Annotated in this window: 38 protein-coding genes and 1 pseudogene (1 of these 39 running past the window's edge); 25 read left to right on the top strand and 14 right to left on the bottom strand. The window is 75.8% G+C overall.

Annotated elements, in window-relative coordinates:
• A protein-coding gene (locus ACFV04_RS07330) for a hypothetical protein (protein WP_380527403.1) crosses the window boundary here: on the bottom strand, nucleotides 1-468 show its 5' portion. The gene continues 132 nt to the left of window position 1, outside the view; only the first 468 of its 600 coding nucleotides appear in the window; its start codon is at nucleotides 466-468; its stop codon lies off the left edge, out of view.
• A gap of 258 nt (nucleotides 469-726) precedes the next feature.
• Here ACFV04_RS07330 and ACFV04_RS07325 point away from each other — a divergent pair, with 258 nt between their 5' ends.
• Nucleotides 727-1,320 carry a hypothetical protein gene (locus tag ACFV04_RS07325; protein ID WP_380527401.1) on the top strand — a complete coding sequence of 198 codons (594 nt, stop codon included), beginning with the start codon at nucleotides 727-729 and terminating at the stop codon, nucleotides 1,318-1,320.
• A complete protein-coding gene (locus ACFV04_RS07320) occupies nucleotides 1,311-2,729 on the top strand; it encodes an ABC transporter substrate-binding protein (protein ID WP_380527399.1) in 1,419 nt (472 codons plus the stop codon). The genes ACFV04_RS07325 and ACFV04_RS07320 overlap by 10 nt, the downstream gene beginning before the upstream one ends.
• 102 nt (nucleotides 2,730-2,831) lie before the next feature.
• Here ACFV04_RS07320 and ACFV04_RS07315 read toward each other — a convergent pair whose 3' ends face one another.
• The 4 genes from ACFV04_RS07315 to ACFV04_RS07300 form a co-directional block, all read right to left on the bottom strand.
• The gene (locus tag ACFV04_RS07315; protein WP_380336578.1) at nucleotides 2,832-4,088 is read right to left on the bottom strand and encodes a PP2C family protein-serine/threonine phosphatase; all 1,257 of its coding nucleotides are present in this window, start codon (nucleotides 4,086-4,088) and stop codon (nucleotides 2,832-2,834) included.
• Between the two features lie 123 nt (nucleotides 4,089-4,211).
• The gene (locus ACFV04_RS07310; RefSeq protein ID WP_380336581.1) at nucleotides 4,212-4,634 is read right to left on the bottom strand and encodes a MarR family winged helix-turn-helix transcriptional regulator; all 423 of its coding nucleotides are present in this window, start codon (nucleotides 4,632-4,634) and stop codon (nucleotides 4,212-4,214) included.
• A gap of 30 nt (nucleotides 4,635-4,664) precedes the next feature.
• Entirely contained in the window at nucleotides 4,665-6,017 is a 1,353-nt protein-coding gene (locus ACFV04_RS07305) for a M48 family metalloprotease (protein ID WP_380527397.1), read from the bottom strand.
• Nucleotides 6,018-6,151: 134 nt separating this feature from the next.
• Nucleotides 6,152-7,051 (bottom strand): universal stress protein, encoded by a 900-nt coding sequence (locus ACFV04_RS07300; protein ID WP_380527395.1) that lies wholly within the window; start codon nucleotides 7,049-7,051, stop codon nucleotides 6,152-6,154.
• Between the two features lie 251 nt (nucleotides 7,052-7,302).
• On the opposite strand from ACFV04_RS07300, the gene ACFV04_RS07295 reads away from it, so the two are divergent.
• The 8 genes from ACFV04_RS07295 (at nucleotide 7,303) to ACFV04_RS07260 (ending at nucleotide 15,128) form a co-directional block, all read left to right on the top strand.
• Nucleotides 7,303-8,454 (top strand): CapA family protein, encoded by a 1,152-nt coding sequence (locus ACFV04_RS07295; protein ID WP_380527393.1) that lies wholly within the window; start codon nucleotides 7,303-7,305, stop codon nucleotides 8,452-8,454.
• Nucleotides 8,455-8,563: 109 nt separating this feature from the next.
• On the top strand, nucleotides 8,564-9,073 hold the full coding sequence (locus ACFV04_RS07290; RefSeq protein WP_380527484.1) for a GNAT family N-acetyltransferase: 510 nt from the start codon (nucleotides 8,564-8,566) through the stop codon (nucleotides 9,071-9,073).
• 355 nt (nucleotides 9,074-9,428) lie between these two features.
• Nucleotides 9,429-10,211 (top strand): 2,3-dihydro-2,3-dihydroxybenzoate dehydrogenase, encoded by a 783-nt coding sequence (locus ACFV04_RS07285; protein ID WP_380527391.1) that lies wholly within the window; start codon nucleotides 9,429-9,431, stop codon nucleotides 10,209-10,211.
• A gap of 231 nt (nucleotides 10,212-10,442) precedes the next feature.
• A complete protein-coding gene (dhbC, locus tag ACFV04_RS07280; protein WP_380527389.1) occupies nucleotides 10,443-11,654 on the top strand; it encodes an isochorismate synthase DhbC in 1,212 nt (403 codons plus the stop codon).
• Nucleotides 11,651-13,309, top strand: a complete 1,659-nt coding sequence (locus ACFV04_RS07275) for a (2,3-dihydroxybenzoyl)adenylate synthase (protein ID WP_380527386.1) — start codon at nucleotides 11,651-11,653, stop codon at nucleotides 13,307-13,309. The genes dhbC and ACFV04_RS07275 overlap by 4 nt, the downstream gene beginning before the upstream one ends.
• 30 nt (nucleotides 13,310-13,339) lie before the next feature.
• Complete coding sequence (locus ACFV04_RS07270) at nucleotides 13,340-14,089, top strand: isochorismatase family protein (protein WP_380527384.1); 750 nt, start codon at nucleotides 13,340-13,342, stop codon at nucleotides 14,087-14,089.
• Nucleotides 14,086-14,319, top strand: coding sequence for a phosphopantetheine-binding protein (locus tag ACFV04_RS07265; RefSeq protein ID WP_380336603.1), 234 nt, complete (start codon nucleotides 14,086-14,088; stop codon nucleotides 14,317-14,319). Before ACFV04_RS07270 ends, ACFV04_RS07265 begins: the two co-directional genes overlap by 4 nt.
• Nucleotides 14,319-15,128: an AMP-binding protein gene (locus ACFV04_RS07260; protein ID WP_380336606.1), complete on the top strand. Its 810-nt coding sequence runs from the start codon at nucleotides 14,319-14,321 to the stop codon at nucleotides 15,126-15,128. The genes ACFV04_RS07265 and ACFV04_RS07260 overlap by 1 nt, the downstream gene beginning before the upstream one ends.
• A 79-nt stretch (nucleotides 15,129-15,207) precedes the next feature.
• Here the strand turns inward: ACFV04_RS07260 and ACFV04_RS07255 are convergent, their stop codons facing one another.
• Nucleotides 15,208-16,350 (bottom strand): amidohydrolase, encoded by a 1,143-nt coding sequence (locus ACFV04_RS07255; RefSeq protein WP_380527382.1) that lies wholly within the window; start codon nucleotides 16,348-16,350, stop codon nucleotides 15,208-15,210.
• 120 nt (nucleotides 16,351-16,470) lie between these two features.
• Here ACFV04_RS07255 and ACFV04_RS07250 point away from each other — a divergent pair, with 120 nt between their 5' ends.
• The 4 genes from ACFV04_RS07250 to ACFV04_RS07235 all read left to right on the top strand — a co-directional run bounded on the left by ACFV04_RS07250 (nucleotide 16,471) and on the right by ACFV04_RS07235 (nucleotide 26,126).
• Complete coding sequence (locus ACFV04_RS07250) at nucleotides 16,471-23,925, top strand: amino acid adenylation domain-containing protein (RefSeq protein WP_380527379.1); 7,455 nt, start codon at nucleotides 16,471-16,473, stop codon at nucleotides 23,923-23,925.
• On the top strand, nucleotides 23,922-24,107 hold the full coding sequence (locus tag ACFV04_RS07245) for an MbtH family protein (RefSeq protein ID WP_360251144.1): 186 nt from the start codon (nucleotides 23,922-23,924) through the stop codon (nucleotides 24,105-24,107). Before ACFV04_RS07250 ends, ACFV04_RS07245 begins: the two co-directional genes overlap by 4 nt.
• Complete coding sequence (locus ACFV04_RS07240; RefSeq protein ID WP_380527377.1) at nucleotides 24,104-25,507, top strand: DHA2 family efflux MFS transporter permease subunit; 1,404 nt, start codon at nucleotides 24,104-24,106, stop codon at nucleotides 25,505-25,507. The genes ACFV04_RS07245 and ACFV04_RS07240 overlap by 4 nt, the downstream gene beginning before the upstream one ends.
• A 70-nt stretch (nucleotides 25,508-25,577) precedes the next feature.
• Complete coding sequence (locus ACFV04_RS07235; RefSeq protein WP_380527374.1) at nucleotides 25,578-26,126, top strand: Uma2 family endonuclease; 549 nt, start codon at nucleotides 25,578-25,580, stop codon at nucleotides 26,124-26,126.
• Nucleotides 26,127-26,225: 99 nt separating this feature from the next.
• Here the strand turns inward: ACFV04_RS07235 and ACFV04_RS07230 are convergent, their stop codons facing one another.
• The 3 genes from ACFV04_RS07230 to fhuB form a co-directional block, all read right to left on the bottom strand.
• Complete coding sequence (locus tag ACFV04_RS07230; protein WP_380527373.1) at nucleotides 26,226-27,080, bottom strand: MBL fold metallo-hydrolase; 855 nt, start codon at nucleotides 27,078-27,080, stop codon at nucleotides 26,226-26,228.
• 94 nt (nucleotides 27,081-27,174) lie between these two features.
• Nucleotides 27,175-28,302 (bottom strand): enterochelin esterase, encoded by a 1,128-nt coding sequence (gene fes, locus ACFV04_RS07225; protein WP_380527371.1) that lies wholly within the window; start codon nucleotides 28,300-28,302, stop codon nucleotides 27,175-27,177.
• Nucleotides 28,303-28,323: 21 nt separating this feature from the next.
• Complete coding sequence (gene fhuB / locus ACFV04_RS07220; RefSeq protein ID WP_380527370.1) at nucleotides 28,324-30,504, bottom strand: Fe(3+)-hydroxamate ABC transporter permease FhuB; 2,181 nt, start codon at nucleotides 30,502-30,504, stop codon at nucleotides 28,324-28,326.
• A gap of 117 nt (nucleotides 30,505-30,621) precedes the next feature.
• Here fhuB and ACFV04_RS07215 point away from each other — a divergent pair, with 117 nt between their 5' ends.
• From ACFV04_RS07215 to ACFV04_RS07180, 8 genes are all read left to right on the top strand, one after another.
• A complete protein-coding gene (locus ACFV04_RS07215; protein WP_380336626.1) occupies nucleotides 30,622-31,632 on the top strand; it encodes an ABC transporter substrate-binding protein in 1,011 nt (336 codons plus the stop codon).
• A 26-nt stretch (nucleotides 31,633-31,658) separates the two neighbouring features.
• On the top strand, nucleotides 31,659-32,441 hold the full coding sequence (locus ACFV04_RS07210; protein ID WP_360251162.1) for an ABC transporter ATP-binding protein: 783 nt from the start codon (nucleotides 31,659-31,661) through the stop codon (nucleotides 32,439-32,441).
• A gap of 356 nt (nucleotides 32,442-32,797) precedes the next feature.
• Nucleotides 32,798-33,655, top strand: a complete 858-nt coding sequence (locus ACFV04_RS07205) for a DUF4132 domain-containing protein (protein ID WP_380336629.1) — start codon at nucleotides 32,798-32,800, stop codon at nucleotides 33,653-33,655.
• Nucleotides 33,652-38,733, top strand: coding sequence for a hypothetical protein (locus tag ACFV04_RS07200; protein ID WP_380527368.1), 5,082 nt, complete (start codon nucleotides 33,652-33,654; stop codon nucleotides 38,731-38,733). The genes ACFV04_RS07205 and ACFV04_RS07200 overlap by 4 nt, the downstream gene beginning before the upstream one ends.
• Nucleotides 38,730-39,926: an AAA family ATPase gene (locus ACFV04_RS07195; protein ID WP_380336634.1), complete on the top strand. Its 1,197-nt coding sequence runs from the start codon at nucleotides 38,730-38,732 to the stop codon at nucleotides 39,924-39,926. The genes ACFV04_RS07200 and ACFV04_RS07195 overlap by 4 nt, the downstream gene beginning before the upstream one ends.
• Nucleotides 39,927-39,930: 4 nt before the next feature.
• A complete protein-coding gene (locus ACFV04_RS07190) occupies nucleotides 39,931-43,665 on the top strand; it encodes a DUF5682 family protein (protein ID WP_380527366.1) in 3,735 nt (1,244 codons plus the stop codon).
• Between the two features lie 2 nt (nucleotides 43,666-43,667).
• Nucleotides 43,668-45,668 (top strand): hypothetical protein, encoded by a 2,001-nt coding sequence (locus tag ACFV04_RS07185; RefSeq protein WP_380527364.1) that lies wholly within the window; start codon nucleotides 43,668-43,670, stop codon nucleotides 45,666-45,668.
• 107 nt (nucleotides 45,669-45,775) lie between these two features.
• Nucleotides 45,776-46,228, top strand: a complete 453-nt coding sequence (locus ACFV04_RS07180; RefSeq protein ID WP_380336643.1) for a MarR family winged helix-turn-helix transcriptional regulator — start codon at nucleotides 45,776-45,778, stop codon at nucleotides 46,226-46,228.
• 194 nt (nucleotides 46,229-46,422) lie between these two features.
• On the opposite strand, the gene ACFV04_RS07175 is transcribed toward ACFV04_RS07180, so the two are convergent.
• The 5 genes from ACFV04_RS07175 to ACFV04_RS07155 form a co-directional block, all read right to left on the bottom strand.
• Complete coding sequence (locus ACFV04_RS07175; protein WP_380336646.1) at nucleotides 46,423-46,998, bottom strand: ATP/GTP-binding protein; 576 nt, start codon at nucleotides 46,996-46,998, stop codon at nucleotides 46,423-46,425.
• Nucleotides 46,999-47,110: 112 nt separating this feature from the next.
• Nucleotides 47,111-47,494 carry a DUF742 domain-containing protein gene (locus tag ACFV04_RS07170; protein ID WP_360251183.1) on the bottom strand — a complete coding sequence of 128 codons (384 nt, stop codon included), beginning with the start codon at nucleotides 47,492-47,494 and terminating at the stop codon, nucleotides 47,111-47,113.
• On the bottom strand, nucleotides 47,491-47,922 hold the full coding sequence (locus ACFV04_RS07165; RefSeq protein ID WP_360251186.1) for a roadblock/LC7 domain-containing protein: 432 nt from the start codon (nucleotides 47,920-47,922) through the stop codon (nucleotides 47,491-47,493). Before ACFV04_RS07165 ends, ACFV04_RS07170 begins: the two co-directional genes overlap by 4 nt.
• Complete coding sequence (locus tag ACFV04_RS07160; RefSeq protein WP_380527361.1) at nucleotides 47,922-50,099, bottom strand: ATP-binding protein; 2,178 nt, start codon at nucleotides 50,097-50,099, stop codon at nucleotides 47,922-47,924. Before ACFV04_RS07160 ends, ACFV04_RS07165 begins: the two co-directional genes overlap by 1 nt.
• Nucleotides 50,100-50,637: 538 nt before the next feature.
• Entirely contained in the window at nucleotides 50,638-51,906 is a 1,269-nt protein-coding gene (locus ACFV04_RS07155; protein ID WP_380336652.1) for an acyl-CoA dehydrogenase family protein, read from the bottom strand.
• Nucleotides 51,907-52,316: 410 nt separating this feature from the next.
• Between ACFV04_RS07155 and ACFV04_RS07150 the strand changes: the two genes are divergently transcribed.
• The 3 genes and pseudogenes from ACFV04_RS07150 to ACFV04_RS07140 form a co-directional block, all read left to right on the top strand.
• Nucleotides 52,317-53,393: a GAF domain-containing protein gene (locus ACFV04_RS07150; protein ID WP_360251193.1), complete on the top strand. Its 1,077-nt coding sequence runs from the start codon at nucleotides 52,317-52,319 to the stop codon at nucleotides 53,391-53,393.
• 440 nt (nucleotides 53,394-53,833) lie between these two features.
• Complete coding sequence (locus ACFV04_RS07145) at nucleotides 53,834-55,420, top strand: lipase maturation factor family protein (RefSeq protein WP_380527481.1); 1,587 nt, start codon at nucleotides 53,834-53,836, stop codon at nucleotides 55,418-55,420.
• Between the two features lie 206 nt (nucleotides 55,421-55,626).
• Nucleotides 55,627-57,671 (top strand): annotated as a pseudogene (locus ACFV04_RS07140) (hypothetical protein); the annotation flags it as partial.

The following is a 57,671-nucleotide window of genomic DNA, read 5'->3' as shown; positions in this document are numbered from 1 at the left end:
CTTCCCGGTGACCAGCGGGCAGTCCGGACGGTGGTAGCGGGTGCCCTCGGGGACGGCCAGCCACGCCGGGGCGTCCGGTCCGGCCGTGTCGGCTCTGTCGGCCGTGTCGGTGGGGTCGGCGGGGTCGGCCGGGTCCGGTACGACGGCGGGTCCGGCGTCCTGCCCGGTGGCCTGCCCGGGGTCCGGTGCGGGATCCCGTCCGGTGCTGCCCGTACCGGTTCCGGTGCCGGACGGTTCGACGAGCAGCTCGTAGAGCCGTTCGACCCGGCGGTCGGTCAGGCTGCCGGGTTCCGGCGGGGCCGGCGGCCGTAGCGCGACCACGACGGCGCCGGCCACGATCAGTGCCGCGCCCGGGATCGTGGACGAGGCCAGATAGGGGACCTGCTGTTCGACGAACGGTTCTCCGGAGACCCCGTACCAGCCGAGCACGCACAGCACGGCCCCCACCGCGACGAGCAGCCAGCCCACCCACTCGCGCGCGCCCCGGAGCGCCCCGCCCCGGAACGCGCCACCCCGGAACGCGCCACCCCGGAACGCGCCACCCCGGAACGCGCCACCCCGGACGGGGGAACCCTTTGGGGCGTTACGGGTGATTTCTCCGTCGGATTGCGATTCGTCCATGGATCCGCCTTCATGGTGTCACCTGAGACGTTTCCAGGATCGGCCTGGAACAGCATCCGGGAGACCGGGAGACCGGCCCGGGCGGCGCAGTCGAGAGGGAACACCATGCACGTGACGCGAAGCGGCGCCCCCACGGGCGACGGCCGGGCCCTGCGGACGGCGAGCGTGCTGCTCGCCCTGGTGCTGGCGGGCACGGCGGCCGCGTGCAGTAGCAGCAGCACGTCCGGGTCCTCGGCGAGCTCCCCGGCGAGCGCCGGCTCGACCGCCGCCGCGAGTCCGACGGGCACCGCCACCGGCACCGCCGCCGCGAGCCCGACCGGCAGTGCCCCCGCCGACGCGGCCGCCGCCAAGACGGAGATCACCACCAACTGGGAGAAGTTCTTCGACCCCGCGACCCCGATCCCGGACAAGGCCGTGCTGCTCCAGGGCGGTGACCAGCTGCTCCCGGTGCTGCAGGGCTTCTCGCAGGACCCGCGGGTCGGCCAGGTGCAGGCGAAGGTCACCGACGTCTCGTTCGCCGACTCCTCCCACGCGACGGTGACCTACTCGCTGTTGCTCCAGGGCACGGTGGTCGAGCCCAGCGCCTCCGGTCAGGCCGTCCTGGAGAACGGCACCTGGAAGGTGTCCCGCTCGACCCTGTGCGGGCTGCTGACCCAAGCGGGCGGCGCCAGCGGGACCCCGATTCCCGGATGCAGCTGACGACCCGCCCGTGGCGCCGGGCCGCCGACGCGTTCGCGCGCCGGCGGCCCGGCCGCGTCGTGGCGGCGGTCCTCGCCCTGCTCCTGTCCGCGGTGCCGGCCGGCTGCGGCACCCGCTTGCCCGAGGGCGCCTTCACCGCCCGGGCGACCCGGGCCCCGACCCCGGGCGCGACCGGTGGGGCGACCAGCGGCAATCCGGCCTCCGACACCGGGGTCACGGCGGGCGAGATCCGGATCGGCATCGTCACCTCCCTGACCAGCCCGGTCGGCAGCGAGGTCTTCAGCGGCCCCCGGTACGGCGCGCTGGCCTTCTTCCGGGCCCTGAACGACCGGGGCGGCCTGCACGGCCGCACGGTCCGGGTGGTGACCTGCGACGACGGCGGCAGCGGCGTCGGCAACCAGGACTGCGTGCACCGACTGATCGACCAGGAGCACGTGTTCGCCTTCGTCAGCGGCAGCGTCCTCGACTACGCGGGCGCCCCGTACGTGAGCGGGAAGGCCGTGCCGGACGTCGGCGGTCAGCCGATCGGCACGGCGTACGACCGCTGGCCGCACCTGTACGAGATCTACGGCAGTGCCGCGCCGCGCGACGGGCAGTCCGTCGGCTGGAACGGCACGCTCTACCAGAGCACCGAGGTGTTCCGTTTCTTCAAGCAGCGCCTGGGGGCGAACAGTGCCGCCGTGGTCGCGTACAACCAGGCCGACTCGGCGCGCTACGCCGGGCAGCTGAAGGCCGGACTGGAGGCGGAGGGCTACCGGGTGCTGCTGCAGACGGTGGACTTCGCGCTGCCGAACTTCCAGGCGGTGGCCGCGGCCGTGCGCGCCGACGGCTCGCAGTTGCTGTTCGACGCCATGGACACCCGGGGCAACGCGGCCCTGTGCCGGGCGCTGGACGAGTCCGGGGTGACCGTCACGGCGAAGGTCACCAACGTGCAGAACTGGTCGGAGTCGGTACGGACCGACTACCAGGCCTCGCCGAACTGCCGCAACGTGCTCTGGGCGACCTCGTCGAGCCTGAACTACGAGGACGAGCAGTACCCGGCGGTGCACGACTTCCGCACCGCGATGGCCCGCTACTACCCGGACCGGGCCGGGCAGCTCTCCGCCTGGGAACTGGAGGGCTGGGCGGGCGCGCTGTGGCTGACCGACGCGGTGGACTCCTGCGGCGCCGCCCCGACCCGCGCCTGCGTCGGGGCGTTCATGAACCGCGCCGAGCCGTACGACGCGCACGGCCTGATCCTGCCCGCCTCCTTCGTCCCGCAGCCGCCGCCCACCGGCCTGACCCGCGCCTGCCTGAACGCCGCCCGCTGGCAGGACTCGGCGCAGGGCGGCCGGGGCGGCTGGGTCACCCAGGTGCCGTCGATGACGACCAATTGCTACGAGGTGCCGCAGCTGCCGTACAAGCCGTAGGTCCCGGACCGGCCCCGGGCGCCGCCCGGGGCCGTGCCCGTCCTGGGACCTTGGCCCGGCCGACGTCCGGAGCCGGGCCGGCGTTCAGGGCCCGTCCGGCGTTCAGGGCCCGTCCGGGGGCGTGGGGCCGGCTGTGGGGCGGCTCCCGCGCAGACCGCCGTCCGGGAGCCGCTCGACCACGACCATGGCCGCGTCGTCGTCCAGCCGGCCGCCGACGTGGGCGAGCAGGTCCCCGCGGAGGCGGTGGAGCAGGACGGTGGGGCGCTCGGCGCTCCAGGCGGCGACGCGTTCGGTGAGCGGGTAGAAGCGCCGCTGGGCGTCGCGGGCCTCGATCACGCCGTCGGTGTAGATCAGCAGCCGGTCGCCGGGCCGGAACGGGAAGGTCTCCACCTCGTACCGCACCGGGGCGAGTTCGCCGAGGCCCAGCGGCGGGGCGGGCTGGCGGGCGGCGAGGGTGGTGATGCCCTCGGGGCGCAGCAGCAGCGGGGGCGGGTGGCCGCAGTCGATCAGGCGGACCGGTGAGCCGTCGTCGGGGATGTCGAGCAGCACGGCGGTGATGAAGGACTCGCCGGACTCCCCGGCCTCCTCGGGGGCGTCCCGGGGGGCCGCCCGGGGCAGGGCGCGCCGGTCCTGCTGGGCTTGCCGCGTCTGCCGGGACTGTTCGGCGAGCTGGGCGAGGTCCCAGCTGACGCTGCCGTCCAGGTAGGCGGCCAGGTCGGGCAGTTCGGCGTGCAGGTGGGCGGCGGCGCGGAAGGCGCCGAGCAGCAGGGCGGCGTCGCCGAGCGAGGACAGGCCCTTGCCGCGCACGTCCCCGACCAGCAGCCGGGTGCCGGTGGTGGTGCGGGCGGCCGCGTACAGGTCGCCGCCGACCTGGGCCTCGGCCTCGGCGGCGAGGTAGACGGAGGCGAGGTGCAGCGGTCCGATCCGTTCCGGCAGCGGGCGCAGCAGCACCCGCTGCGCGGCCTCGGACACCGACCGGACCCGGGCCAGTTCGCGCTCGTGCCGTTCGCGCAGCACCCGCAGGCCGACGATCAGGGTGGAGACGGCGACCTGCGCGCTCAGCTGGGTCTCGATGTTGGCGCTGGTCAGGCTGTCGCGGACGGCACCGATGACGGTCAGCGCGGCGAGCGCGAGCACGGCGACCCAGAAGGTGGCCCGGGGGCCGGCGAAGGAGGCGGTGAGCGCGGGCGCGACGATCAGCAGCGGGCCGAGGTGGATGTCCGGCGGGGAGAGGATGTCGACCACGGCGATCAGCACGATCAGCACGAGCGTCAGCGCCGTCAGCACCCGGGGGTCCGGCCGCCAGGCGCGGCGGCGGTCGGGCGGGTGCGGCGCATCGGGTCGCTGCCGGAGGGGCACCTCTCCTCTGTACACCGTGGGGGTGGAGGGGCGCACCCCGGGAGGGCCGCCGGGCGTTCGCGCCGGGCGTTCGCGTCGGGCGTTCCCGCCGGGCCGTGCTGCCGGGTGGCCGGCCGTGCCGGGTCAGCCCTCTTCGCCGTAGCGGGCCAGGTAGGCGGCGAAGCGGGCGACGTCCTCGTCGGACCAGTCGGTGAAGCGGGTGGTGAAGGCCAGGCGGCGCTGCTCGTTGGCGTCCCGCAGCAGGGTCAGCCCGGCCTCGGTGGCGCGCAGGATCTGGCCGCGCTGGTCGTCCGGGTCGGCCTCGCGGGCCAGCAGGCCGAGCTTCTCCAGGGCGGTGACCTGGCGGCTGACGGTGGACTTGTCGAGCATGAAGTGCGTGGCCACGTCGGCGGCCCGGCAGCCGCCGCGCTCGGTGATCAGGTCGAGGACGCTGTACGTGACCAGGGAGAGGTCGGGGTGCAGCTGGGAGGCCTTGTGCCGGGCGCGGCGGGCGAAGGCGGTCAGCTCGCGCTGGATGGTGTCGATGGACGACTGGCGGCCGGGCACGGCGTTCCTACCTCCTCGAAATTTGTTGCACTATACAACGGATTCGCCGGGGGTGGCGCGCTGCTCCGGTGCGGGCCGTCCCGGCGCGGCCTGCCAGGCGCGGGCGGCGGCGATCCGGCGGGTCGCACTCGGGTGAGTGGCGAACAGTAGCTCAAGCAGCCAGGGCGGGTCGACATCGGAGACGTTCACCAGTGCCAGTCTGCGCTGCATCGCCACGAACTGCTCGGCGTCACCGGTCAGTTCCAGCGCGTGCCGGTCCGCCCGGGCCTCGATCCGGCGGCTCACCGCGCACTGCACCGGCCCCGACAACGTGCCCAGCAGCGCCGCGAGCGCCGCCAGCAGCGGCAGCGCCCGCGGGTCCGCCGCGTCCGTCACCCCGGCGGCGTCCAACAGCGGCTGCCAGTCCGCCAGCAGGCCGAGGACGGCCACCGCGACCGCCGCCCCGACCGCGCCCAGCGCGGTGCCCACCGGCACGTCCCGGTGCTTGACGTGGCCCAGCTCGTGCGCGACCACCAGCTCGACCTCGCGCGGCTCGGCGGCGGCCAGCAGCGTGTCGTAGGCGACGATCCGACGGGTCGCCCCGAACCCGGAGACGTACGCGTTGAGTGCGGTGGTGCGGCGGGAGGCGTCCGCCACCAGGACGTCCCGCACCCGGACGCCGTCCCGCTCGGCCAGCGCCAGCAGCGCGGTGCGCTGCCCGCCCGGCGGCATCGGCGCGAAGCGGTTGAACACCGGCTCGATCAGCAGCGGGTGGAGGAAGGAGAGGGCGACGGTCAGCACCGCCGCCGCGCCCGCCGCCGGCAGCCACCAGCGCTGCGGCGACCGGGCGGTCAGGGCGAACAGCCCGAGGGCGAGCGGGAGGAAGAGGGCGAGGGCGAGCGCGAGGCCGCGCACGGCGTCCAGCGCCCAGCCGGCCCAGCCCTGGGTCACCAGCCCGTAGCGGGCGCGGACGGTCCGCGCCCCGGCGCCGAACGGCAGCCGCAGCGCCTGACCGAGGACCACCAGGGCCGCCGCGCCGGCCAGGACGGTGGCCGTCCGGGAGCCGCCGAACCAGCCGCCGACGGCGGTGACCAGGCCGGCACCGGCCGGGGTGAGGCCGAGCAGCAGGGTCAGGGCCAGACCCGCCAGCCGGCCGCCCAGCGCCCACGGCAGCTGGGCGCGGCGCAACGCGCGGCCCCGGGCGCGCTCGGCGGCGGTGAAGTCGGGGGCGTCGGCGGCGCTGGAGTCGGGGGCGTCGGCGGCGGTGGACCCGGACGCGGCGGTGGACGCGTCGGGGCCGGGATCCGCGTCGGGGCCGGGATCCGCGTCGGGGCCGGGATCCGCGTCGGGGCCGGGGCCCGCGGCGGGGTCCGGGGCGGCCCGGCGGTCGGGGGTGGTGTCCATGGCGGGGGCGGCTCTTCCGGTTGTCCGGTCTTCCGGTCGGGTGTCGCGGTTCAGCATGGCGTACCCGGCGGGGCGGTGCGCACTCCTGCGCCGGGGCGGATCCGGCGCCCCGGCCGGGCTCCGGCCGCGGGTGGTCACTCCTCCGCGGGCCCGGTCGCGTCGTGGACGCCCGCGCGCAGCAACTGGTGTCCGAGGTCCACCAGGGCGCGGCCGACCGCGAACTCGTCGCCGATCCGCGGGGCGGGGGCGTCGCCGGGGTTGCGCCGGGAGTGGGCGTCGCTGTGCAGGACGTGGCCGTCGGCGTCCAGGGCGGCGTGCACCCGGGTGGTGTCCCGGTCCTCGACCACGTGCAGGGTGAGCTGCCAGTCCTTGGTGCGCACGGCGGGCCCGCCGGCCCCGGTGGACCGGACGTCCTCCTCCGGCGTCGTCCCCGCCCCGGCGCCCGTCCCCGCGCCCGTCCCCGCGACTGCCCCGGCGCCCGCCCTCGCCGCGGCCCGTGCCGGTGCGGTGGCCATCCGGTCGGAGCGGACGATCACCACCGGACAGCTGCCGTACACCGCGCAGCGGGCGCTGACCGAACCGAGCAGCGTCCGGGCGAAGGTGCCCCGGCCGCGGCTGCCCAGCACCAGGAGGTCGGCGTCCTCGGCCGCGTCCAGCAGCACCTCGGCGGCGTGGCCGAGCACCAGGCTCTCCCGGACCGCCACCGGGCGCTCCGGGCCGAGGACCTCGTCGATCTCGGCGCTCAGCGTGCGGCCGGCGGTCCGTTCGAAGCCGTCGTCCACCATCGGCGCGGACCAGCCGTACAGCGACGGGTACTCCCAGGCGGCCACCGCGTGCACCGACGCCCCGGTCAGGACGGCCTGGCCGACCGCCCAGCGCAGGGCGGCTTTGGACGGTGCGGAACCGTCGATGCCGACCACGATCCGGCACTCCCGGGCGGGGAGGGCGCGGCTGCCGGGGACGCCGCCGACCGGACTGCCGACCGGTCCGCCGCCCGCGCTGCCGCCCGCGCTGCCGCCCTCGTTGCTGCCCATCACGTCACACCTCCGCCGCATCGGCGCGGGACCGGCACCCGCCGACCCCCCGTACCACCACGCTGCGCGCCCGCCCGCCGCCGCGCCAGGGACACCGTGGCCGGGACGGCCGCGGCGATTGGGACGGGTGGGCCACAGGTGGGCCCGCCGGTGTCCTTTTGTGGCCGGAATGTTGCGGGTGAGGGCTCAAGGGGTGGTGATTCGGTGGCGTAGGCTGACCGCTCTCGCATCGTCCTCGGGGGGAACCACTCATGCGCCGTGTCGCGGCTGCCGTCGCGCTGCTCGTCGGACTGACCACCGTCACCGCCTGCGGCCCGGACGACCCCGACCCGGCGCCCGCGGGCGCGGCTCCCGCCCCGACGGCCACGGCCCCGACCCCGGGCGCCCCGTCCTCCGGCGCCGCCCCGAGCAAGAGCGCCGCGCCCCGGCCCGACGGCACCATCACCGTCGCCTTCGCCGGGGACGTCCACTTCGAGGGCCGCACCGAGGCCCGGCTGGCCGTCCAGCCGCCCGAGCCCGCGCTCGGCCCGATATCCCGCAGCCTCGCCGACGCCGACCTGTCCGTCCTCAACCTGGAGACGGCGATCACCGGGCGCGGCGCCCCGGAGCCCAAGCTGTACACCTTCCGCACCTCGCCCAAGGCGCTCTCGGCGCTCAAGGACTCGGGCGTCGACGTCGTCTCGATGGCCAACAACCACGCCGTCGACTTCGGCGCCGACGGCCTCACCGACACCCTCGCCGCCAAGGACTCCTCGCCGATCCCGGTGATCGGCGTCGGCCGCGACGCCAAGGAGGCGTACACCCCCTACGTCAGCACCGTGCGCGGGGTGAAGGTGGCCGTGGTCGCCGCGAGCCAGGTCGAGGACCTCACCAACCAGAAGTGGCGGGCCGGCGCGAACAAGCCGGGCATCGCCTCCGCGCTGGACGTCCCGGCGCTGGTCAAAGCGGTCGAGGCGGCGAAGCGGCAGGCCCCGGTCGTGCTCGTCTACCTGCACTGGGGCGAGGAGGGCAAGGCCTGCCCGACCGCCCCGCAGACCGCCATCGCCAAGAAGCTCGCCACCGCCGGTGCCACCGCCGTGGTCGGCACCCACGCGCACACCATGGTCGGCTCGGGCATGCTCGGCAACACCTACGTCGGGTACGGCTTCGGCAACTTCCTCTGGTACGGCACCTCCAACTACCCGAACTCCAACGAGACCGGCGTCACCACCCTCACCCTCACCGCCGACGGCAAGGTGACCGGCGAGGCCTTCGACCCGGCCACCATCGACGACAAGGGCGTCCCGCAGCCGGTCACCGGCGCCGCCGCGGAGGCCGCCCTCAAGCGCCGCGACGGCCTCCGCGGCTGCGCGGGCCTCACCCCGGCGCCGAAGGCCCCCGCGGCCGCCCCCGCCTCGCCGTAGGACGAAGGCCCGCTGCGCCTGTCGCAGTTGCTGTCGCTGTCGCAGCCGCAACCACAACCGCAGCGCCGTGACGTCCTCGTAGCATCACCCCGCGACCGGGCACGAGGAACTGACGACCCGTCGACTCTCGCCGCGGTGGCCGGCCGCGGGTGACGTCGAGGCCGTCCTCGCCGTCCACGGCGACCGGGCCGCCTGCCTCCACACCCCTTCCGACGCCCTCGCCGCCCGGGCCGAGGCCGAGGAGCGCCGCCGGAGCCGGGGCGCCGTGTGGCGGCGCCACGGCTACGGCTACTGGACCGTCCGGGCGCACGAGGACCCCGCCGTGCCGGGCTTCTGCGGCGTCAATCCGATGGAGCCGAACGGTCTGCCGGTCCTGAACCTCTTCCACCGCTTCCCTCCCGCCGCCTGGGGCCGGGGTCCGGCGAGCGAGGTCGCCACCGCCGTGGTGGCCTGGGCGAGCACCGCCGAGCCCGGTCTCCCGCTGATCGCCCGCGTCCGCCCCGCCGACCTCACCTCCCGACGGGTGGCCCTACGGGCCGGCCTGCTGCGGGCCGAGCACCTGGACGGCGGGGGCTACGACGGCTTCGACCGGATCCATCACCGTCCGGCCGGGCGGTAGTCCCGGCGCCGCAGAGCGTCCGGGCGCCGGCGGGGAGCTGGGTGAACCCGGCCGGGGCGGCGGGGGCTTGGGCGGAATCAGGACGGCGGCCCGGTGTCGTGCGGCCGGTTGTCGTGTGGCCGGCTCTCGCCGGTCGCCGGTGGTCCGTCCGCGGGGCGGTCGGTCGTGTCCGTCGGCGGGGCGGGGTGCGTAGCCCGGGGTGGTGGCGCGCGCTCGGTGGGGCGGATCGTCCGGCCTCCTCCCGCGGCCCGGACGGGGCCGGCGTTCGAAGTGACGGTCGCACAGGCTCTCGGCGTAGGCGAACAACTGTGTTAGGTTAGGCTTGCCTAATCTTGCTGGTCGGAGGGGATGTCCTGTGCAGCAGCAGTCCGAATTCGCCGGTACCGTCGCGATGGTCACCGGAGCCGCGCAGGGCATCGGCGCGGCCGTGGTCCGGGCGCTGGTGGCCGAGGGAGCCGTCGTCGCGGCGGTGGACCGCAGCGCCGGTCCGCTCGACGCCCTGGCGGCGGAGCTCCCGGCCGTCAGACCCTACGTCCTGGACGTGTCCGACGCCCGGGCCGTGGACGACGTGGTCGAGTCGGTGGAAAGCCGGCTCGGCCCCATCGCCACGCTCGCCAACGTCGCGGGCATCCTGCGCACCGCTCCGGTCGTCGAACTCACCGACGCCGACTGGGCGGACACCTTCGCCGTCAACACCACCGGGGTCTTCCACACCGGCCGTGCCGTCGGGCGGCGGATGGCGCAGCGCGGGCGCGGGGCCGTCGTGACCGTCGGCTCCAACGCCGCCGGGGTGCCCCGGGCCGGGATGGCCGCCTATGCGGCGTCCAAGGCGGCGGCCACCATGTTCACCCGCTGCCTGGGGCTGGAACTCGCCCGGTCCGGCGTGCGGTGCAACGTCGTCTCGCCCGGCTCGACCGACACCGGGATGCAGCGCGCGCTGTGGGGCGAGGACGCGGTGGCGGCCGAACAGCGGGTGATCGAGGGCGACTTGGCCGCCTGGCGGGTCGGCATCCCGCTCGGACGGATCGCCGCACCCGCCGACATCGCGGAGGCCGTGGTGTTCCTGGCCTCCGACCGGGCGCGGCACATCACCATGCACGACCTGTACGTCGACGGCGGCGCGACCCTGCGCGCCTGACCCGCCCGCCCGGCGGTTCGCGTCGAACCGCCGCTCGCCCCGGCTCCGCGACCTCCCCCGGCTCGCCGGCCCCCGGCCCTCCGACTCCCCGAAGGCCCGCCGCCTGCTCGAAGGCCCGCCGGCCCCCCGAAGGCCCGCCGCCTGCTCGAAGGCCCGCCGGCCCCGGACTCCCGCCGGCCCCGAAGAACCGCGACCTCCCCCGTAGACCCGTCCCAGACTGGAGAACCCACCGTGACCACGGTGCCCCACGCCCCGGCGGCCCCCCTCGCCGACGGCCCCGACCACGCCGTCATCGGCGCGGCCAGCGGACTGCTCGGCCAGTACCGGGCCGCCTCCGACGAGGCGTTCTTCGCCTCGCCGACCCGCACCCTGCTCGCCTCCGGCGTGCGCGCCCGGGTGCCGCAGGACGGGCGGCCACTGCCCGTGCGGGTCGCCGGGACACTGGCCGAGGCGGCCCGTGCCGGGGTCGAACGGCCGCTGGTGGTCGGCGCGGTGGCGTTCGACCGGGACGGCCGGGCCGAGCTCGCCGTCCCCGAACGGGTCCGGACCGCCGGGGCGATGCGGGACGACCCGCTGATCGCGCTGCCCGCGCCGCCCGCCGAGCGGGTCGAGTGGCGGATCCGGCCGGTGCCCGAGCCGGAGGCGTACGGTGCGGGTGTCGCGGCGGCCGTCGAGCGGCTGCGCGGCGGGGAGTTGAGCAAGGTGGTGCTGGCCAGGACGCTGGAGCTGAGCGCCGCCGAGCCGCTCGACCTGCCGGCCATCCTGCAGCGGCTGGGCCGCCGTGACCCGGGCGGATACACCTTCGCCGTTCCCGCCGGCGGCGGTCGGACGCTGATCGGCGCCAGCCCCGAACTCCTGCTCTCCCGGCGGGGAACGGCCGTGCTGGCCAACCCGCTGGCGGGCTCGGTGCCGCGCAGCGAGGACCTCGGCGAGGACGTCCGGCGCGCCGCCGCGTTGCTGGAGTCGCCCAAGGACCTGCACGAGCACGCGGTGGTGGTGGACGCCATCCGCGAGGCGCTGGCGCCGTACTGCCGCACCCTGGAGGTGCCCGAACGGCCCACCCTGGTACGGACGGCCGCGATGTGGCACCTGGCCACCACGATCAGCGGCGAGCTGGCCGACCCTGCGGTCTCCGCCCTGGAACTGGCCTGCGCGCTGCACCCGACCCCGGCCGTCTGCGGCACCCCGACGGACGTCGCGCGCCGGGTCATCGGCGAGGTCGAGCCGTTCGACCGGGGCCTGTACACCGGCATGGTCGGCTGGGGCGACGAGGCCGGCGACGGCGAGTGGGTGGTCACCATCCGGTGCGCGGAGGCCGATGAGCGGACGCTGCGGGTGTACGCCGGAGCGGGGGTGGTCGACCGGTCCCGACCGGAGGCCGAACTCGCCGAGACCAGCGCCAAGTTCCGCACCTTCCTGGACGCCGCGGGGGTGTCCCGGTGACGCCGTCGGACGGGTTCACCCCGTACCCCGCCGAGTTCGCCGAGCGCTACCGGTCCGCCGGGTACTGGCGCGGCGAGACCTTCGGGCGGATGCTGCGCGAACGCGCCGCCGCGCACGGCGGGCGGACCGCCGTCGTCGACCCGGGCGGCCACTCGGCGGCCGTGACGGAGCGGCGCTGGACGTACGCCGAACTCGACCTGAGAGCCGACCGGATGGCCGCCGGGCTGCTCGCCCGGGGGATCCGGGCCGGGGACCGCGTCGTGGTCCAACTGCCGAACGCCGCCGAGTTCTTCGAGGTGGTCTTCGCGCTGTTCCGGATCGGCGCGCTGCCGGTCTTCGCGCTGCCCGCGCACCGGTACACCGAGATCGGGTACTTCTGTTCCTTCACGGGCGCGGCGGCGTACGTCGTGCCGGCCGTCGAAGGCGGCTTCGACTACCGCGAACTCGCCTCCCGGGTCCGGGCGGAGAACCCCGCGCTGCGGCTGGTCCTGGTGGCCGGGGAGGACGCGGGGGAGCACGTCCGGCTGGCGGACGTGCCCTGCGACGGGCCCGGACCGGCGAGCGGACCCGAGCCGGGTGACGTCGCCTTCCTGCAGCTCTCCGGCGGCAGCACCGGCGTGCCGAAGCTGATCCCGCGCACCCACGACGACTACATCTACTCGCTGCGCGGATCGGTCGAGCTGTGCGCGCAGGACGCGGACAGCGTGTACCTGTGCGTGCTGCCCGCCGCCCACAACTTCCCGCTCAGCTCGCCGGGTTCGCTCGGCACGCTGTACGCCGGCGGCCGGGTCGTGCTGTGTCCGCAGCCCAACCCGGAGACGGCCTTCCCGCTGATCGAGCGCGAGGGCGTGACCATCACCGGCCTGGTGCCGCCGCTGGCGCTGCTCTGGCTGGACGCCGCTGAGCGCGGCGCCCGCGGGTACGAGAGCCTGGAGGTGCTGCTGGTCGGCGGGGCCAAGTTCAGCACGGAGGCCGCCCGCAGGGTGCGGCCGGTGCTGGGCTGCACGCTCCAGCAGGTGTTCGGGATGGCCGAGGGGCTGGTCAACTACACCCGGCTGGACGACCCGGAGGAGTTGATCACCACCACCCAGGGCCGTCCGATCTCCCCGGACGACGAGGTCCGCGTGGTCGACGACCAGGACCGGGACCTGCCCGACGGCGCGACCGGCCACCTGCTGACGCGCGGCCCGTACACCATCCGCGGCTACTGGAACGCGCCCGAGCACAACGCGAACTCCTTCACGGCGGACGGCTTCTACCGCACCGGCGACCTGGTCCGGCGGACCCCGACCGGCCACCTGGTGGTCGAGGGGCGGGCCAAGGACCAGATCAACCGGGGCGGCGAGAAGGTCGCCGCGGAGGAGATCGAGAACCACCTGCTCGCGCACCCCGCCGTGCACGACGCGGCGGTGGTGTCGATGCCCGACCCCTACCTGGGCGAGCGCACCTGCGCGTACGTGGTGCTCCGCGCCGATCATCGCGAACAGCCGCCGAAGGGCGTCGAGTTGAAGCGGTTCGTGCGGCAGCGCGGGCTGGCCGACTACAAGGTGCCGGACCGGGTCGAGTTCGTCGAGGCCTTCCCGGCCACCGGCATCGGGAAGGTCAGCAAGAAGGACCTGCGCGCGGCCATCGCGGCCTCCCTCACCGCCAAGTGATTTCACCCTAGTTGCTAAGGAACGACCACCGTGGGCCTGCCCCGCATTCCCTCCTATCCCCTGCCCACCGCCGAGGAGCTGCCCGCCGACCGGGTCTCCTGGACGGTGGACCCGGCGCGCGCGGTGCTGCTGGTGCACGACCTGCAGAACCACTTCCTGGGCGCCTACGACACCGGGGCCGCCCCGGTGCCCGAACTCCTCGCCAACGTGGCCGGGTTGACCGGGGCGGCCGGTGCCGCGGGCGTCCCGGTCGTGTACTCGGCGCAGCTGGGCGGGCAGAGCCCGGCCGAGCGCGGACTGCAGCAGGACTTCTGGGGTCCGGGCATCCCGGACGACCCGCGGGCCACCGCGATCGCCGACGCCGTCGCGCCGGCGCCGGGCGACACCGTGCTGACCAAGTGGAAGTACAGCGCCTTCGTGCGCACCGGGTTGGAGCGGATGCTGCGCGAGCAGGGCCGCGACCAGCTGGTGATCGTCGGGGTGTACGCGCACATCGGGGTGCAGGTCACCGCCTGCGACGCCTGGATGCGGGACGTCCAGGCGTTCGTGGTGGCCGACGCGGTCGCCGACTTCGGTCCGGCCGAGCACCGGGCCGCGCTGGAGTGGGTGGCCGGGCGCTGCGGCGTGGTCACCACGACGGAGGCCGTGCGCGCCCGACTGGGCGGCGCGGACGAGCGGGACGGCACGGCCGAGTCGAGGAAGCCGGCCGGATCGAAGAAGTCGGCCGAGCCGAAGAAGCCGGCCGGATCGAAGAAGTCGGACGAGGTGGACGGGAAGTGACGGGCGTGGGTTTCACGGTGGAGCGGATCCGGGCCGAGGTCGCCGACCTGCTCGGCGAGGACCCGGCGGACATCCCGCTGGACGAGAACCTGGTCGACTGGGGGCTGGACTCCATCCGGCTGATGACGCTCGCCGAGCGCTGGCGGGCGGAGGGCGCCGAGGTGGCGTTCGTCCGGCTGGCGGAGCGTCCGGCGGTCGAGGCCTGGGCCGAGCTGCTGGGCGCGGTCTGATGGAGGCGCTCGTACGGGAGGCCGCCCGCGGGGCGGTGCCGCAGGACGCCCGCCCACCGGTCCGGGGGGAGGCGCCGACCGTCGTGCCCGCGTTGCCCCGCCGTGCGGTGACGTACCCGGCGACCACGCTGGTGGGGCCGGTCGAGGCGCAGGCGTCCAGGACGCCGGACGCGCCGGCGCTGGTGCTCGCGGGCGGGGGGACCGTCAGCTACGGGGAGCTGAACGCCTCGGCCAACCGGCTGGCGCGCGTCCTGGCCGCCCGGGGGGCCCGCCCCGGCGCGGTGGTCGGCCTGGCGGGCGCCCGCGGCCCGGCCGAACTGCTGACGGCGCTGCTGGCGGTGGTGAAGTCGGGTGCGGCCTACCTGCCGCTGGACCCGGCGGACGCGCCCGGGCGGCGGGAGCGGCTGCTGGCGGAGAACACGCCGGTGTGCGTGCTGGGGGAGGGCGTGCCGGGGGCGCTCACCGGGCTGGAGACGGCCGGCGAGCTGCCCACCGACCCGCCGCGGGCGCTCACGCCGCAGCACCTGCTCTGCGTCGGGTACGGTCCGGGCGGGCGGCCGACGGCCGTCCGGGTCACCCATGCCGAGGCGGACCGGCGGGTGCGCGAGCTGCAGGCCGAGCATCCGCTCGGGCCGGGTGACCGGGTCCTGCAACTGGGCCTGCCGTTCTGGGAGTTCCTCTGGCCGCTGCGGACGGGCGCCGCCGTGGTGCTCGCCGACCCGCAGCGGGAGGGGGAGGTCGGGGCGCTGGTCCGGGAGCTGGGCGTGACGGCGGTGCGGGTGGCGCCGACGGCGCTTCTGGGCGGGTGACGGCGGGCGGTTCCCGGACGACGACTTCCGGCGAACGGATGATGACCTCCGTTCGCCGGAAGTCGTCAGCCGAAATCCGTCACCGGCCCGCCGGTGGGCGTCGTGCCGCCGCCAGGTCCGCCGCCGTCCAGGCCATGGCCACCGCGCCGTCCAGCACCGCCCGCTCCGCCTCCGCGCCCAGTGCCGCCTCGGCGAACGCCGCCTCGTGCGGGGCGCAGGCGCCGCCCGTGATGTCCAGGACCGGATGGATCGAGGGCACCACGTGCGACACGTTCCCCATGTCGGTGCAGGCGAACGGCCCGCGCTCGACCGGCTCCGGCCGGCCGAGCGCCGCGGCGTTGGACCGCCACAGGTCCAGCAGGCCCGGGTCGGACCGCATGTCCAGGTAGTCCGGCTCGGGCCGGGTCAGCTCCACCCCGCACCCGGTGGCCAGCGCCCCGGCGCGGAAGCAGTCCTCGACCCGGGCGCGCAGCTCCGCGAGGTCCTCGGCCGCCGAGGCCCGGATCTCGTACTCGGCGGTGGCACTGTCCGGGATCAGGTTCGGTGCCGTCCCGGCCGTCGTGGTGACGCCGTGCACCCGCCAGTGCGGCGGGAGTTGCTGGCGCAGCAGCCCGATCGCGACCTGCGCGACGGTGAGCGCGTCGGCGGCGTTGCGTCCGTCGTGCGGGTTGAGGCTCGGGTGGGCGGCGCGCCCGGTGTAGCGGACGGACAGCGTGCCGAGGGCGAAGGAGCGGAAGTCGGCGACCTCGACCGGGCAGGGGTGCACCATCATGGCCGCGTCGGCCCCGGCGAAGGCTCCCGCCTCCAGCAGCAGGGCCTTGCCGGCTCCGCGCTCCTCGGCCGGCGCGCCGATCACCCGTACGGTGAGCCCGAGTCGATCGGCGTACGGGGCGAGTCCGAGGGCCGCGCCGAGGCCCGCGGCGGCGATCAGGTTGTGTCCGCAGGCGTGGCCGAGGCCGGGCAGCGCGTCGTACTCGCAGACCAGGGCGACGGTGACCGGCCCGCTGCCGAGGGTCGCGCTGAACGCGGTGGCCAGGCCGTGCGCGGGCGCGGTGACGGTGTAGCCGTGGCCGCGCAGCAGTTCGGCGCACCAGGCGGCCGCGCGGTGCTCCTCGAAGGCGGTCTCGGGATGGGCGTGGATGCGGCGGCTGAGCGCCAGCAGTTCGTCCCGGTGCGCGTGCACGCGCTCGTGGACGGCCTGCTTGGTCGCGGACAGGGGCATGGGTGGCGCCTCCGGCGGTGTCAGGGCCCGGGCTGCCCCGGGCCGTTGACCAGATCGTATGAAGTTAGATTAGGCTAACCTAAGTAAGGCGTTCCGGATCCCCGAGGAGCTCTCCGAACCATGCCCGCCGCCGAGACCCAGACCGGTGACACCCGGACGGGTGACACCCAGATCGTCGAGACCCAGGCCGTCGACGTTCCGTTGCTCGCCGCCCAGGCCGCCATCTGGTACGCCCAGGCGCTCGACCCCGCCAGCCCGGTCTACAACACCGGCGACGCCGTCGACATCACCGGCCCGCTCGACGAGGCCCGGTTCGAACAGGCGCTGCGGCAGGCGGTGGAGGAGGCGGAGGCGCTGAGCACCGTCGTCGTCACCGGCCCGGACGGTACGCCCCGTCAGCGGCTCAGGCCCGGCCGCCCGTGGCCGCTGCACCGCCTCGACCTGCGGGCGGGCTCCGCTCCCGACGCCGCCACCGACGCCGCGTCCGACGCCGCCACCGACGCCGCGTCCGACGCCGACGCCGCGTCCGACGCCGACGCCGCGGCCCCGGCCGACCCGCGGGCCGCCGCCGAGGCCTGGATGCGCGCCGACCTCGCCCGGCCGGCCGACCTCGCCGAGGGCCCGCTGTTCACCCACGCCCTGATCCGGCTCGCCGACGACCGCCGGCTCTGGTACCGCCGGATCCACCACCTCGCCGTCGACGCCTACGCGTTGACCCTCCTCGGCGACCGGGTCGCCGAGCTGTACCGCGCGCGCGTCACCGGCGCCGAGCCCGCCCCGACCCCGTTCGCGCGCCTCGCCGAGGCCGCCGCCGAGGAGGCCGCCTACCGCGACGGCGAGGAGTACCGGGCCGACCGCGCCCACTGGTCCGCCCGGATGGCCGACGCCGACGCCCCGCCGACCCTGCCCGGCGCGCCCGCCCCGGACGCCGGAACGTCCCCGCTGCGCCTCACCGCCGAACTCCCCGCCGGTACCCGAGGGCGCCTGGAGCACGCCGCCACCGCCGTCCGCGCCACCTGGGCCGAACTGCTCCTCGCGGCCGCCGCCGGCTACCTGCACCGCCTGTCCGGCAGCCGGGACGTCGTCCTCGGCCTGCCGCTCGCCAACCGCCGCGGCCCGGCCGCCCTGCGCACCCCCGTCGCCACCGCCAACGTGCTCCCGCTGCGCCTCGCCGTCCGGCCCGCCGACAGCGCGGAGGCGCTCCTGCGCCAGGTCGTCCGCGAGCTGCGCGCCGTCCGCCGCCACCAGCGCTACCCGCTGGAGGACCTGCGCCGCGACCTCGGCCGCACCGGTGACCGCCGCGCGCTGTTCGGCCCGATGGTCAACATCAAGGCCTTCGAGGGCGACCTCGACCTGGCAGGCCTGCCCGGCACCGTCCGCAACCTCGCCGCCGGCCCCGTGGACGACCTCGCCCTGAACGTCTCGCCCGGCCCGGACGGCGCGCTGCGCCTGGTCATCGACGCCGACCCGGCCCGCCACGACGCCGACTCCCTCGCCGCCCACCGCGACGGCCTGCTGCGCTACCTCGACGCCCTCGCCGAGCTGCTGCTCACCGCCCCGCAGACGCCGATCGCCCGGATCGACCTGCTGGACGCCGACGGACTGCGCCGGGCCACCGAGGGGCGCACCGAACCCCCGGCCGAGCAGACCGTGCCCGAGCTGTTCGCCGCCCGGGCCGCCCGCACCCCGGAGGCCGTCGCCGTCCGCTGCGGCACGGCCGCCCTGACGTACGGACAGCTGGACACCGCCGCCAACCGGCTCGCCCACCGCCTGATCGCCCTCGGCGTACGGGACGGCGCACCGGTCGCGATCGCCCTGCCGCGCGGCGCGGACACGCTCGTCGCGATGCTCGCCGTCCTCAAGGCCGGCGGCGCCTGCGTCTCCCTCGACCTCACCCACCCCGGGCAGCGGCTGACCGCCGTCCTGGCCGACGCCCGCCCGGTCTGCGCGGTCGGCACCGCCGAGGCCCTCGCCGGACTCGACCTGCCCGCCGGACTGCCCGCCGTCCGGCCCGGCGAGGCCGGCGGCGAGCCGGACACCGCCCCGCCCGCGCCCCGGCTCCACGACCCCGCCTACGTGCTGCACACCTCGGGCTCCACCGGCCGCCCCAAGGGCGTGGTGGTCACCCACGCCTCACTGGCCAATCTGCACGCCGGCCTCGCCGAGGACCACATCGCCCCCGCCGTGCGCCGCACCGGCCGCGAGCGCCTGCGCGTCGCCCACAGCGCCTCGTTCGCCTTCGACGCCTCCTGGGACCCGGTGCTCTGGATGGTCCACGGCCACGAGCTGCACCTGCTGGACGACGCCACCTACCGCGACCCGGCCGCCCTGGCCGACCACCTCGACCGCGAGCGCATCGACTACCTCGACCTCACCCCCTCCTACCTCGAAGTCCTCGTCGCCGAGGGCGTCCTGGACGAAGGACGGCACCGCCCGTCCGTCCTCGTGGTCGGCGGCGAGGCCACCCCGCCCGCCCTCTGGCAGCGCCTGACCGCCGTCCCCGGCCTGCACCCCGTCGACCTCTACGGCCCGACCGAGACCACCGTCGACGCCTACGCCTGGACCCCGGGCCCGGACGGCGCCCCCGTCGGCCGGGTGGTGCGCGGCTCCCGCGCCTACGTCCTGGACGGTTCGCTGCGCCCCGCACCCGACGGCGTCACCGGCGAACTGTACGTCGCCGGAGCCTGCCTGGCCCGCGGCTACCTCGGCCGCCCCGACCTCACCGCCGAACGCTTCGTCGCCGACCCCTTCGGCCCGCCCGGCGCCCGGATGTACCGCACCGGCGACCTCGCCCGCCGCCGACCGGACCTCACCCTGGAGTTCCTCGGCCGCGCCGACGACCAGGTGAAGATCCGCGGCTTCCGGGTCGAGCCCGGTGAGGTCGCCGCCGTCCTCGCCGAACTGCCCGGCGTCGCCCAGGCCGTGGTGATCGCCCGCCCCGGCCCGCAGGGCAAGCGCCTGCTCGGCTACGCCGTCCCCGCGCCGGGCGCCGCCCCGGACCCGGACGGGCTGCGCGCCGCACTCGCCGCCCGGCTGCCCGCGCACATGGTCCCGGCGGCGGTCCTGCTGCTGGACGAACTGCCGCGCACCGCCCACGACAAGCTGGACCACCGGGCCCTGCCGGAGCCGGCCGCGCAGGCCGAGGGCGCCTCGGCGGCGACGCCCCGGGAGGAACTGGTCTGCGGGCTGTTCGCGGACGTCCTCGGCCTGGAGCAGGCACCCGGCCGGAACGCCTCCTTCTTCGACCTCGGCGGCCACTCGCTGCTCGCCGGGCGCCTGGCCGCCCGGCTGCGCGAGACCTTCGCCACCCGGGCCGGCTTCGCCGACGTGTTCCGCCACCCGACCCCGGCCGGCCTCGCCGCCCTGCTCGGCGACCGGGCCGAAGCGGAGCAGGCCGAGGCGCAGCGGGCCGAAGGGGACCGGGCCGACGCGGTCCGGGTCGAAGGGGACCGCGCCGAAGGGGACCGGGCCGCAGCCGGTCTGCCGCAGGACGAGCACCCCGTCCTCGGGCCCGTCCCGCGCACCGAGCGGATGCCGATCTCGCCCGCCCAGCGCGGCCTCTGGTTCCTGCACCGCCTCGAAGGCCCCAGCCCCACCTACAACATCCCGCTCGCGCTCACCCTCACCGGCCCGCTGGACCGTCCCGCGCTCACCCTCGCCCTGGCCGACCTGGTCGCCCGGCACGAAGTCCTGCGCACCGTCTACGGCGAGGAGCCGGACGGCACGCCGTACCAGCGGATCCTGCCCGCCGCGCCCGTCGACCTGCACGACGATTCCGTCGAGGTGGCCGAAGCCGTCCGGTACTCCTTCGACCTGGCCGCCGAACCGCCGCTGCGGGCCACCCTGTTCAGCGACGGACCCGCCCGGCACACCCTGCTCCTCCTGCTGCACCACATCGCGGGCGACGGCGCCTCCACCACCCCGCTGGTCCGCGACCTGGCCGCCGCCTACACCGCCAGGCTCGCCGGACGCGAACCCGAACTTCCGCCACTGGCCGTCCAGTTCGCCGATCACGCGGCCTGGCAGCGCAAGCGCCTCGGCACCGCCGACGCACCCGGCCCGCTCGCCGTCCGGCAGACCGCGTACTGGCGCACCGCGCTCGCCGGACTGCCCGACCAGCTGGAACTGCCCACCGACCGCCCCCGCCCGGCCGTGGCCGGCCACCGGGGCGCCACCGTCCCCTTCACCCTCGGCGCCGAGGCGCACACCGCCCTCGCCGGGCTGGCCCGGTCCGCCGGCAGCACCGTCTTCATGGCCGTCCAGGCCGGCCTCGCCGCCCTGCTCACCCGGCACGGCTGCGGCACCGACATCCCGGTCGGCACCCCGGTGGCCGGGCGCGAGGACGAGGAGACCGCCGCACTGGTCGGCTACTTCGTCAACTCCGTGGTCCTGCGCACCGACACCTCCGGCGACCCGACCTTCCGCGAGCTGCTGGCCCGCGTGCGCGCCACCGTCCTCGGCGCCCACGAGCACGCCGACCTGCCCTTCGACCGCCTGGTCGAGGAGCTCAACCCGGCCCGCTCGCTCGCCCGCCACCCGCTGTTCCAGGTGATGCTCGCCTGGCAGAGCCGCCCCGACGAGCGCACCGACCTCGGCGGCGGCCTCGCGGCCGAGACCACCGCCGTCCCCAGCGGCACCGCCAAGTTCGACCTCACCCTCAACGCGGGCGAACGGCCCGGCGGCGGCATCGGCGGCTTCCTGGAATACCGCACCGACCTCTTCGACGCCACCACCGTGGCCGCCCTCGGCGAACGCCTGACCCGGCTGCTCACCGCCGCCGCCACCGCCCCCGACACCCCGATCGGCCGGCTCCCGCTGATCGGCGAGGAGGAGCGGCTGCGTGCCCTGGTCGAGTGGAACGCCGGCCCGGCCCCGGCGGGCCCGGCCGCCGCCGCTCCCGACGCCACTGCTCCCGGAACCGCCGCTCCCGACGCCACTGCTCCCGACGCCGCCGCGCCCGACGCCACCCTGCCCGAGTTGTTCGAGGCGGCCGCCGCGGCCAACCCGGAAGCCATCGCCGTGAGTCACCTCGGCGACCGGCTCGACTACACCGAACTCGGTGCCCGCGCCGACCGGCTGGCCCGCCTGCTGGCCGCCGAGGGCATCGGCCCCGGCACCATCGTCGCCCTCGCCCTGCCGCGCTCGCTCGAACTCGTCGTCGCCCTGCTGGCCGTGGCCAAGTCCGGCGCCGCCTACCTGCCCCTCGACCCCGACTACCCGGCCGACCGGCTCGCCTACATGCTGGCCGACGCCGCCCCCGCCGCCCTGCTCACCGATCGCGACACCGCGCCCCGACTGCCCGCCCACGACGTGCGCCGACTCCTCGTCGACGGACCGGAGGCCGAGCGGTACCCGGCCGTGCCGCTCGCCCCGCACGAGCGCACCCGCCCGCTGCGCGCCGACGACACCGCGTACGTCATCTACACCTCGGGCTCCACCGGCCGTCCCAAGGGCGTACCCGTCACCCACCGCAACGTGGTCCGGCTGTTCACCGCCACCGACCACTGGTTCGGCTTCGACGCGGACGACGTCTGGACGCTCTTCCACTCCTACGCCTTCGACTTCTCCGTCTGGGAGCTGTGGGGCGCCCTGCTGCACGGCGGCCGGCTCGTCGTCGTCCCGCACCTGGTCAGCCGCGACCCGGCCGCCTTCCTCGACCTGCTCGCCCGCGAACGCGTCACCGTGCTCAACCAGACGCCGTCCGCGTTCTACCAGCTCAGCGCCGCCGACCGGGACCGCCCCGGCAGCGAACTCGCCCTGCGCTACGTGGTGTTCGGCGGCGAAGCGCTGGAACTCGGCCGCCTGGACGACTGGTACTCCCGGCACGCCGAGGACGCGCCGACCCTGGTCAACATGTACGGCATCACCGAGACCACCGTGCACGTCTCGTACGTCGCCCTCGACCGGGCGAGCGCCGCCGCCGGAAGCAGCAGCACCATCGGCGTCAACATCCCCGACCTGCGCGTCTACGTCCTCGACCGGCACCTGCAGCCCGTCCCGCCCGGCGTCACCGGCGAGATGTACGTGGCCGGGGCGGGCCTGGCCCGCGGCTACCTCGGCCGCCCCGAGCTCACCGCCACCCGCTTCGTCGCCGACCCGTACGCCGCACTGTTCGGTGAACGCGGCACCCGGATGTACCGCTCCGGCGACCTCGCCCGCCGCCGCGCCGACGGCGTCCTGGAGTACTTCGGCCGCGCCGACCAGCAGGTCAAGCTGCGCGGCTTCCGGATCGAACTCGGCGAGATCGAGGCCGTGCTGGCCGCCCACCCCGCCGTCGCCGACGCCGCCGTGGTGGTGCGCGAGGACGTGCCGGGGGACAAGCGGCTGGTCGCCTACGCGGTGGCCGACGGCCCGACGCCCGACGATCTGCGGGCCCACGCCGCCGCCGGACTGCCCGTCCACATGGTGCCGTCCGCCGTCGTCCTGCTCGACCGCCTGCCGCTCACCGCCAACGGCAAGCTCGACCGCCGCGCCCTGCCCGCCCCCGAGGCCCCGGCCGCGGGCGCCGGCCGGCCGCCGCGCACCCCGCGCGAACAGCAGCTGTGCGAACTCTTCGCCGAGGTGCTCGGCACGGCCTCGGTCGGCGTCGAGGACGACTTCTTCGCCCTCGGCGGGCACTCGCTGCTGGTCGTGCGCCTCGCCGGGCGGATCCGCGAGGTGCTCGGACTGGACGTCGGCATCGGCACGCTCTTCCAGGCCCCCACGGTGGCCGCCCTCGACGCCGCACTCGCGGCCGGCACCGACGACACCGACGCCCTGGACGTCCTGCTCCCGCTGCGGCCGGTCGCCCCCGGACGGCAGCGCCCGCTGTTCGCCGTGCACCCGGCCGGAGGCCTCGGCTGGTGCTACACCGGCCTGATCCGCCACCTGCCCGGCGACGTCCCGATCTACGGCCTCCAGGCGCAGGGCGTCGGCGCCGCCACCGCCGCCGAACCGCTGCCCGCCACCCTGGAGGACCTGGCCGCGCACTACGCCGACCGGCTGCGCGAGGTCCAGCCCGAGGGGCCGTACCGGCTGCTCGGCTGGTCCACCGGCGGGATCATCGCGCACGCGGTGGCCGTCCGGCTCCGGGAAGTCGGCCAGGACGTCGAGTTGCTCGCCATCCTGGACGCCTACCCCGCCGAGGGCTTCCGCGAGCTGCCCGTCCCCGACCAGGCCGAGGCACTCGAGGCACTGCTCACCATGGGCGGCTACGGCCCCGCCGACCTCGCCGGCCGGCCGCTCGAACTCGACGCCGTCACCGAGCTGTTGCGCCGCGAGGGCAGCCCGCTCGCCGGACTCGACGACGCGACCGTGGCCGCGCTCAACCGGATCTACCTCAACACCAACCACCTGGTGCGCGGCTACGACCACCGTCGCTTCGACGGCGACGTGCTGTTCTTCCGCGCCACCGTCGACACCATCGACGACGCCCTGGTGCCCGAGCTGTGGACCCCGTACGTGACCGGCCGGATCGCCAACACCGACGTGGCCTGCTCCCACAAGGACATGACCCTGCCCGCCCCGATCGCGCACATCGCGAGCGTGATCGCCGACCACCTGGAGAAGACCGACGATGGAGAACGCCTCCGATGAGTGACGCCCCCGCCAACCCCTTCGACGCCGACGGCGAGTTCCTCGCCCTCGTCAACCCCGGGGGCCAGCACTCCCTCTGGCCCGCCTTCGCCGCCGTCCCGGCCGGCTGGGACGTCGCCCACGGCCCGTGTGAGCGGGCCGCCGCCCTGGAGTGGATCACCGCGCACTGGACCGCCCTGTGACCCCTCCCGAGGCCCCCGCGGCCCAGGCCCCGGCGCGCCCCCTGCTTGCGGGGCGCGCCGCGGTGGTCGTCGTCTACACGGCCGCGATGTGCATGAACGGCCTGGACTCGACCATCGTCAACCCCGCGCTGTTCACCATCGCCGAGGACTTCGGCCGGCCGGTGTCGGCGGCCAACGCCGTCGAGACCGCCTTCCTGGTCGGCCTCGCCCTCGGTCTCCCGGTCGCTGGCTGGCTCGGCGACCGGTACGGCGTGAAACGGGTCTTCCTCGGCGCGCTCGCCGCCTTCACCCTCGCCTCCGCCCTGTGCGCCGCCGCCCCCGGCCTCGGATCGCTGGCGGCCGCGCGCGCCGGCCAGGGCGTGGCGGGCGGACTGCTCACCCCGGTCGGGATGACGCTGCTGTTCCGGGCCTTCGCCCCGCACGAGCGGGCCGGCCTCGGCCGGATCCTGATCGTCCCCACCGCGCTGATGCCCGCCCTCGGGCCGCCGCTCGGCGGCTTCCTCACCGAGCACCTGTCCTGGCACTGGCTGTTCCTGGTCAACGTGCCGATCGGGGCGGCGGCCGTCGCCATCGGCCTGCTCGGCCTGCGCGGCGCCGAAGAGCCCCCGGCCGGCCGCTTCGACACCACCGGCTTCCTGCTCGCCACCCCCGGCCTCGGCCTGCTGACCTACGCGCTGGGCTTCGGCCCGGCCCACGGCTGGTCCTCCCCGGGCGTCGCCCTCGGCGGGATCGCGGGCCTGGTGCTGCTGGCCGCCGCCGTCCGGCACCAACTCCGCTCCGGGGAGCCGCTGGTGCACCTCCGACTGCTCGCCGACCGGACCTTCGGCGCGGCCGGCTGGCTGGCGCTGCTCACCTCGGCCGGACTGATGGGCGCGCTGTTCGCCCTCCCGCTGCTCTACCAGGCGGCCCTCGGCGCCTCCGCCCTCGACGCCGGCCTCAGCGTCTTCCCGGAGGCGATCGGCCTGATGGCCGCCTCCCAGGTGGTGGACCGCCTGCTGCCCCGCCTCGGCTCACGCCGACTCGCCCTACCGGGCCTGCTGCTGGCCGCCGCGGTCCTCGCCGCGCTCGGCTACGCGGAGAACCCGTGGCTCGTCCGGGCCCTGATGTTCGGTGTCGGCCTGATCCTCGGCACCGCCGTCCTCACCGTGCAGATCGCCGGCTTCGCCGACGTGCCCCCGCCCGCCATGGGCCGCGCGATGGGCCTGTTCACCATCCTGCGCACCCTCGGCGGCGCCCTCGGCATCGCCGCCACCGCCGCCCTCATCGGCGCCTGGCCCGCCGACTCCGGCACCACCCCCTACCGGCTCGCCCTCCTGCTGACGGCCCTGCTGGTCGCCGCCGGCGCCCTCCTCGCCACCCGCCTGCCCGCCGAGGCCCCGGGGCCGCCCCCGGAGGACTGACGGGGCGCGGGACCGTCTCCTCCGGTGCCCCGGCTGCCGTTACGGTGATCGGAGCACCGGAGGAGCCCGCATGAACCCTGAGCGCTACCGCCTGCTGGAAGAGGCCCGTCGCAGCCTCCCGGACGGCTACAAGGTCGAACTGTCCGGCGACCTCATCGTCATGCAGGCCTCGCCGTCCCCGATCCACCAGCTGAACCTGGCGATCGTCCAGCGCCAGTTCGAGGCGTACTGCCCGCCCGGCTACTTCCCGTCCGGGAACAGCGACCTCTCCTCGCCGGAGGTCGGCTCCGTGCGGAACCCCGACCTCACCTACCTGCCCGAGGAGGTCATCGAGCTGGGCCGTGAGGTCCCCGCCGAACTGGCCCTGGTCGCGGTCGAGATCGTCTCGCCGTCCAATCCCGAGAACGACTGGACCGGGAAGGTCCGCGACTACCCGCGGATGGGATTCCCGCTCTACCTGATCGTGGACCCCCGGCAGAAGACCGTGACGCTGTTCTCCGAGCCGAACCGCGACCGCTACCACACCCGGACGGAACGGGAGTTCGGTGAGACCCTCCGGATCCCCGAGCCGTTCGGCTTCGAGCTGGACCTGGCCCGGCTCGTCCCGTACCGGGACTGACCCCGCCGCCCCTCCGGTCCCGGCTCGTGCCGTACCGGGACTGATCCCGCCGCGCCGCCTCGCCCCGCCGCCCCTCCGTGCCGCCCCGCCGGGCCCGGCTCAGTCCTCGGGCCAGAGGATCAGGTCCGGCAGCCGGTGCCGGCGGGGCCGGTCGCCGAGGCGGGTGAGGGCGGCGCGGATCTGGTGGAGGTGGTCGGGGGTGAGCTGCAGGGGCGCCTCGTGGGGCTGGTAGGTGGTGCCGGCGGGGTAGTCGAGCCCCGGGTGGCGGGTCATCTCGATGTGGCAGCCGAGGACGTGGGTCACCGGGCGGGTGGCGGTGAAGCGGATCAGGCGGTCGACGCTGCGGCGGAAGGCGGGCCAGTCGTCGATGTAGAGCCGGCCGGGGTAGACGGTGTCGCCGGTGAGCAGGAAGCCGGTCCACGGGTCGTAGTAGGTCACGGCCGAGGCGTGGTGTCCGGGGGTGGCCAGGCACTCCACGACGCGTCCGCCGCCCAGGTCGACGGTGGCGACCGCATCCGGGTCCCGGTCGAAGCCGAAGTACGGCCAGGCGGCGTCCACGTGCGCGCCCACCACGGTCGTCGCGGGGCGGCCGTCGAACTGCCGGTCGCCCGCGACGTGGTCGTCGTGGTCGTGGGTGTGCAGGACGAGGAGTTCGTAGCCGTCGCGGGGGTTGCGGGCGAGCCACCGGTCGACCAGCCCGTCGACGACTGCGCGCAGCGGGAGGAACTCGGGCTCGGCGGTGGCGCCGGTGTCCAGCAGCAGGGCACGGTCCGCCCCGAACAGCAGGTAGAGGAACGGCGCTTCGTAGTGGATCGCCTTGTTCTGCCGCAGGATGACGGTGTGCTCGTCGTAGGCGTGGACCTGGAGTTCGGGGTCCGTGTTGTGCTTCGCCGACGGGGACCCGTGGATCCACCGCGCCTCCAGCGGGCGGGCGACCGGCGCACCGGTGGTCATGGCTTCTCCCGTCAGGTCGTCCGCTCGTCCGCCCCGGACGGCCGGTCCCCCGAACGTTAGGGGCCCGGCCGCCGGGCGGGTGGGCGGCCCGGCCCTACTTCGTCCTTTCGGGTGACCCGAGCAGGTGCGCCAGTCCGTCCGCCAGCCCTCCGCGCCAACAGGCGTAGTCGTGACCGCCGTTGAACTCGCGGTAGGCGAGGTCGTAGCCGCGCGCCACGAGCACGTCCCGCAGGTGCCGGTTCTGGGTGAGCAGCATCCACTCCTGCAGCCCGACCTCGACGTAGAAGCGGGCGGCCCGTCGTTCCTCGGTCGCGAACCGCCGGGTCAGCCATTCGCTGCCCTCGTCGAACTCCGTCTCGTCCGGCCACCAGAAGGAGCCGGACTGGGAGAGCGCGTTGCCGAAGCGTTCGGGCCGTCGGTAGGCGGCGTAGGCGGCGGTGAGCCCGCCGGCGCTCTGGCCCGCGATCACGGTGCGGGTCGGGTCGGTGGTCGCGCCGAACTCCTGGGCGGCCCAAGGGAGGAGGCGGTCGGCGAGGAGGTCGACGAAGGCCGGGTTGCAGCTGAGGTCGTCGGGCCGGCCTGGGCCCATGGTGTGCACGAGCAGGGCGACGGTGGGCGGGATCGCGCCGTCCGCCGTCAGGTTGTCGAGGGTGTCGCCGACGGACAGCACCTCGCCCCACATCTCGCCGTCGAGCAGGACGGCCACCGGGAAGGCCGCCGGGTGGGGGCCGTCCCCGTGGCCGGCCGGCAGGTGGACGTCGACCCGCCGGCCGGCGACCGTGTGCGGCACCGTCCGGCCGCGCGGCACGTCCTCGCGCCGCCGGACGTAGGGCTGTGCGGGAGCGTCGGGCAGGCTGAGCACCGAGGCCGGGTGGCGGCCGTCGCGGGCGGGCAGCCGGGGTTCGGTGTCGCACGGGTCGGGGCGGGCGTGGTCGAGGACGTGCAGCCAGTCGGGGCGGGCCGTGCCGGGGGCGTCGCCGTGGAAGGGGTGGAGCTGGTAGGAGGCGCGGTGGTCGGCGCGCAGCCGGTAGGTGATCGTCCACGAGCCGTCGTCCCGACGTGTCATCAGGTGTGGTGTGAGGTCGCCGGCGTGGCGGTCCTTGTCGGTCACGGTGTGGAGCAGGGCGAGGACGCCGTCGCACGGTCCGCCCCGGTGGGTGAGGGTGACCAGGCGGTAGGCGGGGTCGACGGGGTCGGGGGCGACGAGGGGCGGGGTTTCCATGGTGTGGACTCCTGGAGGGGCTTACGCGGGGGTGCCCTTGCGGCCGAGCAGCACCCAGAGCAGGAACGGACCGCCGAGGACGGTGGTGACGATGCCGACGGGGATCTCGACCCCGCCGATCAGCACCCGCCCGAGGGTGTCCGCGAGGACGACGAGCAGGGCGCCGGTCAGCGCCGAGCCGAGGACCGGGACGCGGGCGGGCCCGGCGAGGCGTCCGGCGATCACGGGCGCGGCCAGGGCGACGAAGCCGACCGGTCCGCAGACGCCGACCGCGAGCCCGGCCAGGGCGACGGCCAGCAGCAGGCAGACGAGCCGGACCCGGCCGGGATCGACGCCGAGCGCGGAGGCGACGTTGTCGTCGAAGCGCAGCACGGCCAGCCGTCGGGCCACCACCAGGGCGAGCGGCACCAGCACCGCGAGCCCGGTCAGGACGGGCGCGGCGATCGCGTAGTCCCGCCCGTTGAGGCTGCCGGAGGTCCAGACGTACAGCGAGCCGGCCGAGTTGAGCGAGCGGCGGGCGAGCGCGACCTGGACGACCGCCGAGGCGAGGGCGGACATCGCGAGCCCGACGACCAGCACCCGGTAGCCGCGCGCGCCGAGCCCGCCGGAGACCAGGGTGACGACGAGGACGGCGGCGAGTGCGCCGAGCGGTCCGGCCCACCAGGCGCCGAAGGTGCCGGAGGCGGTGGCGGAGATCAGGACGGCGGCGGTCGCGCCGTCGTTGACGCCGAGGAGCTCGGGGGTGGCGAGGCGGTTGCGGGCGAGGGTCTGGGTGAGGCAGCCGGCCAGGCCGAGCGCGGCTCCGGCGGCGAGCCCGGCGACGATCCGGCCGAGCCGGAACTTCTGCACCAGCAGGACGTCGAGGCGGTCGCCGTAGCCGAACACGGCCTGGAAGGTGCGGCCGAGGCCGAGTTCGCCCTGCCCGGCGTGCGCGGAGACGACGACGGCGGCGAGCAGCGCGGCGGTGAGGCCGAGCGAGGCGGCGAGCGCCCGGCGGGGGAGCAGCAGCGACCAGGCGCCGTACCGCAGGGCCAGGTCCGGTTTGGGGGCGGGCGGTTCGGTGCGGCGGGCGGGCGGTGCGGCGGATTCGGCCGGGTCGGTCAGGACGAGGGCGGCGGAGCGCCGGGAGCGGACGATGGCGATCAGGGCCGGGGCGCCGACCAGGGCGACGATGACCGACACCGGCGCTTCGAAGGGCCGGGCGACGACGCGCGCCAGGACGTCGGCGCCGGTCAGCACGGCGGCGCCGAACAGCCCGGCGAGCAGGGTCAGTCGGCCGACCCGCGGGCCGGCGACGGCGCGGGCGAGGAATCCGGCGAGCAGACCGAGGAACGAGATCGGCCCGGCCAGGGCGACCGCGGAGGCGGTCAGCAGGGTGACGGCGGCGGCGACCGCCGCGCGGGTGGCGCCGGGCCGGTGGCCGAGGCCGCGGGCGAGGTCGTCGCCGAGTGCGAGGGCGGTGAGCGGCCGGGTGGTGAGCAGGGCGAGCAGGAAGCCGACGGCGAGGACGGGGGCGAGCCGGCGCAGCGTGGTCCAGCCCTCCACCCCGGACAGCGATCCGAGCACCCAGACCCGGTAGCGGTCGTACGCCTCGGGCGAGTTGACGATCAGGACGCCGGTGAGTCCGCCGAAGGTCGCGCCGACCGCCGAGCCGCCCAGGACGAGCCGCATGGGCGATCCGCCGCCCCGGCTGCCCGCGATCAGCAGGACGAGCGTGCTGGCGAGCACCGCGCCGCCGAAGGCGAAGGCGAGGTACCCGTAGGAGGTCTGCACGCCGAGCACGGCGATGCCGAGGACGACGCCGAGCGAGGCGCCGGCGTTGACGCCGAGCAGGCCGGTCTCGGCGAGCGGATTCCGGGTGACGGACTGCAGTTGGGCGCCGGCGACGCCGAGGGCGGCGCCGACCAGCAGGGCGGTCAGGGTGCGGGGGAGTCGCAGGTCGCCGACGACGAGGGCGAGCCGGCCGTCGGCGCGGGCGCCGCCGCGGTCCAGCACGTAGTCCAGGACCCGGCCGGGGCCGACCTCGCCGGCGCCGACCGACAGCGAGAGCGCGGCCAGGGCGAGCAGCAGTGCCACCGCTCCGACGGCGACCGGCCAGGTGGGACGGCCGGCCCCGGCCCGGCGGGGGTCCTTCCGCGGCGGCGGTTCGTCCGGCGCGGTGGCGGGGGACGCTGCGTGCACGCCCGCTTGCGACAATGTCATAAGGTAAGGCTAACCTAATGGCCGAGCCGTCCCGCAGGGTCCCGCACCGGGCACCCCGTCGCACCGCGCTGCCCGGACGCCGCCCAACTCACGTACCACCGTTGCCCGGAGGCACCCATGCCGTTCGCCCGCCGCCCGCTCAGCCCCGTCCGCCGCCGCGCGGCCCAGGCGCTGGCCGTCACCGGGGCGGCCGCCCTCCTGCTCACGGGTTGCGGCTCCTCGGGCTCCTCCGGCTCCTCCTCGGCCGCCCCCTCCGCCCCGGCGGCGGACGCGGCGGGCGGCGGCAAGCGGACCGTCAAGGACGCCACCGGCAAGGCCGTCGAGGTCCCCGCGGAACCCAAGCGGATCGTCACCCTCACCCAGGAGGACCTCGACGCGGTGCTCGCCCTCGGCGTCAAGCCGGCCGGCATCACCAACGGCCAGGGCCTCAACGAGCCGCCCGCGTACCTGAAGGACAAGGTCCAGGGCGTGCCGGTGGTCGGCAACCTGCTGCAGCCGGTGATGGACAAGGTGATCGCCGCCAAGCCCGACCTCATCCTCGCCGGTGACATGCAGGACGAACAGGTGCTCAAGCAGCTGCGCGAGATCACCCCCGCCACCCTGGTCACCATGGCGCCCACCGACGACTGGAAGCTGGCCTTCCGGGGCATCGGCAACGCCGTCAACAAGCTCGACCAGGCCAACAAGGTCATCGGCGACTACGAGGCCAAGGCCGCCAAGGCCGGCGCCGGACTCACCGGGAACAAGGGCGCCGCCGTCTCGATCGTCCGCTGGAACCCCACCGGCCCGAGCTGGATGGAGAAGAAGCAGTTCGCCGCCGGCGTCGCCCTCGACATGGGCCTCACCCGCCCGGCGGCGCAGGACAAGGACGGCAACGCGCACAGCCCGGCGCTCAGCCTGGAGAAGCTCTCCGAGATCGACGGCGACTGGCTGTTCCTGTCCACCCTCACCGACGACGGCAGGTCCGCGCTCAAGGACGTCCAGTCCAAGCCCGCGTACCAGGAGCTGAACGCGGTGAAGAACAACCACGTCGTCACCGTGGACGGTTCGGTCTGGTCCACCCGGGGCGGCCCGCTCGCGGCCGACGTCGTCATCGGCGACCTCGGCAAGGCGCTCGGCGGGAACTGAGCGGGGCCGGACCGGGGGAGGCTGCCATGGAGTTGACGATCGAGGGGCTCACCGCCGGCTACGGCCCGGGGCGCCCGGTGCTCGGCGGGGTCGACCTCACCGTCCCGGCCGGGCAGGTGGTGGCCGTGGTCGGGCCGAACGGCTGCGGCAAGTCCACCCTGCTGCGGGCCGTCGCCCGGCTGCACCGGCCGGACGGCGGCCGGGTCCTGGTCGGCGGCGAGGACGTGTGGCGGCTGCGCCCGCGTCAGGCCGCCCACCGGATCGCGCTGCTGCCGCAGAGCCCGCAAGCACCGGAGGCGGTCACCGTCGCCGGACTCGTCCGCTACGGCCGCCACCCGCACCAGGGCCTGTTCCGCCAGTGGTCGCCCGACGATGAGCGGCTCACCGCCGCGGCCCTGCGCGCCACCGGCGTCGAGGAACTCGCCGACCGCCGGCTCGACCGCCTCTCGGGCGGCCAGCGCCAGCGCTGCTGGCTCGCCATGGTGCTGGCCCAGGACACCCCGGTCGTCCTGCTCGACGAGCCGACCAGCGCGCTCGACCTCGGGCACGCGGTGGAGGTCCTGGAGCTGGTCCGCCGGGTCGCGGCGGACGGACGGACGGTGGTCATGGTGCTGCACGACCTCGCGGCGGCCGCCCGCTACGCGGACCTGCTGGTCGCCCTGCGCGACGGCGCGGTGGTGGCCTGCGGGCCGCCGCGCGAGGTGGTGGACGCGCCGCTGGTGCGGGCGCTGTACGACATCGACAGCCACGTCCTCACGGCGCCGGGGGACGGCGCGCCGGTCATCGTGCCGCGGGCGCCGGTGGGCTGACGCCCGCGCGGCCGGTCGGGCGGCGCCGTTCCTTCCGGACGGCGCCGCCTTCGCCGTGCTCGCCGGGGTTGCTGCCTCCGCCGTGTTCGCCGTGTTCGCCGTAGCCGCCGTGCTCGCCGCCTTCGCCGTGCTCGCCGTGGGCGCGGGCCCTTCGGCGGGCCGGCGCGGCCGCTCCCTCCGCCCGAGCCCGGCACTGCTTCGATCACCCGTTCGAGCGGTTTCGACTTCCCTTCCCCCGGTCGTCTCCACCCTGCCCGGCGCGTTGTCAGTGGGCCTCGCTACGTTCCTCGCATCGCTGGTCAGCAGGCGATCGAGACGTGGTTCCCGGGTGGTTCCCCGGTGGGAGGAGTACGGCCGTGGCATGGGTGGAGACGGGCGCGGGAGGGTACCGCGTCGCACTCGACGGTGAGGGCCGGGTGGTGTGCCGCAACGCGGCCGGCCGTGAGCTCAAGTCCGTTCCGTCGAAGCTCGGTGACGACCCGGTGGTCACCCAGCTCAAGCAGCTCGCCGAGTGGCTGTCCGCGCACGAGCGGAGCTGCCTGGACGACGTCGAGCGCTGGATGGTGCGCTCGCTGCCGGTGCCCGCCGCGGTGATCACCGCCGTGTGGCCCGACGCGGCCTGGCAGGCCGTGCTGCGCGACCTGGTGGTCACCGGCGCGGACGGCGCGGTCGCCGGCTTCCTGCGCGGCGCGGACGCCGAGCGCGGCCTCGGCCTGGTCGACTTGGACGGCGACACCGTCCGCCTCACCGACGGCGAGGTCCTGATACCGCACCCCGTCCTCCTGGAGGACCTCGACGAACTGCGCGAGTTCGCCGTCGAACTCGGCGTCTCCCAGCGCGTCCAGCAGCTCTACCGCGAGGTCTGGCACCGACCGGCGGAGCTGCCGGGCGGCACCGAGATCACCACCTACGCCGGCGGCCGCTACCGCGAGCTGCGCGAGCTGGTCGGCCGCTGCAACCGACTCGGCTGCCGGGTGCGCGGCGGCTCCGCCGTCCAGTCGATCACCGAGGGCGGACGCACCGTCGAGGCCCGGGTCTGGGTCGGCGACTACTACGAGTACGACGCCTGCGAGACCGGGGCGCTCAGCTGGGCGGGCCCCGACGGCCGGGCCCTGCCGCTCACCGAGGTCGGACCGGTCGCCTGGTCCGAGGGCATGCGGATGGCCGCCGCCCTGCACGCCGGCCGCACCATCGAAGGGGAGGACGCCGCATGACCGCCACCGGCTCGAACACCACCACCGGCCCGGCGGCGACCGCCACGCCCGAGGCCCTGCTCGACGCCGGGGCCGTGCTGCCCACCGGCACCCTGGCCGACGCCGGCCGCCCCGACAGCGCCGCCGACCTCCTCACCGCCCGCACCTACGCCCACCCCGCGCTCGACGGCCGCCGGATCGTCCGGCTCGTCCCCGGCGCGCTCGGCGGGGCCGAGGACCTCGCCCTCGACTTCCTCGGCCTGACGCCCGACGCCGAGCCCGTCGAGGTCGGCCAGGTCCGCCAGGAGGCGCTCGGCTTCCCCGCCTGGGCGCTGGTCCACGACCCGGCCAACGGTCACCACGCGCTCGCCCTGGTCAAGGAGATGGAGCGGCTGGCCCGCCAGGCCACCTCCAAGCCCGGCGCCGCCAAGGACGGCTTCGACGCGCTCGCCACCCGCCTCGGCCGCGCCGTCCCGCACTTCCTGCCCACCTTCTGCGAGGAGGTCGGCCGGATCTTCCTCGGCTGCGGCAACCAGACCTACGCCGCCGCCTGGTTCGGCAAGGCCCGCGAGGCCGAGCGCACCCACGGCCTGACGGTGGACGAGGAGCGGCTGCGCGCCGTCTTCCTGGAGTTCGCCCTGGCCGGCGCGCTCACCGTCAAGTCCCTGCGCCAGTACGTCAAGGAGCTCGCCCAGCGGCTCGACCCGCTGACCGCCTGGCAGCGCTTCCGCCAGCTGTGCACCGAACGCTCCGCGGCCGGCATGGCCCCGTACGCCGGGGTCGCCGAGGACGCCCGCGCCCTGATCCGGGCCGCCGGACTGGACCGCACCGAGCACGAACAGGCCCTGCTCGCCGAACTGCTGGACTCCCCGGCGGTCAACCGGGCACCCGCCGCGTTCTGGAAGTCCTGGCACGGCGCGCTGCTCGACCTCGGCCGGCGCGACGCCGCCGTCCGCACCCGGTTGCTGGAGCTGCTGCCCGACCCGGGCGGCTCCGGCTCCGACTTCCCGTACGACGCGACCTGGCTGGAGGTCCTCACCGCCACCGGCGCCGAGGAACTGCTCACCGGCCCGCGCGCCGAGGGCGCCGAACCCGCCGCCGCCTGGCTCCAGCGCTGGAGCCACCACCTCGGCCGCGGCTGGCGCAGCCGGCCCAGCTGCCCGGCCACCCTCGCCCTGGCCCGCCGGATGGTCGAGCGGCTGCGCGCCGACGCCGTCCCGGTCGACCTCTTCACCGGCGTCCGCGCCAGCCACACCCGCATCGACCTGCTGGAGCTCCTGCTCGCCGCCGGCGTCCCGGTCGCCGACCCGCCCGCCGGCCTCGGCTTCGACCTGCGCGACTGGGTCGCCCAGACCGGCGCGGACAGCCCCGGCCTCGCGGCCGTCGCCGCCGACGACCGCTTCCGGCCGCTGCTGCGCCGCGCCACCCCGGGCGCCTGGGACACGGCCGTCAAGCGCCAGGCCCCCGCGCTGCCGCTGCTGAACGAGCTGTTCGCGGAGTGGGCCGAGGCCCGCGCCGACGAGGTCGCCGCCGCCCGCGGCCTGGCCGCCGCCGCCGACCTGGTCCGCGCCCTGGGCCAGCACCGCACCGCCATCCGCACGGTCGCCCCGGCCGCCGCCGAGCGGATCGCCGCACTCGACGTCACCGGCCTGCTCACCGGCGCCCTCACCACCGGCATCCTCGACGAACTCGGCTGGCCCGCCCTGGAGGACGCGCTCGCCAAGCTCGCCGACCCGCCCGCCGCCGACGCCCTCCCGGTCACCGCCCCCGGCCACCGCCCCCGGGGCCTGAACGACCTGATCGTCGAGGACGCCTGGCCGTACCTCGTCCTCGCCCGCCTCGACCGGGCCGTCGTGGTCGGCCCGGACGGCATCCTGCTGGAGCACACCCTGCGGGTGCCCCCGCTGCAGGGCACCCGCAACCGGCCCCGACTGCGCTTCGTCGACGGCGAACTCCTCGTCGTCTGGTACGAGGAGGGCGAGCAGCGGGCCTACTGGTCCGGACGGCCGGAGCAGACCTTCCTCCTGGAGGGCCAGAGCATCGCCGGCTACTACTACGGCGAGCGTTCTCCGGAGGCCCCCTCGCTCCCGCTGTCCGGCGGCGGCCGCACCACCGGCGAGCGCCCGCTGCACCCCGGCGACACCCGGATGCCCGAGGAACGCCACGTCCTCGGCGACGGCACCGGCCACTGGACGCTGCGCCACGCCACCGACGGCAGCCGCGTCCTGCGCGAACTCGACCCGGCCACCGGCACCCTGGGCCGGATCGCCGAACCGCCCGTGATCGCCGCCACCGCCGGGGCCGGCCGGCTCGTCACCGACCGCACCCGCCTGCTGCCGCTGCAGCCCGGACTGGAGGGCACCCCGCTCGGCACCGACGGCACCGTCCTCGGCAGCTGGGTCCGCGCCGACGCCGGACGCGCCGTCACCACCTTCACCGCCGACGGCGGACGGATCGTCCTGCCGCTGGACGGCCGGCAGCGGACGGACACCGTGCCGGTCGGCCGGCTCACCCTGCCCGGCGAAGCCGCCCCGGTGGTCAGCCACGACAGCGACGACCACTACTCCCTCAACCTGCCCGACCTCACCGACCGCTCGGCCCGCACCACCGACCTGCGCCCCTGTCGCGGCGGCGACCTCGCCGCCGCCGGCACCGCGCTGATCCCGCCGTACGACCACTGGCACGCCCTGCGCCCCCGCGACGAGGCCGGCTCCCGGGTGCTGCGCACCGTGACCACCGGGCAGGCCGCCCGGCTGATCGACCTCGCCTGGCCCGTCGACCCCGAGCCCGTCCCGGAGGACGAGCAGCGCTGGCTGACGGTCCAGGGCGTCCGGCGCCCGGTGGCCCAGCGGGGCGAGGCCCGCCACACCCTGCCCGTCGAGGCGGTCGGCACGGTCCTGCCCGGGATCGCGCACCCGCTGCTGCTCGCCGGCGTGGCCGGGCTCGCCCGCGCCGCCGCAGACCTGCTGGACAGGGCCGCCCGCTTCGTCCCGCAGCCGGACGCCGAGCGCCCCACCAAGGCGGAGGCCGCCGTCTGGCAGCCCGAGCACGGCCGCGACTACGAGCTGCGCGACGCCGTCCGCGGGGTCCTGCCCGAGCTCGACGGCTTCGGCGGCGGCTGGGGCAGCTCCGACCAGTGCTGGGTACTCAACAACCTGCGCGCCGTCACCGCCGTCCTGGCCGCCCCGCCCGCCGCGAGCGCCGAGGGCTGGAGCACCCCGGTCACCGTCACCCTGCGCGGGGGCGACGCCAACCACGGCTGGCTGGGGCTGCTCGGCCGGATCGACGTCCTCGCCCACGCCGTGGCCTCCCCGCTCACCCGGACGGCCCACCGCCCCTCGCTGCTCCTGCTGATCGACGAACTCACCGGGGCCCCGCTCGCCGACCGCGGTGCGACCCTGCGCGAGATCGTCCTCTCCGAACCGGCGGAACGCGACACCACCGGCCGGCCCGCCACCCACCGCCAGGGCGAGGTGCTGCGCCACGGCGACCGCACCGTCGTCATCCTCGGCCACCGGGGCCGGAACTACGACGGCACCGTCCACTGGCTCGCCGCCGACCACGACCCCAGCGGCGAGTTCGGCCCCGTCGCGCACTTCACCACCGTCTCCGAGCGCGGCACCGAGGAGCGGGTCGACGCCACCTGGGCGACCGCGTTCCGGCAGGCCGCCGCGCTGAGCGGCACCGTCCCCTGGGACGCGGACCGGGCCGCCGCCTTCTCCGCGCTCACCGGCATCGGCACCACCCGCGCCACCCTGCTGCTCTGCCCGCCGTCCGGGCTGCTGCACTGGGGCAACATCGACGTGCCTGCCGAGTTCGGCTTCAAGACCGCCGAGACCAGGGCCGCCCACAGCTGGCTGCGCGGACACGACCACGCCGGCGTCGCCGCCGTCTGGAGCGCCCTGATGCCCGCCGACCCGAAGACGCTGTGGACCGACGGACCCGACGTCGCCGCCGGGGCCGAGGCCTGGATCCGGCACTTCGGACGGCTCGTCACCCTCCCCGAGGAGGCCCACGCCACCGTCCAGGGCGTCTCCATCACCACCATCGAGGAGATGCTCAACCCCGCCCGCGCGCGCTGGCTGACCGGCGCCACCACCTTCCGGCTCAGCAGCGACGGCCGGGACACCCCCCGGCTGCTGCCCGCGGACATCACCGCGGTGCCCGAGTCCGGCGCGCTGGACAAGGCCGTCGACGCCCTGCGCTGGCTCGCCTACCACCTGCCCGCCGACAGCCCGCTGCGCCCGCTGCTGCCCGAGGCGGCCGCCGCGCTGCGCCGGCGCCTGGCCGACCCGGAGCTGCTGCTCGACCTCGAACTCCTCCGCACCACCAAGGGCACCCCGCTGGCCGCCGTGCTGCGCACCCACTTCGGGCTGCCCGCCGAGGGCGGCGCGGACCCGGACGGCCTGGTCCGCTGCGGCCCGGCGCTCGTCATCGGCCCCGGCTACGAGGGCTTCGAGCGGGTCTGGCTGCGCCCGGCCGGCCTCAGCGGCCCGGACGACCCGCTGCTCGACCTGGTCGACGGGCTCTCCGACAGCTACTGGTTCGCCCTGGAGCGCGTCGCCATCGAGTCCGTCCTGCGCGGCGAAACGGAGCGACTTGCCGCCTCCGCCGCCGGGGTGACGCCCACCGGCGAGGCCCCCGCCTGGCTGCAGAACCCACAGCTGTCCGCCCCCGAGCTGGTCGCCGAGGCGGCCCGCACCCACGGCCTCGGCGAGGACGCGGCCGCGCTCTACCTCCAGCTGCTCGCCCTGCCCGACCCCACCGACCGCAACGTCGCCCGCTGGACGGGCTGGAAGCCCGCCCGGCTGAAGAAGGCCCGCGCCGAACTCGCCGCCACCGACCTGGTGCTGGAGGCCAAGCGCGCCCGGGCCGGCCGCGCCCTCTTCCTGCCCGGCGGCTGGCAGGAGGCCAAGTCCCCGGCCCTGCCGGCCGAGACCTGGAAGGCCGCCCTGTACGAACTGCCCACCCACCACCCGGTGCTGGCGCCCCTGCCCGTTCCCGAGCTGTTCGCCCGGGCCTGGCAGCGCACCGTCGACGGTGACGCCCCCGGTTACGAAGAGCTCCAGACCAGCAAGCGCAGGAAGGCCCGCCGATGACCGCCACCGAGACCACGACCCCCGGGACCACGACCCCCGGGACCGCCACCGGTACGCCGCCCGTTCCGGCCCCCGCGGAGCGGCAGGTCGTCCCGCCGGAGGAGAAGTACGCCGCCGAGCTGGAGTTCCTCGCCGCGCACGACGCCGGCCCGCGCCCGCCCGGCTGGCGCCTCACCCCGCGCGCCGTCGTCACCTTCGTGATGGGCAGCGGCGGCGAGAAGCTCAAGGCCGGACGCAAGGGCCTGGTCATCGAGCCCAAGTTCGTCGGCGAGCGCGCCCTGGTCGAGCGTTGCGTCGTCACCCTCGCCGGGGAGCGCGGCCTGCTGCTCGTCGGCGAGCCCGGCACCGCCAAGTCGATGCTCTCCGAACTGCTCGCCGCCGCCGTCTGCGGCAGCAGCGCGCTCACCGTCCAGGGCACCGCCGGCACCACCGAGGACCAGCTCAAGTACGGCTGGAACTACGCGCTGCTGCTCGCCAAGGGCCCCAGCCGCGAGGCCCTCGTCCCCTCCCCGGTGCTCACCGCGATGACCACCGGGGCGGTCGCCCGGGTCGAGGAGGTGACCCGCTGCCTGCCCGAGGTGCAGGACGCCCTGGTCTCCCTGCTCTCCGAACGGCGCATCGCCGTCCCCGAGTTGGCGGGCACCCCGGACGGACAGCTGCACGCCGCCGCCGGCTTCACCCTGATCGCCACCGCCAACCTGCGGGACAAGGGCGTCAGCGAGATGTCCGCGGCCCTCAAGCGGCGGTTCAACTTCGAGACGGTCGGCCCGATCGGCAGCCTCGCCGCCGAGGTCGACCTGGTCCGCCGCCAGTCGACCGTCGCCGTCGCCCGGGCCGGCGCCGCCTACGGGGTCGACGACGCAGTCCTGGAGGCCCTGGTCACCGCCTTCCGCGACCTGCGCACCGGCCGCTCCACCGAGGGCTGGGACGTCGAGCGCCCGTCCACCGTGATGAGCACCGCGGAGGCGGTCTCCGTCGCCACCGCGCTCGGCGTCACCGCCGCCTACCTGCCCGACGGCGGGGACCTGCTCGGCCGCCTCCCCGGACAGCTCCTCGGCGTGGTCCGCAAGGACGACCCGGCCGACGCGGCCCGTCTGCTCGGCTACTGGGACGGCCCGGTCCGGCGCCGCGCCGAGCAGGGCGCCGGCACCTGGCGCACCCTGTGGGACCTCCGTTCGGCACTGGAGGCCTGATCCGATGAGCAGCGCGGTGACTCCCGTCCCGGACGACGCGGACCGCAGGGTCCGGACCGAGGCCGACCGGCTGGCCGCCTCGGGCGCCGGCCGACCGGGCCCCTACCTGATCGGCGTACGCCACCACGCGCCGTCCCTCAGTGCGGTCGTCCCCGCGCTGCTCGACGCCGCCCGGCCGGAGGCGGTCCTGGTCGAACTGCCCGCCGAGTTCCAGCCCTGGCTCGGCCTGCTCGCCGACGAGGCGACCGAAGCCCCGGTCGCCCTCGCGGCCGCCCCCGCCGGGCCCGAGGAGGCGGGCGGGCCCGCCTTCTACCCGTTCGCCGACTTCTCCCCGGAACTGGCCGCCCTGCGGTGGGCCCGGCGCAACGGGGTGGAGGTGATCGCCTGTGACCTCCCGCTCGCCCGGCGCGCCGCCCGCTCCGGGGAGGGCCGACCCGGCCCCGGGCATCCCGGTGCCGAGGCGCCCGGCGTGGCCGGCGCGCTGCGCCACCGGCTCACCGGCCGGGACTCCGACGAGGACCTGTGGGACCGCCTGGTCGAGACCGCCGCCCCCGGCTCCACCCCGGAAGCCGTCCGGCGCGCCGCCCTGCTCGTCGGCTGGGCACTGCGCCACGACGCCGAGACCGGCCCCGGCGTCGACCCGTACGACCTGCGCCGCGAGGAGTGGATGCGCGCCCGCATCCGGGACGCCGCGGCCGGCGGGCGCCGGATCGCCGCCGTGATCGGTGCCTTCCACGCCCCCGCCCTGCTGGACGGGCCGCCCGCCGTCGAGGAGCCGCCGCACCCGGACGAACCGGGCCACGTCCTCTCCCTGATCCCGTACACCTACCCGCTGCTCGACGCCCGCTCCGGCTACCCGGCGGGCATCCGCGACCCGGAGTGGCAGCACACCGTCCTCGACGCCGGCGGCGATCCGGAACGGCTCGCCGACGCGCTCACCACCACCGCCGTCCGGATCTGCGCCGCCCTGCGCGCCCAGGACCACCCCAGCGGACCGGCCGACGCCCGCGAGATCGTCCGCCTCGCCGGTGACCTCGCCCGGTTGCGCGGCCACGCCGCCCCCGGCCGCGGCGAACTGGTCGAAGCGGTGCAGACCGTCCTGGCCCAGGGCGAACCGCTCGGCCGCGGCCGAGCCGTCGCCCGCGCCCTGGAACAGGTCCTGGTCGGCACCCGCACCGGCCGGCCCACCCCCGCCGCCCCGCGCAGCGGGCTCGCCCCCGCCGTCGAGACCCTGCTCGCCGACCTCGGCCTCCCCGGCCCCGCCGACCCGGGCCCGCGCGACCTGCGGCTCGACCCGTTGCGCAGCCCGCTCGACCGCCGCCGCGAGATCCTCCTCCACCGCCTCACCGCCTGCGAGGTCCCGTACGCCGACCCCGTCGCCGGCACCGGTGCGGGTGGCACCGAAACCCTCGGCACCCGCTGGCGCGTCCACTGGACGCCCGCCACCGCGGCCATGCTGACCGTCGCCGGCACCCGGGGCGTCACCCCCGCCCAGGCCGCCGAGGGCGCCCTGCGCATCCGCCTCGGCGCCGACCCCGGCCCGCGCGAGATCATCGACGGCCTCACCGCCGCCGCCTCCTGCGCCCTCCCCGTGCTCACCGAGGACCGCCTCACCCGACTCACCACCACCCTCCCCGCCTCGGGCACCCTCCCCGAACTCCTCGACGCCCTCGCCCTCCTGGACCGCCTCGCCGCGGGCCACTTCCCGGTCCGCACCCCGGACGCGGCGGCGGCCCCGAGTACGACCGGCGGTCCGGGCGGCGCCGCACCCGACGAGGGCGCCCACGCGTCCGGGAGCGACGACGAGGCGGCTGCCGCGCCACCCGGTGGCGGAGCGTCAAGCGCTGCGGAGGGCACGGCCGGTGCCGACCACTCGCAGCGCGCCGCCGGGTCGCCGGCCGAAGCCGGTGAGGTCCTGACGGTTGCCGCAGTACGGCAGTTGGAGGGGCTGGGCGGGTCGGACGATCCGCAGGACGCCCGGGCACTGGTGGAGCTGGTGCGGCGGGCGGACCGGCTGGGCGGGGTGCGGCTGGCGTACGTGCTGGCCGAACTCGCCACGCACGGAAGCCCGTTGGTACGGGGAGCGGCCGGGGCGGTGCGGGTGCTGCTCGGGCAGGAGCCGGCCGGGGTGCTGGGCGGCCGGGCGGCCTCCTGGGTGGACGGCGCGACCGGTCCGGAGACGCGGCAGGTGCTCGGGCGCTCGCTGGTCGGCCTGCTGACGGCCGCGGAGGGACTGTTCGACGCCGCACCGGAGGCACTGGAGCCGGTCCTGGAGCGGGTCACCTCGTTGCCCGACGGCGCTTTCCTGGACCGGTTGCCCGCGCTGCGCGGCGGCTTCGACACGCTCAGCCCGGCGGCCCGCGACCGGCTGCTGGCCCTGGTTGAGGAGCGCCTGGGCACCCGGCTCACCGCGTTGCCCGAGGAGGCCGGCCCCGCGGTGGTGGCCGAGTGGGTGCGTGCGGACCTCGCGGCCCGCGCCGCACTGGCCCGCCGCGGCCTGCTGCCGGCAGCACCGGCGGCATCCGCAGCACCGGCAGCACCGGCAGCCCCCGCGGCAGACACGGCCGAGAAGCCCGACGATCCCACCGCGGTCGCCCGGCCCGACCCCGCCGACCCGGTCCACCGGCACGCCCTCCTCCCCGCCGAGCGCTGGCGGCTGCTCCTGGGCCGCCCCGGGAACGGTGGCCTGACCGGCCGCGGCGCCCGACTCGCCACCGCCCTGGACGAGTTGTACGGCAGCGGCCACGGCGAGGGCTCCGGCCCCGGAGCGGACAGCCGGGGCAACCGGGGCGGCCGTGAGGCCCCCTACCCGGGCGTGCGGGAGTGGGCGGAGGAACTGGAGTCGCTGTTCGGCCCGGGCCTGCGGGAGGAGGTGCTGGCCGCCGCCGTCGCGCAGGGCCGCACCGACGTCCTGGAGGCGGTCGACCCGTCGGCGGTCCGCCCGTCCGTCGATCTGCTGCGCACCGTCCTGGAGCACGCGGGCGGGCTGCCCGAGGCCCGGCTGGCGCGGCTGCGTCCGCTGGTGCGGCGCCTGGTGGAGGAACTGACCCGGGAGCTGGCGACGAGGCTGCGCCCGGCCCTGACCGGCATCGCGGTGCCGCGCCCGTCCCGCCGTCCGGGCGGCGGGCTGGACCTGGACCGGACGATCCGGGCCAATCTCGCCACCGCCCGTCCCTCGCCGGAGGGCGGCACCCTGATCGTGCCCGAGCGCCCGGTGTTCCGGACCAGGGCGCGGCAGGCCAACGACTGGCGGCTGATCCTGGTGGTGGACGTCTCCGGGTCGATGGAGGCCTCCACGGTCTGGGCAGCGCTGACCGCCTCGATCCTGGCCGGGGTGCCCTCGCTGAGCACCCACTTCGTCGCGTTCTCCACCGAGGTCGTCGACCTCACGGAGCGCGTGGAGGATCCGCTGAGCCTGCTGCTGGAGGTACGGATCGGCGGCGGCACCAGCATCGCGAGCGGGCTGCGCTACGCGCGGGAGCTGGTGACGGTGCCGTCCCGCACGCTGGTCGCGGTGGTCAGCGACTTCGAGGAGGGCGGGCCGGTCGCCGGGCTGCTGGCCCAGACCCGCGCGCTGGTGGACTCCGGTGTGCACCTGCTCGGCTGCGCGGCGCTGGACGACACCGGCACGGCCCGCTACTCGAAGGCGGTCGCGGGCCGGCTGGTGGCGGCCGGAATGCCCGTGGCGGCGTTGAGCCCGTTGGAACTGGCCCGCTGGGTGGGGGAGAAGGTGCGATGAGCGTGACCGATCGGACGAACGACTGGCCCGGTGTGCGGCCGGAGGTGGTCGCGGAGGTGGTGGCCGGGCTGAGCGCCCGGCTGCAGAAGCGGCTGGACGGTGCGGCGGCGAAGCTGGCGGAGCGTCCGGTGGTGCGGGAGGGCGACGAGTGGCGGGTGGAGGTGGACGAGGAGACGGTGCTCGTCCTGCACGCCCCGGGCGGGACGGTCGCCGAGCAGGCGGACGTCCGCTGCGGCTGCCTGCTCGCCCCGGCCTGCGTGCACCGGGCCGCGGCCGTCACCCTCTGCCCGCTCGCCGAGGCACCGGAGCCGACGGAGCCGCCAGGGCCGCAAGAGCCGGCAGGGTCGCCAGGGTCGCCAGGGCCGACGGAGCCGACCGGGGAGGCGGGGCCGAGCGCGCCGACCGGAGCGGCCGGCGCGGCGGACACCGGGGCAGCCCGGGAGGCGGCCGGGCCGGCCGCGCCCGCCTCCCTCACCGCCGCCGAACTGGAGGCCGCCCGGCACCTGCACCGGGCCGCGGCCGCCGTCCTCGCCGCCGGGGTGAGCGGTGCGGGCGCCGTCTCCCAGGCCGAGCTCCTGCGCGCCGCCCACCGGGCCCGGGTCGCGGGCCTGTACCGCCCGGCCGCGGCGGCCGTCGCCGTCGTGACCCGGGTCCGGGCCGCCCGGTCCGGCGCCCCCGACCACCGGCTGGCCGACCTGGTGGCCGGCCTGCGCGAACTGCTGGGCCTCACCACGGCCCTGACGGCCGGCACCGGCCCGGTCGCCGAGCTGCGCGGCACCGCGCGGCAGGCCTACCGGGAGGAGGGCGGCCTGCGGCTCCACGGGCTGTTCGCCGAGCCGGTGCTGACGGCGACCCACGCGGGCGCGGTCAGCTGGGCGGTGGACGCCGACGGGCGGCTGAGCACGATCGCCGAGGTCATGCCGCACGACGACGCGGCGGCCGCCGTCCCGCAGGCGGTCGGGGCCGGCAACCGGACGGTCCGGCTGGGCGACACCGCGCTCAGCCACCGGGAGTTCAGCCGGGCCGGGCTGGTGGTCCAGGGCGCGACCCGCTCCGCCACCGGGCGGCTGGGCGCCGGCGCCGCCGTCCGCGCCGTGCGTGCCGCGGGTGCGGCGTGGACGGCGGAGCCGGCGGCCCGGCTATGGTCCGAACCGGTGGCCGCCCAGGTGGCACGGGCGCTCGCCGTGCAGGACCTGCCGTACGAGAGCCGCCCGGCCGGGAGCGACCTGTTGTTCCTCGACGTCACGCTGCTGGGCACGGCCCCCACCGGCCCGGGCGGAGTGCCGCAACTGCGGGCGCGCTGCACGGAGGGCGGCCCGGTGCTCGCCCTGCGTGCGGCGCACGAGCACCCCGACCTGCCGTTCCGGGCGAACCTCGCGCTGCTCGCCACCGCGCCCGGTCTACGGCTGCGGGTGGTCGGCCGTCTGGAGCGCGCGGACCGCCCGGAGCTGCGCCTGCTGGCGATCGGCACGCCCCCGCAGGCGCCCGACGTGCAGACGCCGGACCCGCTGGCGCTGCCCGCCGACCGCGCGGGCCGGGTCAACCTCGGTCTCGAACGCCTGCAGACCGCCGACCTTCGGACCGCCGACCTTCGGACCGCGGACCTCGGGTCCACGGACCTCGGGCCCGCCGGCCCCACGCCCCCCGAGGGGGTCGCCGGTACGCCCCCGGAGCGGCCGGAACCCCCGGCGCCGTACGGCCCGCCCGTGCACGTGCTCGGCCGCCGGGTGGAGCAGACGGTCACCACCGGCCGGAACGCCCTCGCCCCGAGCGAGGCCACGGCGGCGGCCGACCGGGGCCTGCTGCGCGCCGCCGGGTTGGCCACCGCCGCCGAACTCCTGGACGGTCTGCGGGCGGCCGCGGCGAACCGCCGACGGGACGTGTTCGGCCGGATCGTCGCGGACGACCACGACGCCTACGCCACCGCCTGGCTGGCGGCCGCCTGGTACACCGAGGAACTGGCCTCGGCGCTCTGCTCGTCGGCCTGGACCGGGGAGGGGTGAACCGTGGGCCGCGGAACTGTTTGCAGGGACCGGTAATCCGCGCCTACTGGCATACTTGGGACGAGGGAGGCACCGAACACGCGGTGCAGCGGAAAGGACGGCGCGCCATGGGGATCCGGGACGACGCGGCCGAGATCCGGGCCCGTGGCTGGCGCACGCTCGCCGCGCTGCACGGGATGATCGACACCGCGCTGGAGAAGGCGCTGCAGGCCGAGTGCAGGCTCTCGGTGGTCGAGTACACGGTGCTGGAAGCGCTCTCCCGCCAGGACGGCTGGCACATGCGGATGCAGCAGCTGGCCCGCGCGGCGGCGCTGAGCAGCAGCGCGACCACCCGGCTGGTGAGCCGCCTGGAGGACCGGGGCCTGCTGAGCCGCTACCTCTGCGCGGACGACCGGCGCGGTATCTACACCGAGCTGACGCAGGAGGGCCGTGACCTGCTGGCGGCCGCCCGGCCGGTGCACGACGCCGCCCTGGAGGCGACGCTGGCGCAGGCCACCGAGGTCCCGGAACTGGCCCCGCTGGTCGGCTCGCTCGCCGAGCTCCACCCGGCCCACGCCTGAGACCCGCACCTGAGACCCGTACCTGAGGCCCACGCCTGAGACCCGTACCTGAGGCCCACGCCCGGGAGCTGCATTCGGGGCCACGCCTGAACCCGGTGGGGAGGGCCGTCCCGCAGGGCCGTCCGTGCCACCGGGCCGGGCCGGCCCGGAAGGTCATCCCGCCCCGCCCACACCGCCCGACCGGGAGCGGGCCCTCACCGCCGCCCGGCGGCGAGGGCCTCCTGGTGCACCCGGTCGAGCAGGGCGAGCAACAGGTCCTTGCTGGACGACCGTTCCCGGACGTCGCAGAGCACGACCGGGACCTCCGGCCCGAGGTCCAGGGCGCGGCGGACCTCCTGGGGGCTGGCCTCGCGGCGCCCGTGGAAGCAGTTGACGCCGATCGCGAACGGGATGCCGCGCTGCTCGAAGAAGTCCACGGCGGCGAAGCTGGATTCGAGCCGCCGGGTGTCGGCGAGGATGATCGCCCCGAGGGCGCCGAGCGCGAGGTCGTCCCACATGAACCAGAAGCGGAACTGCCCCGGCGTGCCGAAGAGGTAGAGCACCAGGTCCTCGCGGACGGTGATCCGGCCGAAGTCCATGGCCACCGTGGTGGTGGACTTGTCCTGGACGCCTTCGAGGCTGTCGACCCCGATGCTGGCGCGGGTCATCCGTTCCTCGGTCTGCAGCGGTTCGATCTCGCTGACCGAGCCGACCATGGTGGTCTTCCCGACGCCGAAGCCGCCGGCGACGAGGATCTTGACCGCGCCCGGCACCAGGCTCTGGGTCGTCAATTCGGGTCTCCTGGAAGGGAACGGGGAGAACGGGGGCAAGGGGTGCGACCGGGGCGCCGACGGGGCGGCGCCCCGCCGGACGCGGTGCGACCGCGACGGGGACGCCTGTCCGTCAGAGCCGGCGGACGCCCTCGATCACGGCCTGGATCAGCGAGATGTCAGGTGCCTCGGCGAGCTGGACCGGGGCGCGGGTGAGGATCAGCCGGGCCTCGGCCAGGTCGTCCAGCAGCACCTTGACCACGCTGACCGGCAGGTCGAGGGTGGCCGCGATCTCGGCCACGGCCAGCGGGCGTTCGCGGCACAGGTCGATGATCGCGGCCGGTTCGGGCGTGAGCCGGCTGGTGTCGGCGCGCGGGTCGGCGGTGACCACCAGGGTGATCAGCGCGAAGCCGTCACGGACCGGGCCGGTGCGCCCGTTGGTGATCGCGTAAGGACGGACCAGGTGGCCGGCGTCCTTGTCGTAGAACCAGCCCTCGTCGGCGTCGGCGGTGGTCACGCACCGCCACCCGCGCCGACCTGGCCGGCATCGCTGCGCGGCGCCGCGGTGAGGTACTGGCCGACCTGCTTGACCAGCATGTTGATCTCGTAGGCCATCAGTCCGGCGTCCACCTGCTCGCTGGTCAGGACGGCCAGCCGGGCGCCCTGCCCGGCGGTGGTGACGAACAGGAACAGCTGGTCCATCTCCACCACGGTCTGCCGGACCCGCCCGCCGTTGAAGCGGTGTCCGGCGCCGCGGGCCAGGCTCTGCAGGCCGGAGGCGACGGCGGACAGGTGCTCGGCGTCGGCCCGGTCGAGGTTCCGGGACATGCCGACCAGCAGGCCGTCCTCGGAGAGGACGATGGCGTGCCGGGTCTCGGGTACCCGTGCGACCAGCTGGTCCAGCAGCCAGTTGAGGTCGCGCTGGGTTTCGGTGTGCTGCGTCATCACTGCTGTTCCTTGGCTTCCTGAGCGGCGGAGGCTTCCTGAGCGGCGGAAGGTGCGGCCGGGGTGTGCGGGGCGGCGGGCGCGGTGGGGTCCGGGGCGCCCGGTTCGGTGGCGGCCGCGCGGGCGGTCCGGGTGCCGCGCTGGATGGCGGCCATGGTGGCGCGGGAGCGCTGCGGGGAGGTGTCCTCGGTGTCGGCCTCGGCGCCGCCGTACCGGGGCGCGAGCGGCGCGGCCGGGGCGGGCGGTGCGGGCGGTGCGGCGGGGCCGGTGGGCCCGGCTGGGCCGGGGCGGCCGACGGAGGACGGCGGCAGGGCGCCGGGCGAGTGGGCCTCGCGGAGCTGCTCGGCGAGGCTGGCGTTGCGGACCCGCTGCGGCAGGACCCGCGGGGTGCGCAGCTCGCCGTCCGGGCCGTGCTCCACGTTGTCCTCCTGCGGGCGTTCGTGGGTCGGCGCGGAGTGGTCGGCGGGGACCCCGTCGAAGGGTGCCGCGGCCGGCTCGGCCGGGAGGTCCGCGCCGTGGCTGCCGGCCGTCGGCCCGTTCCCCGGGGCGTTCGCGGTCCCGTCGCCGGAGGTGTCGCCCGGGATGTCGTACCGGCGCGGCAGTACGGGCCTGGGCACGACGACGGCACCGGGGAGTCCGGGGATCTGGGCACCGACGGGCAGTCCGCCGTTGGCGGGTCCCGCGGGGCCGTCCTCCGGCAGGCCGCCGTCGAGGAGCACCCCGTCGAGGAGCACGCCGTCGAGGGGGCCGTCCTCCGGCAGGCCGCCGTCGAGGAGCACCCCGTCGAGGAGCACCCCGTCGCCGGCGATCACACCGCCGTGGCCCGCGACGGGCCCGGCGGCCGTTCCCGGAGCGTTCCCCTCGGGGGCCTCCGGAGCGGCGCGGCCGCCCGGCCCGGTGCCCAGCAGCCCGCTGAGCACTCCGGCCAGCGCGCCCGACAGCGCCTCGTCGGCCGCGCCGGGGTCGCCCTCCGCCGTCGGCCGGGCCTCCGGCGCCGGGGTGCGGGTGACCCGCGCCCCGGAGGGCAGCCCGGGCACCGCGGCCGCCTGCTCGGCCTGCTCCAGCAGCGCCGAGGGCACCAGCACCACGGCCCGGGTGCCGCCGTACGGCGAGGGCCGCAGGGTGACCTGGATGTCGTGCCGGGCGGCCAGCCGCGCGACGACGAACAGGCCGAGCCGCAGGTCGTCGCCGAGCGCCGACACGTCCAGCTCCGGCGGGTTGGCCAGGTACTCGTTGAGCCGCTCGTACTCGTCCTCGGTCATGCCGAGTCCGCGGTCCTCGACCTCGACCGCCAGGCCCTTGGGCACCTCCTGCGCGGAGACCTGCACCTGGGTGTACGGCGGGGAGAAGGTGGTGCCGTTCTCGATCAGCTCGGCGACCAGGTGGATGACGTCGGCGACGGCCTGCCCGCTGAGCGAGGCGCGCGGTACGCCCTGGACGACGACGCGGGCGTAGTTCTCGGTCTCGGAGACGGCGCTGCGCAGCACGTTGACCATGGGCACGGCGTTGCGCCAGCGGCGGGCGGGCAGGGCGCCGCCCAGGATGACGAGGTTCTCGGCGTTGCGCCGCATCCGGGTGGCGAGGTGGTCGACCGCGAACAGCTCGCGCAGCAGCTCGGGTTCCTCGTGCTCGCGCTCCAGCGCGTCCAGCATGCTGATCTGTCGGTGGATCAGGATCTGGGTGCGGCGGGCGATGTTGAGGAAGACCTTCTTCGTCCCCTCCCGTCCCTGGGCCTGGTGGACGATGGCCGCGACGGCGGCCTGGCGGACGGCGGCGAGGCCGTCGGCGGTCTGCTGGACCTCGTCGCCGATCCGGCGGGAGGGGGCCCAGGCGGGCGGGGTGGGCACCGGTTCGCCGGCGCGCAGCCGTCCGACCACCTCGGGGATCTCGCTCTGGGCGAGCGCGAGGGTGTCGGCGCGCAGTCCGGACAGGCGGCCGGACAGCGCCCGGGCGGCCCGGATGCCGCGGATCAGGCTGAACAGCAGGACGAGGGCGACGACGACGGTGCCGATCAGCACCGCGGTGCTGTTCCCGGCGTCGCGCAGCAGGTAGGCGGCGTAGCCCCAGGCCGCGGCGAGGCCCAGGCTGGGGACCAGCACGAGGGCGAGGAGCGAGCCGCGGAGGGAGCCGGACCGGCCGGCGCGGTGGCCCGTGCGGGGGGCCGATATGCCTGGCATCTGATTCCTTGGTGCAGGGCCGAGTTGCAGGCCGGGTCGCGGATCCTAACGGCGGGTCGGCCCGTGCGGCCCGGGCGGGCTTCAGGGCGCCGAGGCCGGGGTTGCCGGACGGGGTGACGCGGTGTCACCGTCCGGGCGGAGTACAGCCACGGCCGCCGACGGCAGGAAACCTATCAGTCCCAGGTGCCCTCATCGCAACATCAACTGACGATATGTGAACGGCTGATGGCTCTGCCGGGCCCTGCGGGGCGAAGCGTTCGCCGACGGATCGCCGCAGCTCAGCGCCTTCACCGTGACATGCGGACGGCTCCCCGGGAGGCGGGGTGCGCCTCCCGGAGAGCCGTCAGGAACAGGTCAAGCGGTCGTGGGCCGACGGATCGCCGCCGTCCGGTCCGGCCGGGTCCCGCCCGGACCGCGGACACCGGCGTTCGGCCCGGTCCGGAGCCGACGACCGGCGCGGTGTCGGCGGTCAGCCCGCTCCGGTGCCGGCGTTCGGCCCGTGCCGGCGCCGGCGTTCGGCCCGCTCCGGTGCCGGTGGTCAGCTCGCCAGCGGTATCCGCACCACCTGTCCGTCCTGCTCGTCGCGGCCCTCGGCCTCCAGCTGGTTCAGCTCGGTCCACGCCCAGCTCGCCAGGTCGGACAGCTCGGCCGACCACTGCTTCCCGTAGGTGCCCGAGGCGACCTGACCGAGCCGCAGCTTCTGGACGTCCGAGGTGCCGGCCGGGGCGTAGATGTGGGTGGCGTCGCGCAGGTAGCGGATGATGTTGAACTCCTCCTGCGTGCCGCGGGCGGCGAGGATCTCCATCGCGCTGCGCGCCGAGTCCATCGCGTACTCGGTGTTGATGAGCTTGGCGTTCATCAGCTCGGCGTCGCAGGGCTTGCCGTGGTCGAGCAGGTGCGAGGCGTGGTACGCGGCCAGCTTGGCGGTCATCAGCTTGGACTGCAGCTCGCCCAGCTTCAGCGCGACGCTGTTCAGCTGGTTGAGCGGCTTGCCGTACAGCACCCGCTCCTCGGCGTAGCGCACGACGTCCTCGACGATCGCGACGTGGATGCCGAGCGCGACGGCGCCCAGGTTCAGCCGGCCGTACAGGGTGGAGGAGGAGTAGGCGACGTCCAGGCCCTGGCCCTCCTCGCCCAGCCGGTTGCCGACCGGGATGCGGCAGTCCTCGAAGATCAGCTCGCCGAAGCTGAAGCCGTGCAGGCCGCCCTGGGTGCCGAGGGTGCCGGTGCGGAAGCCGGGGCGGTCGCTCTCGACGAGGAACGCGGAGAGCCCCCCACTGCCCTTGTCGGTGCGGAAGACCACGCCGTGCACGTCGCCGATGTGGGAGTTGCCGACGAACCACTTGCGGCCGTTCAGCACGTACTCGTCGCCCTCGCGGCGGGCGGTGCCGGCCATGCCGAGCACGTGGCCCCCCGACTCCGGCTCGGTGACCGCGATGGTCGGCAGGGACTCGCCCGAGGCGAACTTCGGCAGCCACTCGCGCCGCTGGGCGTCGGAACCGAAGTGGATGACCTTGGCGACGCCGAGCTGGGAGGCCTGTGCCATGGCGCCCATCGCGCCGCTGACGCGGGCGAGTTCCTCCACGATGATGGTCTTGGCGAGATGACCCAGCCCCAGGCCGCCGAACTCCTTGGGGATCGTCACGCCGATCCAGCCGCGGCGGGCGATCTCCCGCGAGAGTTCGAACTCGACCTCGCGGTCGGCCTCCATTCTGGCGACCTGCGGACGCACCTCCTTCTCCGCGAACTCTCGGACCTCCGCCCGGAGGCTCTCGTGTCGCTCGTCGGTGAAGTAGTCCATAGCCATGCTTGGTCCTCTCATTCCAGTGGGTGTCGTGCCTCCGTTCATGCCGTCGATGCCGCTCCGGCCGCCCCGCGGGGAATCGGTGGGGGTGACGGCCGATCGCTCCCTTGCAATCGGTGCATGCGGACCCTGGCGCGGCTTCCCGGGGGGAGAGGAATACCGTCCGTGTCTTCGGCAGGGCTCATTGTCATATGTGAACACCCCCTTCACACCTAGTTGATCTTGGATTGGCGGGATTCCGGTCGTCGTTGTTACTCGCGGGTTTCGTTCCCGTGCGGACGGGGGAGTGATCTTCCCCCTCCTCACGATCCGGCTGAGCGGCCGTTCACATGCGGCTTTGACTGTTCATCAGCAAGGGTGGTGACCGGTACCGGTAGCACCGAAGGGCCCGGATGTCTGATTACATGTGCGCCATGACTGATGTGATGAGCACTCAAGGCCAGTTCCCGGGTGCCGCCGGGGAGTCCGAGCGGACTCGCAGGCTGCGCAGCCTGGGTCTCAACGAACCGTCCGCGGACGAGGCCTTCGACCGCTTCGCGCACCTGGCAGCGAGCATCACCCGCGCTCCCATCGCGATGGTCAACTTCATCAACGACGAGCGCCAGATGTTCCGGGGGCTCTACATTCCGCCAAACTCGGCCGAGGTCGCGGCCGAAGAGGGAGCTTCGTGGGCGGACCGCGGCATCGCCTTCGACCTCCCGACCCGTCAGATGCCGATGAGCCACGGCTTCTGCCCGCACGTCGTCGCCCAGCGCTCGCCCCTCGCGCTGGACGACATCCTGGCCTACCCCCGGTTCGCCGGTAACCCCGTCGTCGACGAACTCGGCGTCCGGGCCTACCTCGGCGCCCCGCTCGTCGACGACACCAACACCGTCATCGGCACCGTCTGCGTCCTCGACCGGGAACCCCGGCAGTGGGGGCGCGAACGGCTCCGCGACATCCAGCACCTCGCCGAGGCGCTGCTCTCCGAGATCCGGCTGCGCGACAACCTCCTCGCCCAGCAGCAGGAGATGTTCGCCGCCTTCGACGGCTCCCCGTTCCCCATCATGCTCACCGACGGCCCCGGCCAGGAGATCCGCTACGCCAACGCCCAGCACGCCGACACCTTCGGCGCCCCGGTGGCGTACGGCGCGATCGGGCAGGCCTACCCGCAACTCGGCGTGGCCGGCCTCCAGCAGGCCGTCTCCGAGGCCTACCGCACCGGCCGCACCACCGTCCTCAACGAGGTCCGGGTGCAGTCGACCCGCCCCGAGGCCCAGCGCATCCAGCAGATCTTCAGCTTCACCTGCACCCCGCTGCGGACCGCGCGCACCGGCCAGGTCAACGGTGTCCTCACCGTCGGCATGGACGTCACCGCCCAGTCCCGCACGGAGGAGGAACTCGGCACGCTGGCCGCCCTGCTGGTCGACCGGCTGCAGCAGAACGGCACCGCGACCGCGACCGGCCGCCCGGGCATCCCCGGCGGATCCGGCCTCGTCCTGCCGGGCTGAACCGCCGACCGCCCGCCCGCGTGCGGCACCGGGGTTCGCGTCCTCACCGTCCGTACCGTCCGTCCGCTCCGTCCGCTCCGTCCGCTCCGTCCGGATCATCCGTATTACCCGCATTGCTCGTACGGCCTGCACTACCGCTCCACCGGTGCCACCGGCGCCACTCGCATCACCCGCATCGCCGCACCACCCGTACCGCTCACCGCCGTGGCGGGGCGCCTCTCACCCCCGAGGAGAGGCTCCCCGCCACGCTGCCGTCCGGGGCCGGTTCCGTTCCGATTCCGTTCGACGGCGGTCCGGCGGCAGTCCGACGGAAGTCCAACGGTGGTCCGACGGCAGTCCGGGCCGTGCGGCGCAGTTCGCCGGGCCGAGCGGGTGAACCGTCCGCCGCCCGCGTCCCGGTCGGGCCCGCCCGCCGCGCGGCGGTGGTAGGCATGGGCCGCATGGACTGGTTCGCCGCCCCCGACTACTGGCTGAGCCGGCTGCTCGTCCAACGCCTGCTCGCCGCCCTGTACCTGATCGGATTCCTCAACGCCGCCGCCCAGTTCCGCGCACTCATCGGCACGGACGGCATGCTCCCGGTGCCGCGCTTCACCGCCCGCGTCCCGTTCCGGCAGTCGCCCGGCCTGTTCCACCTCCACTACAGCGACCGCTTCTTCGCCGCCGTCGCCCGGAGCGGGGCCGCCCTCGCCGCCGCCGTCACGGCCGGGCTCGGTGACGCCGTCCCGCTGTGGGCCTCGATCGTGCTCTGGGCGGTGCTCTGGGTCCTCTACCTCTCCATCGTCAACGTCGGGCAGACCTGGTACTCCTTCGGCTGGGAGTCCCTGCTGCTCGAAGCCGGCTTCCTCGCCGCCTTCCTGGGCAACGCCGACACCGCCCCGCCCACCCTGGTGCTGTGGCTGATGCGCTGGCTGGTGTTCCGGGTCGAGTTCGGCGCCGGACTGATCAAACTGCGCGGCGACAGCTGCTGGCGCGACCTGACCTGCCTGCGCTACCACCACGAGACCCAGCCCATGCCCGGACCGCTCAGCTGGCTCTTCCACCACCTGCCCGACCCGCTGCACCGGATCGAGGCCGCGGCCAACCACGCCGTCCAACTCGTCGTACCGGTCTGCCTGCTGCTCCCGCAGCCGGTCGCGAGCTACGCCGCCTGCGCCGTCGTCGCCACCCAGCTGTGGCTGATCGCCTCCGGCAACTTCGCCTGGCTCAACTGGCTCACCGTCGCCCTGGCCCTCGCCGCCGTCGAACCCGCCCGCCTCGGCCTGCCCGTCCACGCCCGCGGCTACCCCGACGCCCCGCTCTGGTACGAGACCCTGGTGATCGCGCTGACCGCCGCCGTCCTCGTCCTCAGCTACTGGCCGGTGCGGAACATGATCTCCCGCGGCCAGGTCATGAACCGCTCCTTCAACCGGCTCCACCTCGTCAACACCTACGGCGCCTTCGGCAGCGTCAACCGCCTCCGCCAGGAGGTCGTCGTCGAAGGCACCGACGAGGCGGTCCTCACCCCGCGGACCGTCTGGCGCGAGTACGGCTTCAAGGGCAAACCCGGCGACGTCCACCGGCTCCCCCGCCAGTACGCCCCCTACCACCTGCGGCTCGACTGGCTGATGTGGTTCGCCGGCATCTCGCCCGGCTACGCCCGCCCCTGGTTCCTGCCCCTCGTCGCCCGCCTCCTGGCCGGCGACCCGGCGACCCTGCGCCTGCTGCGCCACAACCCGTTCCCGGACGCTCCGCCGACCCACGTCCGGGCGACCCTCTACCACTACCGGTTCACCGATTGGCGCGAACTGCGGGAGACCGGAGCGTGGTGGCACCGCACCGCGTTGCACGAGTACCTCGCGCCGGTCGACCTGCCCGCCCTCGGCCGGGCCGGGTACCGGCCACCGCCGGGCCGACCGCCCCGCAGCGTCCGCGAAGTCCCGCTGGAACGGCCCCGGCAGCCCGGCCGGCGCCCCGGCCCGTCCACCGTTCGGCGGCCCGGCCACCCGTCCGGACCAGCGCCGGACCACCCGGGCGGGTCACCCGAGTAGCGGCCAGGTGGGCGGTATGGCAGACGACACCGACCCGTCGGGGCGGTGGGTGCGTGCAACGCTCGAACGGGCACCCGTATTCTGGGCCTCCACAACCGGCAGGCCGACCGCGCGCCCCCTCGCCCCGCCCCAGGGGCACCCCGCGCAACCGGTCCGCCGCCCCCTCGCCGCCAGCCCCGCCGTCGTCGCCCAGAACCGGACCTCACATGACAGTGCTTCACTCGCGCAACGCCGACGCAGCCGACCCGGCGGACGTCGCCGACGCCGCAGACGTCAAGGACTCCCAGGACGCCGCCGCGGAGCCCGACCTCCGCGAAGACCTCGGCCGCTACGCCGAACTCGGGGCCTTCACCCTCACCGCCGACACCCACGCCTGGTACGCGGCCGTCGACACCGTCGCCACCCCGGAGGACGCCCGCGCCGCCTCCACCGCGCTCGCCGAACTGCGCGGACACGACCTCCAGCAGACCTGGGAGGCCGTCACCGCCCTCGCTGCCGAGGCCAAGCTGGACGAGCCGGACACCGTCGCCAAGACCGCGCTGCTGGTCGAGATGCTCCAGCGGGTGCGCCGCACCTCCGCCACCCTCACCAGCGCCGCCTACGACGCCGACCTCGGCGCCCTCGCCGCCGCCACCGCCGACAGCGCCTGGCGCCGCGAGAACGGCGTCAAGCTCTCCTGGCTGCGCGGCCGCTCGCTGCGCAAGCAGGCCACCGCCCTCGCCACCGACCGCCGCATCCGCCGCGAGGACCTGCACGAGGCCCTCACCTCCGCCGAGATCGAGCGCCGCGCCTGGGCCGCCCTCGCCCCGGCCGGCGCCCTCCCGACCGCGCCCGCCGACGGCGCCCTGGTCGACCGCACCGCCCAGGCCTTCGAGGCGATCAACAGCGGCCTGCGCGACCTCGCCCGCCTGCTGCCCGACCACGACCTGGACGGGCTCCCCTTCACCGAGCTCGTCGACCTGGTCGACCGGCTCGCCGCCGACGAGGGCACCCTCTACCGCCTCCCCACCATCCGGGGCCTGCGCGCCGGCCTGGAGGCGGCCGGCCTCGGCGACCTGCTCGCCGAACTCGCCGCCACCAAGGCCGACCGCCGCGCCGCCGAGGCCGCGTACGCTGCCCGCCAGGCACTCGCCGGCGGGCAGCGGGACGGGCTGGCGCAGCAGGCCGCCGCCGAGGAGAGCGCGGTCGAGGAGCCGACGACGGAGGCGGACGACGCCGCCGTGGCCGACGCCGAGGCCGAAGCGGCTGCGCGTCAGGCGCTGGCCGGTGGACAGCGAGACGGCCTCGTGGAGGAGGTCCCGGTGTCGGCTCCGGTCGAGGAAGCCGACGAGGTTGCGGCGGGTGCCGAGGCCGAGGTTGAGGCTGCGGCCGTTGTCGAGGCCGAGCCCGAGGCAGGGACCGAGGCAGGGACCGGCGCCGAGGCTGAGACCGAGGTCGCCGAGGTCGAGGCGGTGACGGGTTCGGGCGTCGAGCAGGACGCCGCTGACGTCGAGCCGGTGGCGGAGGAGGCGTCGGAGGAGGCGTCGGCGGAGGAAGAGACCCCGGTTGCCGTGGTTTCCCTCCCTGCGCCCTCCCCGGCCGCCGACGACTTGGTCGCCGCCGCGACCGCCGATCCGGTCGACGCCGTGGCGGAGACCGAGCCGGCCGTCGAGGTCGAGGAGCCCACTCCGGCCGAGGTCGAGGCCGAGGTCACGGAGACCGAGGTCGTCGTCGAGGAACCGGCCGCCGAGGCCGACGTCGTCACCGACGAGTCCGCCGCCGAGGTTGACGAGGCTACCGACGAGGTGGCGGTGGAGACCGTCGCTGCCGAGGAGCCCGCCGAGGCCGAGCCGGTGACCGTTGCTGTCGCCGAAGAGGTCGTCGAGGTCGAGCCGGTGGCGGAGGTCGTTGCCGTGGAGCCGGCCGTCGAGGCCGAGCCGGTGACCGAGGCTGTCGCCGAGGAGTCGGCCGCTGAGGTCGAGGCCGTTGCTGTCGAGGTGGAGGAGCCGGCCGTTGAGGCCGAGGAGCCCGCTGCCGAGCTGACCGAGGCTGTTGCCGAAGAGGTCGTCGAGGTCGTCCCGGTGGCTGAGGTTGTCGTCGAGGAGCCGGCCGTCGTTGCCGTGGAGCCGGCCGTCGAGGCCGAGCCGGTGACCGAGGCTGTCGCCGAGGAGCCTGCGGCTGAGGTCGAGGCCGTTGCTGTCGAGGTGGAGGAGCCGGCCGTTGAGGCCGAGGAGCCCGCTGCCGAGCTGACCGAGGCTGTTGCCGAAGAGGT

Origin of the sequence: Kitasatospora sp. NPDC059599 (genome assembly GCF_042735125.1) — a bacterium.
Lineage (GTDB): Bacteria > Actinomycetota > Actinomycetes > Streptomycetales > Streptomycetaceae > Kitasatospora.
Note: the sequence above shows the minus strand (reverse complement) of the source record. Positions and strands in the feature narration are given on the sequence as shown.

Excerpts from the sequence above, each read along its gene's own strand:
- ACFV04_RS07325 (WP_380527401.1), top strand. The coding sequence starts at position 727 with ATGCACGTGACGCGAAGCGGCGCCCCCACGGGCGACGGCCGGGCCCTG.
- ACFV04_RS07320 (WP_380527399.1), top strand. The coding sequence starts at position 1,311 with ATGCAGCTGACGACCCGCCCGTGGCGCCGGGCCGCCGACGCGTTCGCG.
- ACFV04_RS07305 (WP_380527397.1), bottom strand. The coding sequence starts at position 6,017 with ATGGACACCACCCCCGACCGCCGGGCCGCCCCGGACCCCGCCGCGGGC.
- ACFV04_RS07300 (WP_380527395.1), bottom strand. The coding sequence starts at position 7,051 with ATGGGCAGCAACGAGGGCGGCAGCGCGGGCGGCAGCGCGGGCGGCGGA.
- ACFV04_RS07295 (WP_380527393.1), top strand. The coding sequence starts at position 7,303 with ATGCGCCGTGTCGCGGCTGCCGTCGCGCTGCTCGTCGGACTGACCACC.
- ACFV04_RS07260 (WP_380336606.1), top strand. The coding sequence starts at position 14,319 with ATGGAGGCGCTCGTACGGGAGGCCGCCCGCGGGGCGGTGCCGCAGGAC.
- ACFV04_RS07255 (WP_380527382.1), bottom strand. The coding sequence starts at position 16,350 with ATGCCCCTGTCCGCGACCAAGCAGGCCGTCCACGAGCGCGTGCACGCG.
- ACFV04_RS07250 (WP_380527379.1), top strand. The coding sequence starts at position 16,471 with ATGCCCGCCGCCGAGACCCAGACCGGTGACACCCGGACGGGTGACACC.
- ACFV04_RS07245 (WP_360251144.1), top strand. The coding sequence starts at position 23,922 with ATGAGTGACGCCCCCGCCAACCCCTTCGACGCCGACGGCGAGTTCCTC.
- ACFV04_RS07235 (WP_380527374.1), top strand. The coding sequence starts at position 25,578 with ATGAACCCTGAGCGCTACCGCCTGCTGGAAGAGGCCCGTCGCAGCCTC.
- ACFV04_RS07230 (WP_380527373.1), bottom strand. The coding sequence starts at position 27,080 with ATGACCACCGGTGCGCCGGTCGCCCGCCCGCTGGAGGCGCGGTGGATC.
- fes (WP_380527371.1), bottom strand. The coding sequence starts at position 28,302 with ATGGAAACCCCGCCCCTCGTCGCCCCCGACCCCGTCGACCCCGCCTAC.
- fhuB (WP_380527370.1), bottom strand. The coding sequence starts at position 30,504 with ATGACATTGTCGCAAGCGGGCGTGCACGCAGCGTCCCCCGCCACCGCG.
- ACFV04_RS07215 (WP_380336626.1), top strand. The coding sequence starts at position 30,622 with ATGCCGTTCGCCCGCCGCCCGCTCAGCCCCGTCCGCCGCCGCGCGGCC.
- ACFV04_RS07210 (WP_360251162.1), top strand. The coding sequence starts at position 31,659 with ATGGAGTTGACGATCGAGGGGCTCACCGCCGGCTACGGCCCGGGGCGC.
- ACFV04_RS07200 (WP_380527368.1), top strand. The coding sequence starts at position 33,652 with ATGACCGCCACCGGCTCGAACACCACCACCGGCCCGGCGGCGACCGCC.
- ACFV04_RS07195 (WP_380336634.1), top strand. The coding sequence starts at position 38,730 with ATGACCGCCACCGAGACCACGACCCCCGGGACCACGACCCCCGGGACC.
- ACFV04_RS07190 (WP_380527366.1), top strand. The coding sequence starts at position 39,931 with ATGAGCAGCGCGGTGACTCCCGTCCCGGACGACGCGGACCGCAGGGTC.
- ACFV04_RS07180 (WP_380336643.1), top strand. The coding sequence starts at position 45,776 with ATGGGGATCCGGGACGACGCGGCCGAGATCCGGGCCCGTGGCTGGCGC.
- ACFV04_RS07165 (WP_360251186.1), bottom strand. The coding sequence starts at position 47,922 with ATGACGCAGCACACCGAAACCCAGCGCGACCTCAACTGGCTGCTGGAC.
- ACFV04_RS07160 (WP_380527361.1), bottom strand. The coding sequence starts at position 50,099 with ATGCCAGGCATATCGGCCCCCCGCACGGGCCACCGCGCCGGCCGGTCC.
- ACFV04_RS07155 (WP_380336652.1), bottom strand. The coding sequence starts at position 51,906 with ATGGCTATGGACTACTTCACCGACGAGCGACACGAGAGCCTCCGGGCG.
- ACFV04_RS07150 (WP_360251193.1), top strand. The coding sequence starts at position 52,317 with ATGACTGATGTGATGAGCACTCAAGGCCAGTTCCCGGGTGCCGCCGGG.
- ACFV04_RS07145 (WP_380527481.1), top strand. The coding sequence starts at position 53,834 with ATGGACTGGTTCGCCGCCCCCGACTACTGGCTGAGCCGGCTGCTCGTC.